General features: G+C 42.0%; 34 protein-coding genes. 17 read left to right on the top strand and 17 right to left on the bottom strand.

Features of this window, described 5'->3' with window-relative positions; genetic code table 11:
* The first annotated feature begins 1,005 nt into the window (after positions 1 to 1,005).
* The 11 genes from DUT71_RS03205 to DUT71_RS03255 all read left to right on the top strand — a co-directional run bounded on the left by DUT71_RS03205 (position 1,006) and on the right by DUT71_RS03255 (position 19,602).
* Positions 1,006 to 1,587, top strand: coding sequence for an RNA polymerase sigma factor (locus DUT71_RS03205; protein WP_113661107.1), 582 nt, complete (start codon positions 1,006 to 1,008; stop codon positions 1,585 to 1,587).
* 52 nt (positions 1,588 to 1,639) lie between these two features.
* Positions 1,640 to 2,755, top strand: a complete 1,116-nt coding sequence (locus DUT71_RS03210) for a FecR family protein (RefSeq protein WP_113661108.1) — start codon at positions 1,640 to 1,642, stop codon at positions 2,753 to 2,755.
* Positions 2,756 to 2,810: 55 nt separating this feature from the next.
* On the top strand, positions 2,811 to 6,083 hold the full coding sequence (locus DUT71_RS03215; RefSeq protein ID WP_113661109.1) for a TonB-dependent receptor: 3,273 nt from the start codon (positions 2,811 to 2,813) through the stop codon (positions 6,081 to 6,083).
* A 10-nt stretch (positions 6,084 to 6,093) separates the two neighbouring features.
* A complete protein-coding gene (locus tag DUT71_RS03220) occupies positions 6,094 to 7,677 on the top strand; it encodes a RagB/SusD family nutrient uptake outer membrane protein (protein ID WP_113661110.1) in 1,584 nt (527 codons plus the stop codon).
* A gap of 17 nt (positions 7,678 to 7,694) precedes the next feature.
* Positions 7,695 to 9,329 carry an FAD-dependent oxidoreductase gene (locus DUT71_RS03225; protein WP_113661111.1) on the top strand — a complete coding sequence of 545 codons (1,635 nt, stop codon included), beginning with the start codon at positions 7,695 to 7,697 and terminating at the stop codon, positions 9,327 to 9,329.
* 12 nt (positions 9,330 to 9,341) lie between these two features.
* Positions 9,342 to 10,691, top strand: a complete 1,350-nt coding sequence (locus DUT71_RS03230; RefSeq protein WP_205313835.1) for a glycoside hydrolase family 2 TIM barrel-domain containing protein — start codon at positions 9,342 to 9,344, stop codon at positions 10,689 to 10,691.
* An 8-nt stretch (positions 10,692 to 10,699) separates the two neighbouring features.
* Positions 10,700 to 11,914: a hypothetical protein gene (locus DUT71_RS03235; protein WP_162795927.1), complete on the top strand. Its 1,215-nt coding sequence runs from the start codon at positions 10,700 to 10,702 to the stop codon at positions 11,912 to 11,914.
* A gap of 3 nt (positions 11,915 to 11,917) precedes the next feature.
* A complete protein-coding gene (locus tag DUT71_RS03240) occupies positions 11,918 to 14,254 on the top strand; it encodes a glycoside hydrolase family 3 N-terminal domain-containing protein (protein WP_113661114.1) in 2,337 nt (778 codons plus the stop codon).
* A gap of 104 nt (positions 14,255 to 14,358) precedes the next feature.
* Positions 14,359 to 15,741: a glycoside hydrolase family 2 TIM barrel-domain containing protein gene (locus tag DUT71_RS03245; RefSeq protein WP_113661115.1), complete on the top strand. Its 1,383-nt coding sequence runs from the start codon at positions 14,359 to 14,361 to the stop codon at positions 15,739 to 15,741.
* 18 nt (positions 15,742 to 15,759) lie between these two features.
* Positions 15,760 to 17,748: an FAD-dependent oxidoreductase gene (locus DUT71_RS03250; RefSeq protein WP_240186834.1), complete on the top strand. Its 1,989-nt coding sequence runs from the start codon at positions 15,760 to 15,762 to the stop codon at positions 17,746 to 17,748.
* Positions 17,749 to 17,760: 12 nt separating this feature from the next.
* Positions 17,761 to 19,602 carry a carbon starvation CstA family protein gene (locus DUT71_RS03255; protein ID WP_113661117.1) on the top strand — a complete coding sequence of 614 codons (1,842 nt, stop codon included), beginning with the start codon at positions 17,761 to 17,763 and terminating at the stop codon, positions 19,600 to 19,602.
* A 136-nt stretch (positions 19,603 to 19,738) separates the two neighbouring features.
* On the opposite strand, the gene hepB is transcribed toward DUT71_RS03255, so the two are convergent.
* The 9 genes from hepB to DUT71_RS03305 all read right to left on the bottom strand — a co-directional run bounded on the left by hepB (position 19,739) and on the right by DUT71_RS03305 (position 39,654).
* Positions 19,739 to 22,045, bottom strand: a complete 2,307-nt coding sequence (gene hepB, locus DUT71_RS03260; RefSeq protein ID WP_113661118.1) for a heparin/heparin-sulfate lyase HepB — start codon at positions 22,043 to 22,045, stop codon at positions 19,739 to 19,741.
* A gap of 464 nt (positions 22,046 to 22,509) precedes the next feature.
* Positions 22,510 to 26,535, bottom strand: coding sequence for a hybrid sensor histidine kinase/response regulator transcription factor (locus tag DUT71_RS03270; RefSeq protein ID WP_113661119.1), 4,026 nt, complete (start codon positions 26,533 to 26,535; stop codon positions 22,510 to 22,512).
* 79 nt (positions 26,536 to 26,614) lie between these two features.
* Positions 26,615 to 27,889, bottom strand: coding sequence for an MFS transporter (locus DUT71_RS03275; RefSeq protein WP_113661120.1), 1,275 nt, complete (start codon positions 27,887 to 27,889; stop codon positions 26,615 to 26,617).
* A 6-nt stretch (positions 27,890 to 27,895) separates the two neighbouring features.
* Entirely contained in the window at positions 27,896 to 29,473 is a 1,578-nt protein-coding gene (locus DUT71_RS03280; RefSeq protein WP_240186835.1) for a sulfatase family protein, read from the bottom strand.
* Entirely contained in the window at positions 29,473 to 30,417 is a 945-nt protein-coding gene (locus tag DUT71_RS03285) for an ROK family protein (RefSeq protein ID WP_113661121.1), read from the bottom strand. The genes DUT71_RS03280 and DUT71_RS03285 overlap by 1 nt, the downstream gene beginning before the upstream one ends.
* Before the next feature lie 6 nt (positions 30,418 to 30,423).
* Positions 30,424 to 31,890, bottom strand: coding sequence for a sulfatase family protein (locus tag DUT71_RS03290; protein WP_240186836.1), 1,467 nt, complete (start codon positions 31,888 to 31,890; stop codon positions 30,424 to 30,426).
* 96 nt (positions 31,891 to 31,986) lie between these two features.
* Positions 31,987 to 34,491, bottom strand: coding sequence for a DUF4962 domain-containing protein (locus tag DUT71_RS03295; protein ID WP_113661123.1), 2,505 nt, complete (start codon positions 34,489 to 34,491; stop codon positions 31,987 to 31,989).
* A 70-nt stretch (positions 34,492 to 34,561) separates the two neighbouring features.
* Entirely contained in the window at positions 34,562 to 36,442 is a 1,881-nt protein-coding gene (locus DUT71_RS03300) for a RagB/SusD family nutrient uptake outer membrane protein (RefSeq protein WP_113661124.1), read from the bottom strand.
* A gap of 53 nt (positions 36,443 to 36,495) precedes the next feature.
* On the bottom strand, positions 36,496 to 39,654 hold the full coding sequence (locus tag DUT71_RS03305) for a SusC/RagA family TonB-linked outer membrane protein (protein ID WP_113661125.1): 3,159 nt from the start codon (positions 39,652 to 39,654) through the stop codon (positions 36,496 to 36,498).
* 443 nt (positions 39,655 to 40,097) lie between these two features.
* On the opposite strand from DUT71_RS03305, the gene DUT71_RS03310 reads away from it, so the two are divergent.
* Both DUT71_RS03310 and DUT71_RS03315 read left to right on the top strand, forming a co-directional pair.
* Positions 40,098 to 41,303, top strand: coding sequence for a glycoside hydrolase family 88 protein (locus DUT71_RS03310; RefSeq protein WP_240186837.1), 1,206 nt, complete (start codon positions 40,098 to 40,100; stop codon positions 41,301 to 41,303).
* Between the two features lie 141 nt (positions 41,304 to 41,444).
* Positions 41,445 to 42,461, top strand: a complete 1,017-nt coding sequence (locus DUT71_RS03315) for a formylglycine-generating enzyme family protein (protein ID WP_113661126.1) — start codon at positions 41,445 to 41,447, stop codon at positions 42,459 to 42,461.
* A gap of 34 nt (positions 42,462 to 42,495) precedes the next feature.
* Here the strand turns inward: DUT71_RS03315 and DUT71_RS03320 are convergent, their stop codons facing one another.
* Complete coding sequence (locus tag DUT71_RS03320; RefSeq protein WP_162795928.1) at positions 42,496 to 44,409, bottom strand: sensor histidine kinase; 1,914 nt, start codon at positions 44,407 to 44,409, stop codon at positions 42,496 to 42,498.
* 67 nt (positions 44,410 to 44,476) lie between these two features.
* Positions 44,477 to 45,100: a response regulator transcription factor gene (locus tag DUT71_RS03325; protein ID WP_113661128.1), complete on the bottom strand. Its 624-nt coding sequence runs from the start codon at positions 45,098 to 45,100 to the stop codon at positions 44,477 to 44,479.
* Positions 45,101 to 45,574: 474 nt separating this feature from the next.
* Between DUT71_RS03325 and DUT71_RS03330 the strand changes: the two genes are divergently transcribed.
* Both DUT71_RS03330 and DUT71_RS03335 read left to right on the top strand, forming a co-directional pair.
* A complete protein-coding gene (locus DUT71_RS03330; RefSeq protein ID WP_113661129.1) occupies positions 45,575 to 45,796 on the top strand; it encodes a hypothetical protein in 222 nt (73 codons plus the stop codon).
* Positions 45,797 to 45,846: 50 nt separating this feature from the next.
* Entirely contained in the window at positions 45,847 to 46,554 is a 708-nt protein-coding gene (locus DUT71_RS03335) for a sensor histidine kinase (RefSeq protein ID WP_113661130.1), read from the top strand.
* 457 nt (positions 46,555 to 47,011) lie between these two features.
* Here DUT71_RS03335 and DUT71_RS03340 read toward each other — a convergent pair whose 3' ends face one another.
* The 4 genes from DUT71_RS03340 to DUT71_RS03355 all read right to left on the bottom strand — a co-directional run bounded on the left by DUT71_RS03340 (position 47,012) and on the right by DUT71_RS03355 (position 54,860).
* Positions 47,012 to 48,481: a RagB/SusD family nutrient uptake outer membrane protein gene (locus tag DUT71_RS03340; RefSeq protein WP_113661131.1), complete on the bottom strand. Its 1,470-nt coding sequence runs from the start codon at positions 48,479 to 48,481 to the stop codon at positions 47,012 to 47,014.
* A gap of 3 nt (positions 48,482 to 48,484) precedes the next feature.
* Positions 48,485 to 51,544, bottom strand: a complete 3,060-nt coding sequence (locus tag DUT71_RS03345) for a SusC/RagA family TonB-linked outer membrane protein (protein WP_113661595.1) — start codon at positions 51,542 to 51,544, stop codon at positions 48,485 to 48,487.
* 566 nt (positions 51,545 to 52,110) lie between these two features.
* On the bottom strand, positions 52,111 to 53,442 hold the full coding sequence (locus DUT71_RS03350) for a paraquat-inducible protein A (RefSeq protein ID WP_113661132.1): 1,332 nt from the start codon (positions 53,440 to 53,442) through the stop codon (positions 52,111 to 52,113).
* A complete protein-coding gene (locus DUT71_RS03355) occupies positions 53,439 to 54,860 on the bottom strand; it encodes a paraquat-inducible protein A (RefSeq protein WP_113661133.1) in 1,422 nt (473 codons plus the stop codon). The genes DUT71_RS03350 and DUT71_RS03355 overlap by 4 nt, the downstream gene beginning before the upstream one ends.
* Positions 54,861 to 54,957: 97 nt before the next feature.
* Between DUT71_RS03355 and DUT71_RS03360 the strand changes: the two genes are divergently transcribed.
* A complete protein-coding gene (locus DUT71_RS03360; RefSeq protein WP_113661134.1) occupies positions 54,958 to 55,866 on the top strand; it encodes a lysophospholipid acyltransferase family protein in 909 nt (302 codons plus the stop codon).
* Positions 55,867 to 55,897: 31 nt separating this feature from the next.
* Here the strand turns inward: DUT71_RS03360 and DUT71_RS03365 are convergent, their stop codons facing one another.
* Positions 55,898 to 56,449 (bottom strand): DUF6624 domain-containing protein, encoded by a 552-nt coding sequence (locus DUT71_RS03365; protein ID WP_113661135.1) that lies wholly within the window; start codon positions 56,447 to 56,449, stop codon positions 55,898 to 55,900.
* Between the two features lie 165 nt (positions 56,450 to 56,614).
* Between DUT71_RS03365 and DUT71_RS03370 the strand changes: the two genes are divergently transcribed.
* The gene (locus DUT71_RS03370; RefSeq protein ID WP_113661136.1) at positions 56,615 to 57,316 is read left to right on the top strand and encodes a hypothetical protein; all 702 of its coding nucleotides are present in this window, start codon (positions 56,615 to 56,617) and stop codon (positions 57,314 to 57,316) included.
* Between the two features lie 9 nt (positions 57,317 to 57,325).
* Here DUT71_RS03370 and DUT71_RS03375 read toward each other — a convergent pair whose 3' ends face one another.
* Complete coding sequence (locus DUT71_RS03375; RefSeq protein ID WP_113661596.1) at positions 57,326 to 57,523, bottom strand: hypothetical protein; 198 nt, start codon at positions 57,521 to 57,523, stop codon at positions 57,326 to 57,328.
* Between the last annotated feature and the right edge of the window lie 148 nt (positions 57,524 to 57,671).

Raw genomic sequence — 57,671 nt, forward strand, 5'->3', positions numbered from 1 at the left:
AAGTGGCCACTTTGAAGAAAAAAAAGGTGGCCACTTTTGGAATATCCCCCAAGCTAGAATTAGTATGTGTTTTTAATGTTAAATGTGGCCAGTTTTGGAATAATCTACAGTTAGAGTAGGATCATAACTTTTTGACCTTTTGGTAGCGGATGTAATTTAAAAAATACCATTTTTGATATTTGCCAGCTTTTTTGTTCTAAAATAGTCCTGTCAAGGCACTTCATAGTTTGACAGGACTATAAGTCAATAAAAAACTAGATGAAATTTTTCTAACTAAATCCTCGATAACCGGCTCTATAAGTATTAATAAGCGCTTTAGATGTTCAAAATACTCCTCTTGATCGGTAAGTAAATTTAGATTTTAATAAGCTCCAAATTTTTGGTTCAAAATTGGTAGGTCAAAGGTATCAACCTACCAATTTGAGATATAAAAATACTCGAATTATTTCAACTATTTTAAGAAGCCTTTCATTCGTAAATCATTTACTATTGGCTCAATAAGCCGTAGGAAGTCTTCTAAATGCTGCAAGTAATCCTGCTGAACGGTACTCATCCTTTTTAAAAGGATAAAAAACTAAAAAGGCAGCCGTTTAATGTAAACGAGCTGCCTTTTTTCAAAATTGGTTTCCATGAGATGTTTAAACGTCGATTGAAAGACTGACCGGTAAAGACATAATCCTGGCTTTGAAACATCAAAGTCAGGATTTTTTGTTTAAACCCTCATTTTTGGTTCGTTAAAGGCGGTCAAAGATTTGTTGCTCAAGGTTTTATTGATAAGGTGGGTTGGGCGGCGAGTTTATAGCACGGCATCATTCGATAACCTAGAAACTATTAGCGCCAATGGTGTCGGATATGGATTTCCAGTTTCGTATTATTGCGAATTGAATAAAGCTATGCGGTAAAAATTATTTAGCTATTCTCGTGGTCTATCGCTGATTAAGCTTGTAATTATAAACAATCTTTTATAATATTGTTGGCAACCAACTCTCCACCAACTTATAAGCTATGAACATTGGGTATTCTTCATATACACTTGAAGAACTTCTTTTGCGTGTAAAAGAAGATGACCAACGTGCGTTCGACGAGCTTTATGCCAGGACCTGGAAACAGCTTTACATCAAAACCTACAGCAAGTTAAAAATTGAAGACCTTTCGAAGGACATCGTTCAAGAGGTTTTTGTAGACTTTTGGAACAAGCGCTATGCTAGGGATATCCAAAATGTAGAAGCTTATTTAATGCAGGCTGTGAAGTTTAAGGTGTTGGATGAGTTTCGTAAATCTCGCTACGAGTTTGTAGAACTTGATAATTTTATTGAGCAAATCAGAGACAGCAGCGATGCCGATTCGCAATTGATCTCAAAAGAATTTTTTACTGCGCTTAAGGCTTGGACAGAAACGCTCCCCGCAAAAAGAAGAGAGATTTTTAAGTTGAAATATGAAGAGGGCTTAAGCAATAAAGAAATTGCTGAACGATTAGATCTTTCTGTTAAAACAGTTCAAAATCAATTGCTTAATTCGTCGGCCGAACTTAAAGTTTTGCTGCGCTCTGCACTATTTACACATTTTTTACTTTTTTTTGGGAGTTAAGTAAGCTTTCTACGACTACTAGTTAAAGGGAACCAAATAAACCTAAACTTGTATGTCCAAAAAATCTATCAGAAGTAGGTTTTTATCAACCATAGATAAATACTTAAAAGGGAAATCTACTCCCGAACAAAATACGCTTGTCGATTATTTTTACGACTCTATTCCTAATGAAACCATTCCGGAAGAGAAGCTGGCGGTGATTGGTGCAGAGATCAAAAATCACATTGATCAAAATATCTCTACTAAAGTAGTAAAGCTGAAACCACGTCGTTATACTTTCCTAAAAATTGCTTCGTGCCTGGTATTGCTGGGAGTGGCATCCACCTATGTGTACCAAAAATACTTTGCTGCACAAACTAATTACAGCCTGGCTAAAAATGACTTAAGCTCGCCGATAATTGTGCTTAGCGATGGCGAAAGTTATGATTTGCGTGACAGCATGTTCAATAAATTAGCCCACAAAGTGGAAGACAAAGGCGAAAAGGTTTTTGTACTGCCAGAAGATTTTGCGAACAGCAGCACCATCAACCAGATTAAAAACCCAAGCAACAGAATTTTTGCTTTCCAATTGCACGATGGTACCAAAGCTTGGTTAAATCCTCACTCTACTTTAGAGATTTTACCAGTTGTGGCCGGTAAGCGTATGGTTAAAATCGAGGGAACGGTATTGTTCGACGTTCAGAAAATAAAAACTGCGGATCGTTATATGCCTTTTGTGGTGAAAACGGCGCTACAGACCATAGAAGTCTTGGGAACCAAATTCATCGTCAATTCTTTTGACAAAGTGAACGAAGATGTGCTCTTGCTGGAAGGTAAGGTGAAATTGACCCATAACAATTTCCATACAGCAGTTATCCTTAAGCCAGATCAAAAGGCATCGTTGCGCAGTACAGACCCGAAAATACTCATTACCAAATCTGCCGATGGCTACAAAGTAGAGGCTTGGCACAAGGGGCTGTTCTATTTCGAGAACGAAAAAATGGATGAGGTAATGGCAGAAATGGCCCAATGGTATGGTGAGGAAATTGTGGTAGATAAGGCCGTTAAAAATATTCCGATTACGGGTATGATCAGCAGGTATGACAATATCGATCAGGCATTGAAAATGATTGAGATGACCAGTAATGTAAAATATACGAGGAGCGGAGGAAAGATTTTTGTGAGGTAACCTTGCGCTAAACCAGATAGATATCAATCAACTAACAAACTAAATATAGCTTCAGATGCAAAATCAATTATTGCGATGTAAAAACGCGGTACAGACCTCGCTACGGCGTGTGCTGAGACCCATGTGCTTAATGTTGCTGCTCAGTTTTATCAATGCTAACGTGGTATGGGCCAGTCAAAAATCGATTTCTATATCGTTTAGCAACCTCGCCATTAAAGAGGTATTTAAAGAACTGAACCAACAAACGGGACTAAAATTTATCTATTCGACACTTGATCTCAACGAGAATAAAAGAGTAACCGGAACGTATAAAAATGCTACTATCGAAAAAGTGGTGGGCGATGTGCTCAGTGGTTCAAATGTCACCTATGTCATTCAGGATAATACGGTGGTCATCAAAAAGGGAACTCGGGCAGTTACCCAGGTTAAGCCTGATCGAATAATCAAAGGTAAGGTGGTAGATGATGAGGCTAAACCTTTGCCAGGCGTAACGATTAAGGCCAATGCTTCTAACGCCGCTACTTTGAGTGATCCTGATGGAAATTTTTCGATCAAAGTAACCACTGCCGATACCGATTTGATTTTTAATATGATAGGCTTTGCCCCATTTACACTAAAAATTGATGATAGAACAGATTACGAAATAAAAATGGCTTCGGTGGATCAGCGTTTAAACGAAATTGTGGTGGTTGGCTATGGTGTGCAGAAACGTAAAGATTTAACGGGATCGGTAGCTTCGGTAACTGCCGAGCAAATTAACAAAATGCCTACTACAAGTTTAAGCGAAATGCTAAGAGGTGCAGCTCCAGGTGTACAAGTAACCACCGGAAACAATTCGCCAGGCGGTAGTTCCAGTATTTTAATCAGGGGCAGAAGGTCACTATCAGCGGGGAACGATCCGCTTTACATTGTGGATGGTGTACCTACTGCAAGTATTGACGACATCAATGCGAACGAAATTGCTTCGGTAGAAATTCTGAAAGATGCTTCCGCACAATCAATTTATGGTGCTAGAGCCGCAAATGGAGTAATTCTAGTAACCACCAAACGAGGAGTTTCGGCAAAAACTAAAGTGAATGTAAACTCCTATGTGGGCGCTCAAAACTTGTTTCGCAACTTCGAATTTTACGATGGCGAACAATGGGCTGCCTATAGAAAAGAAGCTTTTTACAATGCCTACGGCTATTACGATGAGCAGGAAGCTTTTAGGGGCGTGATGGGTGAAGTTTACCGTTCTAAAGAATATGTAGATTGGGAGGATGTAATGATCGGTACTGCCTATCAGAACAAAAATGACATTTTAATACAGTCGGGTAGTGAAAAAACTAAATATGCACTGTCATTGGGCCACTTTTATCAAGATGGTCTAGTGCCAGAATCTGATTTTAAAAGGTTTACAGGGAGGTTAAATATCGATCAAACTTTGTCAAAGGCCATTTCCGTAGGAGCTAACATTGCCTTTACCAAATCTTATCGAAACATTGCCGATGGTAGTTTCAACTCTTTCATTACCATGCCGCCCCTGGCAAAGGTGTACAACCCTGATGGTTCTTTGCGAGAGGATGTAACCGAAGTGGGAGAGTCTCATTATAACCCCCTGTGGAATATCAATAATGCGGATAACCTGAGCATTACCGATAGGTTGAATATGAACTTATTTGCCGATTGGAAAATCAATAAAGATTTCTCGTTTAGGTTAAATGGCAGTTTAAACAACCGTAAAGTGCAGGATAATACCTATTTGGGCTTAAGGCATACTACAGGCCGCAATAACGGCGGGCAGGCTACGGTTTCAGAAAGTACTTACAACGATTATATCGTTGAGGCCATCCTTAATTACAATAAGGATATCAATAAACACCATTTTGATGCTACGGCAATGGCCAGTATCAATGGTATTCAGTGGAAAAGAATTGGTAATACTGGTTTTGGCTTTCCTAACGATGATCTTTCCTACAATGCTATCAGCTCTGCCAACACTTTTTCTGTAATGGCTTATGAGTTGTCAGATAGAAAATTGCTTTCCTACATGGGAAGGGCTAGGTATAATTTCGATAGCAAGTATTTGGTTACTTTATCCTTAAGGGTAGATGGTTCATCGGTTTTCGGTGCCAACAATAAATACGGTTATTTTCCTGCTGCTGCGGTAGCTTGGAGACTGAAACAAGAATCTTTTTTAAAGGATGCAAAGTTCCTAACCGATTTGAAATTAAGAGTGAGCTATGGTGCGGTGGGCAACCAGGGGATTAGCCCTTACACTACGCTTGGCCTGGCAGATCGCTACCTGATTGAATTTGGGAACAACACACAGGTGGGTTATTTACCTAACTCGCAATTGGTAAATCCCAACTTGAAATGGGAAACTTCAACCTCTACCAATATCGGTATAGATTACGGTTTTTTTGGCGGAAGGTTGAACGGTACCATCGAATACTACGATACCCAAACCACAGATTTATTGGTAGAGCGCTCTTTGGCAACCACTACAGGTTATTCAAGTCAACTGGTTAACCTTGGCCATGTACAAAATAGAGGTCTAGAAATTGGTTTGAACGGGACGGTAATCGAGAAAAAAGACTTTAAGTGGAATGTAAATGTCAATTTCACACTGAACAGAAATAAAATTAAAAAGATTGATGGCTCTTTGGATGCCAATGGAAATCCGAAGAATGATTTGAACAATAACTGGTTTATTGGCCAACCGATGAACGTAGCCTACGACTATCGTTTTGATGGCATTTGGCAGCTCAACGATAACATTGCGGGTTCGCACATGCCAACCGCAAAGCCTGGTAGTGTTAAAGTAGGTGATGTAAACGGCGATGGTGTAGTTTCGGTAGACGATAGAATTGTTATTCAAAGAGACCCCAAGTGGTTAACCTCCTTGATTACGAGCTTCGATTATAAGAACTTTAATCTTTCGCTGGATTTTTATTACGTATATGGTGGCTATCGCTACAATTCTTATTTAGCTTCTTTCGAAACCGGAGGGGATTTAACGGGAAAAAGAAATGGTATCCGTAGAAACTATTGGACCATCCATAATCCATCTAACACTGCTCCAGCGCCAAACTTTGTACAGGCTCCAGCGTTTTTGGCTTCCTCTGCTTATGAAAAAGCAGATTACATCAAGCTAAGAAATATTTCACTTGCTTATCGTATGCCTAAAAACCTGGTTCAAAAAGTGAAGCTCGATGATTTGAAGCTATTCTGTACCATGAGTAATGTGTTCACTTGGACAGATGTGCAGGCCTACGGACCAGAGCAAAATGCTGGTGCCTACCCAGAGCCCAGGACCTTGTTGTTCGGAATTAACTTTTCATTCTAAAAGAACAAATATGAAACGAAATATAATTTATGCTTTGTTATTGAGTGCTGGATTGGTGTCCTGTTCTAAAGTATTAGAAGAAGAAAACCTTACCAAATACTCTGCAGATTACATCTATAGTACCGAAGGTGGTTTGAAATTAGCAACTAGCGCTGTTTATTCTTTGCTGCGTGCCTACGCCAACGATACTGAAAATGCGACTGTTTTTGCTTTGGAACGCGGAACAGATTTAGCGGTAACCAACGGTGGTACGGGAAATTACTTCGGTATTTATGATCCCAACAATTTACGCCCATCGTCTTCGCAGGTGGCACACATGTGGCGCACCATGTACCGAATTATTGGAAAAGCCAACGAAATTATTGCAGCAGGAGCCAAGTTGCCAGAAACAGCAGCCTTAAAAGCAACATTGGCAGAAGCAAAGTGTTTTAGAGCCCAAGCCTATTTTTTATTGTATAGAACTTATGATAGGATATGGTTAAACACAGCGCCTACAACTTGGGAAAACGTAGATGCGCCTAAAAACTATAAGGCAGCGACCAATGCCGAGGTATTTGCGTTGCTTTACAGCGATTTGGATTACGCAATTGCCAATCTCCCCTGGAAATCATCGGAACCTGGCAGGTTTAACCAAGCGGCGGCACGTCACATGAAGGCTAAAGCAGCCCTGTGGGCAAAAGATTGGGATACTGCATTGGATCAGGTAGATAAGATCAGCACTTCTGGCCAATATCGCTTGGTAGCCTTAGACAGTGTTTTCAATGCGGGAGATCTAAACCATAGCGAAGCGCTGATGGTGCAGCAATGGAGTAAAAATCCGGGAGGAAACCTATCTGAAAGTACGCCACTGGGCAATTATTTTGCAGCGTATTTTATTGCCCAGTACAGAACGGAGATTGGTGGTACCGCCGAATATGCTTGTAGCTATGATAATTGGGGCTATACATATGGTAGATGTTTGCCAAGCCCGTACCTTTTCTCGCTATACAATCAGTTGAAAGATAAGCGGTATAATTCGTTCTATATCCATAGGTATAAAAACACCACGTCGTCACCTATCGCTTACGGCAATGTAACCGTTAATCCGGACGATTATTTTCCACTGTACAAAAGTGGTAACAAGAACAGGTTTGTGTATCCGGGCTGTACCAAGTATGGCGATATCTGGACCCGTACACCTGCCGAAACGCGTAGCTACAAAGATTTGATCGTTTATCGTTTAGCCGAAACCTATATCATCGGTGCCGAAGCTGCCTTGATGAAAGGCAATCAATCCTTAGCTAAAGAATATTTTAACAAAGTATGGATGAGAGCAGGTAATGATGAATTTACCGGTGCGCTCACCATCAAAGATATTATAGATGAGCAAGCCCGGGAATTAGCTTTTGAAGGCGACAGATGGTATTTCCTGAAAAGGCTCGGCATTTTAATTTCGCAGGTGCGTAACTATGCCGGCGATCCAGAAATTGCTGCTTCTATTGGGGGCAGGGCCAATTTGCCTGCCAATCCTCATTTTGTGAGATGGCCAATTCCAGAAACTGAAGTTATTAATATGGGGGCTGATAACTTCCCCCAAAATCCAGGTTACAACTAAAATTTACATAAAAAGATATGAAGAAGATTATTTCTATACTGCTATTACTTATATCGTTCACAACCTATGCATCTAATAATCCAAGTAGCTACGATATCTGTGTTTACGGAGAATCGGCCTCTGGCGTAATTACTGCCATCCAAAGTGGCAGGTTAGGTAAAAAAGTAGTGCTAATTTCTAAAAATACGCACGTAGGTGGTTTGGTTACCTCTGGTTTAACCGCTACCGATATGAACAGAAATGACGTAGTGGGCGGCTTAACCCGAGAATATTACCAACGGTTATACACTTACTATCTGCAACCACAGGTTTGGGTAAGTCAAAACCGCGATGAGTTTTTCGTGAAATCCTTAAAGAGAACCTATAAAGGGAAAAATGAGGATAGAAAAATGCAGTGGGTTTACGAATCTAAAGTAGCGGAGAAAATTATGGTCGATATGCTGAAGGAAGCCAATGTGGAGGTTTTATTCAATGAGCGCCTGAAACTCAAAGGTGGTGTGAAGAAAAGTGGTAAACAGCTAACTGGTATCGAGATGGAAAGTGGTAAGCTGATACAGGCAAAGGTGTTTGTGGATGCCACTTACGAAGGAGATCTGATGGCCAAATCGGGCGTTTCCTATACCGTAGGCAGAGAAGCCAATGACCAGTATGGAGAAACCTTGAACGGTTACCGTATCAATTACGAAAAAGGGACCGACCTAAGCCAGATTGATCCTTACGTCATCGAAGGCGATAAAAAATCAGGTTTGTTGCCTTACATCGATAAAAAAGCACCGAGCAAACAAGGCGCTAAAGACAAAAAAGTGCAGGCCTACACTTATCGTATGACTTTGACTGATGACCCAGCCAATAGAATCAAGATCGAAAAACCAGCAAACTATAATGCGCTTTGGTACGAAGTTTTATTAAGGCAAATTAAGTTAAACCCAAGTATCGAATTACAAAAGATCATTACCTTAACGCCAATGCCAAACCGTAAAACCGACACCAACCACTTGGATTTCTTTGGTGCGAGTTATAACTACGCAGAAGCAAGTTACGAGCAACGTAAACAGATTGAGCAGCTGCACAAAGATTATGCTCTGGGCATGCTCTGGTTCTTAGGGAACGATCCCCGTGTTCCAGAACATATCAGAAAGGAAATGAGCGACTGGGGATTACCTAAGGATGAGTTTGTGGATACCCAAAATTTCCCTAACCACATCTATGTAAGAGAAGCAAGAAGAATGCAGGGCGAGTATGTGATGATCGAAAAAAATGTTACCAAAGAAGGTAGAGAAGCAGCAGCACATGGCATTGGATTAGGTTCTTACGCTTTAGATTGCCATTACGTTTCTAAAGTAATTGATGGCGAAGGCAAATTGCGTTACGAGGGTACCATATTCAGGCCAACTACACCGTATCCAATCAGCTATTATGCCATTACGCCAAAAAAGAAAGAAGTAACCAATTTGTTGGTGCCAATTTGTTTGTCATCGTCCCATGTCGCATATAGTTCCATCAGAATGGAGCCGGTTTACATGGTTTTGGGGCAATCGGCAGCAGTGGCGGCAGCAATGGCAATAGACAATAACGTAGCTGTTCAGGATATTTCGTACGCTGATTTGGCCACTAAGCTGGAAGGGCTAAATCAAATCATCAAAACCCAATAAAACCTACAAATTATGAAGAATCAAATGCTATTTCTTTGCACGTTCCTAAGCGTTGGCTTGGGTGCTTGCAAGGATAAATACGACTACCCCATTCCACGGAACTCCTTTGAGGAAACTACCACACCACCTCCGGCCAAGGTAACCGTAGTGAAGGTTAACAACCAGTGGCAAATGCAGGTGAACGGAAAAGAATTTTACATTAAAGGCGTTGCTTCCAATAACTATCACGATTTAGCGATTAAATATGGGGCCAATACTGCCAGAACTTATGGCGTAGCCGCTAATACCAGGGAAATTTTAGATAAAGCGCATGCCGCCGGAGTATATGTAAACTTCGGTTTGTACATCGGTAGAGAAACAGATGGCTTCGATTATAATAATACAACCGCCGTAAGCCAGCAGTTAGAAAAAATGAAGCAGGATATCCTTCGGTTTAAAGATCATCCGGCACTTTTATGTTGGTCTATCGGTAACGAGGCTGAGGCCAGTTATACCAATACTAAATTATGGAATGCAATTGAGGATATCGCGAAGTTTATTCACGAGAATGATCCCAATCATCCTACCACCACTACCTTGGCAAGTTCTAATGTAGAGCACATCAAGAACATCATGAATTTGGCGCCAAGTATTGATATCTTGTCGGTAAATACCTATGCCCCTAATTTGCCCGGTGTTTTGGGCAACGTAACCACGGCAGGCTGGCAAAAGCCCTACATGATTACCGAGTTTGGGCCTAGGGGAACTTGGCAAATGGCACCTGAGCCAACTCGGGTATTAACGTGGGGCGGTTTGGTAGAGCAAACCAGCACCGAAAAAGCCGATATTTATCTTCAAGCTTATCAGGATAATATTATTGCTAATAAAGCAAATGGCTGTATAGGCTCCTTTGTTTTTCTGTGGGGATACCAAACTCACGGCGAGGTATTGACCTGGTTCGGGATGTTTGATCAAAAGGGCTATACTTTTCCCGCTGTAGACGCCATGCAGTTTGCCTGGACGGGCAGCTATCCGGCCAACAGGGCTCCCGTAATCCAAAATCGTAACCAGATGTTGATGGATGGCAAAAAAGCCGAAGACAATATTATGGTAGCCAAGGCTTCGGCACATACCGCTTCGGTAGTGGCCACAGATCCGGAAAATGATCCATTAACTTACGCTTGGCGCATTGTAAAAGAAAAGGCTGCAAGGGCCGATGGTAGTTTGGCCGATGGTATCACTGGATTAATCAACACTAACACCACTGCAAACATCACTTTTACGGCGCCAAACGAAACGGGTGCTTATCGCCTAATTGTGTTCGTATCTGACAACGCCAACAAGAAAGTAGCAAGTGCAGTCATTCCATTTTATGTTAATTGATCATGGCTATGAGAAATAAAATATCAAAAATTTTGATCGCCTTTTTAGCTATCGTTGCGGTAGCCTGTAAAAAGGACAAAGCAAATCAGCAGGAAATTGTGTTTTCGGTAAAGGTAACCCAAAAAACAGCCCTGCCAGCGGTAGTTACCCCTGCCGATGAAATCAAGTTTGATTTGAACGTAACCGCAAACGGAGGTGCAAAGCTAAACAGCGTTGAACTAAGTTTGGATGGTACCGGCCTTACCACGGTGAGTGCCAATGGCGCTGCCCAGGTAGACCTACAGCACACCTACAAGCCCACTACAACAGAAGTAGGCAGAAGCTTGATCTTCAGGCTGAAGGCTACAAATTCGGAAGGGAAGACTGTGGAAAGAGATCTGATGGTTTACGTGCAATCTGCGCCAGCTAATATTTCGGTGCTATTGCCGGCTACGGCACCTACAGAAATTAAGGATAATGAAGTGGCTGATTTTAACCTTGTAGTGAAATCTGAGAATGACATCAGGTACATCAAAACCTTTTTGAACCAAACTGAAATAACGGCGCTCACTAAAAATACATTCCCTAACCCTAAAGAAGATAGCTACCACTTTACTTATCAGCCAATGGTAACCGATATCGATAAAACCCTGGAGTTTTATGTAGAGGTAATGGATGTTTTGGGCAATTTGGTGAGGCATCCTTTTACAATTACGGTTAAACGCTCTGTTGCGGTAGATTTCAATGTTTATGCCAACGTAGTATTGGGCGCACAGCGAAGCACTGGGCCCGGACCATTCTTTAATGCTACAACTGGAGAAGTATATGTTACCACGGGTGCGGCAGCAAAATCGGCAAGTATAGATTTAGTGACTTTCTACAGTGGTTCAACCAATAGTTATAACATTACTTCGCCAACATTGGCCACGGTTTCGGCTAACATTTACACGGTTGCACTTTACGGAGCGGATGCTTTAGATAATTGGCCAACTCGAAACAAAACGTTGATCAAAAAAATTACCTTATCACAAAGCGAATTTGATCTGATTGGCTCCTCTGCAGATATCCAAAACTTGTACACCAGCGCTAGTGTGGCAGCGGGTGAAACTTCTGCCGGCATGGCCAATGGAAATGTGATTGTATTTTTAACGGCCGGCAATAAATATGGTGTTTTATTATTAAAAGCGAGATCAGCAAATGCCAATACAGGAAACGTAACGGTAGATGTTAAAGTCCAAAAATAAGTAATGACAAATATTGAAAAACGAGGAGCGAGCCTAAGAAAATTAGGTTTGCTAGCCCTCTTATTATGCTTATTTTTCGCTGTAAATGCGCAAAATAAGCCTTTATATCTTGATCCTAAACAACCAACAAAATCGAGGGTAAAAGACTTGATGGACAGGATGACCCTGGATATGAAAATAGCGCAGATGTGTCAATACGTAGGTTTGGAGCACATGCGTGAAGCCGAAAAGAACATTTCGGAACAGGAACTGCTAAACGGCCATGCCAGAGGTTTTTACAAAGGTTTGCACTCCGAAGGTGTAGAGCGTATGGTAAAGCAGGGTGTTATAGGTTCTTTTCTGCATGTGCTGGACGTGAAAGAAGCCAATCATCTACAAAAACTGGCAGAACAAAGCCCACTGAAAATACCTTTGTTGTTGGGTATTGATGCCATCCACGGTAATGGCTTGATGTCGGGTTCTACCATTTATCCATCGCCAATTACCATGGCGTCTACATTTGCGCCTTCACTAATTGAGCGGTCTTTTAGGCAAACCGCTCTAGAAATGCGTGCTGTTGGGATGCATTGGGCATTTTCACCAAACATCGAAGTGGCCAGGGATCCAAGATGGGGCAGGGTAGGCGAAAGTTTTGGCGAAGATCCATTCTTGGTTACGCAAATGGGCATCGCTTCGGTGCGTGGCTTGCAAATGAACATTTTTGATCGCGATAAAAGTGTACTAGCTTGCATCAAACACCTCACTGGCGGCGGCATAGGCAACAACGGAACCAATGCATCGCCCGTTGAAATTGGAGAAGGTGAGTTGCGAAATGTTTTCTTGGCACCATTTAAGGCCACCATCGAAAAAGCCAGGCCTTACTCGCTAATGCCGGCGCACAACGAAATCAACGGCGTGCCCTGCCATGCCAACAAATGGCTGATGACCGATATTGTACGTAACGAATATGGTTTTGAAGGTTTCATTGTAAGTGATTGGATGGACATGGAATCATTGAGCAACAAGCATAAGATGACACCAACGGTGAAAGATGCCTTTCAGGTTGCGGTAGATGCCGGAGTAGATATGCACATGCACGGCCCTATCTTTTTGGATAACATTAAAGAACTGATTGCTGAAGGCCGCTTGACTGAGGCCCGTATCAATGCGGCTTGTGAGAAAATCTTGGAAGCAAAGTTTATACTTGGCCTCTTCGAGAACAGATATGTAGATGAAAAGAAAATCAATAAAACGGTTTTCATCAAAGAACATCAGCAAACCGCTTTAGAAATTGCCAGGAAAGGAGTGGTGCTGTTGAAAAACAAAAAGCAGGTTCTGCCTCTTGCCGCACAGCGGTATCATAATATTTTGGTGGTTGGCCCTAATATGGATAACCAGGCTATCATGGGCGATTGGGTGTTTGAACAGCCTCGTGCAAACTATAAAACTTTACTGGATGGTATAAAAAGCTTAGCGGGAACAAGCAAGGTGCATGCGGTAGATGTGGGATGGAATTTAAGACAGATGAACAGTGATTCCATCGCCAGATCTGTAAAGCTTGCAAGCGATATGGACCTGATTGTGGTAGCTTTGGGCGAAGATTCTTTTAGGCAACATTGGAAAGACAAAACTGCAGGTGAAAACCGCGATAGAATGGATCTGAACCTTTGGGGAAAACAACAATATCTGGTAGAAGAACTGAAAAAAACAGGGAAGCCCATGGTGGTGGTGCTCATTAACGGACGCCCTTTAACCACCTCTTGGCTAGAAGATCATGCCGACGCGATTGTGGAAGCTTGGGAACCGGGTTCATTGGGCGGCCAGGCAATTGCCGAGGTTATATTTGGAAAGGTAAACCCCAGTGGGAAACTGCCCATCACCATCCCCCGGCACGTAGGGCAAGTGCCAATCTACTACTACCAAAAGCCATCGCAATATTCGCATCCTTTTATCGATGGGAACAAAGACCCCTTGTATCCATTCGGTTACGGTTTAAGCTACACCAGTTTTAAGTATTCGAATTTAAGCAGTGCCAAGGATCTTAAATATGGCGACTCATTAAAAGTAACCGTAGAAGTGCAAAATACCGGCGAGCTGGATGGAGAAGAAGTAGTGCAGTTGTACCTGCGTGATGATTTTGGTTTGGTCACCAGGCCAGTAAAGTTATTGGTGGGCTTCGAACGTGTGTTCCTTAAAAAAGGCGAGAAGAAAAGCATCAAGTTTACCTTGGGCAAAGAGGCTTTTGGATTTTACGATAACAGGGGCAAATACACTTTTGAAGCAGGAAGTTTTACCCTAATGGCCGGGGGAAGCTCGCTGAATAAAGACCAGATTTTTCAGAAAGTGGAGGTAAGGGAATAGCTCGTTAAGCTCCTGTAAATACCTCCGATCAAAATGGGAGTGGCTTAGTGGGTAAGGATGTTAGCTAAATAATCAACCAATTATAAACCTAAAATGTATGTGTTATGAAAAAATTATTAGCTGTTTTAACATTGTTTACGCTGGTTTCCTGTCAAAAGGAATCGACATTGTCCGATCTAGATGCCATTGGTCAGTCTAGTTCGCTTGAAAATGCCCTTGCATTAAATAATGTACCGTCTGTAGTTACGGTGGTCAAAGAAAACGGGATATGGAAGCTCAAGCGCAATGGTCAAAATTACATTGTAAAAGGGGTGGCCGCAAGTAAGGCGCTCAATTCCAATATCACTAACTACATCATCGCGTTAAAATCATTTAGTGGGAACACCATTAGAACTTACAGCGTTAACGAATTTACACAAGATATCTTAGATGAAGCTTACGCCAACGGAATTTCCGTATGCTTGGGCTTGTGGGTGAATAGGGAAGCAGATAATTTCGATTACGACGATACGACTGCGGTTAACCAACAACTGTTGAATTTAAAGGCGCAGGTACTCGCCTACAAAGATCATCCGGCATTGTTGATGTGGGGAGTGGGCAATGAAGTAGATGCGTCTTACACCAACCTAAAGGTTTGGAACGCCATCAATGATATCGCGGCAATGATCCATACGGAAGACGGAAATCATCCAGTGACGACCATGTTAGCGAATACGTTGCCAGCTAAAATTACAGAGATCAAAAATAGAGCACCACAGCTTGACCTGATCTGCTCCAATACTTATGCGCCTAATTTGCCTGCGGTAACTTCTAATTTGCAGCAAGGTGGATGGACCAAACCTTACATGATCACAGAGTTTGGCCCCCGTGGTACGTGGCAAATGAACCCAGAGCCTACCCGTATTTTACCTTGGGGCGCCCTGGTAGAACAAACCAGTACCGAAAAGGCAGAGATTTACAGAAGTAGCTATAACCAATATATCAAAGCTAATTTCAACAATGGCTGTTTAGGTTCTTTTGCTTTTGTATGGGGCTACCAAACGCATGGTGCCGTACTTACCTGGTTTGGTTTCCATACTACTGAAGGCAGGACTTTCGGTGCGGCAGATATCATGAAGCGGGTTTGGTCAGATTGGTATCCAGCTAATCGGGCACCAGAAATTGCCTCAAGAAACAATATGACATTGGCAGGCCAACACGCTGAAGATGCCATTTATTTGGCAAAAGGAAGTACAAAAACGGCTGCTGTAACCGCTTCAGATCCTGATAATGATCCGTTAGTATATGAATGGCGGATAGTTCCGGAAGGTGTAGCAGGCCCAGGTGGCGTTCCACATCCAGGTTTGACCGGACTGATCACCACCAATGGTAACAGTACGGTTTCGTTCACCGTGCCGTCAACCGCCGGGGCATACAGGTTGTATGTGTATGTAAAAGATAACCATAATAAGGTAGCGAGTGCGGTAATCCCTTTTTATGCCCAATAAACATTTGATAGATAAATAATGATGAAAAAAGCACTTGTTATTTTGTTATGCTTGCCATTTTCGCTGTTTGCAAGACAAAAAGAGATTTCGGTAGATATCTGTATCTACGGCGGTACTTCTGCCGGCGTAATTTCTGCGTACACCGCAGCAAAGGCAGGTAAAAAGGTTATTGTAGTGGAGCAGGGAGCTAGGCTCGGTGGACTAAGCTCAGGTGGTTTAGGCATGACTGACATCGGAAATAAATATGTAGTTTCTGGCTTGGCCTTAGATTTTTACCGAAGGCTTGGCAACCATTATGGTAATTTCGAGAGTTGGATTTTCGAGCCTAAAGTAGCCTTGCAAGTTTTTAAGGACTATATCAAAGATGCTAAAGTAGACGTATTTTATCATCAACAGTTGGTAGGCGTAACCAAGAAAGGAAAGTCGATCAGTGAAATCGCGGTAGCAAATACAGAAAATAATACGCCGCAAACCATCAACATAAAAGCAAAAATGTTTTTAGACTGTACTTACGAGGGCGATTTGATGGCCAGGGCCGGTGTAAGCTATTTTGTAGGCAGGGAAGATAACAGTGTCTATAACGAAACCTTAAGTGGAGTGCAGTTGTTGAAACAGCATCAGCTGCCTGATGGCGTAGATCCCTATGTGGAAAAAGGAAACCCGGCAAGTGGTTTATTATGGGGAATTAGCAATGAAACTTTAAAACCTAATGGAACTGGGGATAAAAAAGTACAGGCCTATAATTTCCGCATTGCGCTCACCAACAACCCGAGCAATTTGGTAGAGATCACCAAACCCGATAACTACGATCCAAAACGGTACGAGCTGTTGGTTAGGCAGAAAGAGATACAGCCCTGGAAAGGATTAAACGATGTTTTTATCTGGAGTTTGATGCCCAACCAAAAAACAGATATCAATAACCGGAACGGGATGTCTACCGATATGATTGGTGCCAATTGGGATTATCCAGAAGCAGATTACGCCCAAAGGAAACAGATCATCAAAGCACATGAGGAATACACCAAAGGGCTATTGTACTTTGTAGGTAATGATCCAAGGATACCCGAATTTATCAGAAAGGAAATGAAGACTTGGGGCTATCCTAAAGACGAATATGTTGAGCATGGGAATTGGTCGCCACAACTCTATATCAGAGAAGCTAGACGCATGGTTAGCGATGTAGTAATGAACCAAAACCACTGCCAGGGCAGGGAAGTAGTTACCGACGAGATCGGCTATGCCGCTTACACAATGGACTCCCACAACTGCGATAGATTGGTGGTTAACGGAATGGTCAAAAACGAAGGCAATGTAGAGGTTGGAGGTTTTCCGCCTTTTCCAATTTCCTACCGCGCTATAGTGCCAAAGCGTAGCGAAGTGGACAATCTGCTGGTGCCGGTTTGTCTATCTGCTTCGCACATCGCTTTCGGTTCCATTAGAATGGAGCCCGTGTTTATGGTATTGGCGCAATCGGCTGCAGTGGCAGCAACCATCGCTATTGATAAAAAGATAGCGATACAGAACGTAGTGGTGGATGACATCAGGGCCGTTTTGAAAGCTAATCCAAAAGCAGATTTTCGCAGTCCTGATATCATCAGTGAAGTTGCTGACCAAAAGAACGTAACCGTAACTGGAACTTGGGAAAAAGTAGCGGCCAAAGGCTATGGCAAGTATTATTTAATGAGTTCTTCAACAAATCAAGAGGCCAGCGTAAAGTTTGGTTTCGATAACAAAGCCAAATCAGGAAGATATAAAGCTTATTACTATTACCCTAAAGGTGTGCAGGATGCGGAGGAAATACAGTTAGAAATCTATAACGGAAAGGATAGTAAATCTATTCCGTTAAATTTAAAGGATGTAAAAATCCAAGGACAAACAACCAGTACTTGGGTAGAGATAGGAGAATTTGATTTCAACTTTTCGGCGAATGCTTATTTGAAGGTTGCCACTAAAAATGTGCAGGGAGATGTTAAGGCAAATGCCGTGTTACTTGTTCCCAATAAATAATAACAAACCAATATGGAATTTTTGAACGGGGTAAATGCCCTCACGCTTGTATTTGTTTCGCTGCTGGTATTTGCCATTGCCTACCGAACTTATGGTATTTTTATGGCCAATAAGGTGCTTAAACTAAATGCCGCAAATATCACGCCGGCCATAGAGTTTGCCGATGGCAAGGATTATGTGGCCACCAACAAAAATGTACTTTTTGGCCACCATTTTGCCGCTATCGCCGCTGCGGGCCCTTTGGTGGGCCCGGTATTGGCCGCCCAATTTGGCTATTTGCCCGGTACATTGTGGATATTGATCGGTTGCGTACTTGGAGGTGGGGTGCATGACATGATCGTGCTGTTTGCCTCGGTACGTCACAAAGGCGAAAGCCTGGCCTCCATTGCCGGTAAAGAGATTGGAAAAGGTACGGGGATTATTGCCGGTTTTGCCATTCTGTTTATCCTAATCCTCACACTCGCCGGGCTTTCACTGGCCTGTATCAGTGCCATGCACGAAGCATCATGGTCACTTTTCACGGTAATCGCAACAATGCCCATTGCGGTGATCATGGGGCTAATTATGCGCTACCGGAAAAACAGTGTTACCCTGGCCAGTATCATTGGAGGGATTTTGTTGATTGCCAGCATTATCGGAGGACATTCGCTCATGCAGGTAAAGGAAATTGGCGACGCCTTCCACTGGAACATCAAGACCATTTCTATTTCCATTACCGTTTACGGATTCCTGGCATCGGTTCTTCCCGTTTGGTTGCTTTTAGTACCAAGGGATTACCTATCTACCTACCTGAAAATTGGAACCATATTGATGTTGGCGGTAGGTGTAATCTTTGTACACCCAACCTTGCAGATGCCTGCCATTACCCAATTTATCAGTGGCGGCGGCCCGGTGATCGGCGGCCCAGTGCTGCCATTTATCTTCATCGTTATTGCCTGTGGAGCTATTTCTGGTTTTCATGCGGTAATTGCTACGGGCACCACACCAAAAATGCTGAACAACGAAAAAGAAATTCTTTTTGTAGGCTACGGAGCGATGTTGGTAGAGGGTTTCGTAGCCTTAATGGCTTTAATTGCAGCCTGTACGCTGGTACCCGGCGATTACTTTGCCATCAATACACCAAAGGAGATGTATGATTCGTTCCTGGCAAAAAATCCAAGTTTGCATGCTGTAGATCTTGCACATTTCAGCGAGATGATAGGCGTAGACCTGCATGGCAGAACTGGAGGGGCCGTATCATTGGCGGTCGGTATGGCGCACATCTTCAACAAAATTCCTTTTATGGATGATGTAATGGCCTACTGGTACAACTTTGCCATTATGTTCGAGGCCGTATTTATCCTTACCGCAATTGATGCAGGTACAAGGGTTGGTCGTTTTTTCCTACAGGAGATGATAGGTGCAGTTGTTCCAAAATTCAATGATAAAAACTGGATGCCCGGCATTATTATCTGTAGCCTGCTATTTACTTTTTCCTGGGGGTATCTGGTTTACACGGGCAATGTGAGCAGTATCTGGCCGCTTTTCGGCATCAGTAACCAATTGCTGGCTGCCTGTGGCCTGATTGTCTGTACCACTATGCTGATCAGGCTGAACAGAAAGAAATATGCGTTATGCTCGGCAATTCCTGGGGTGTTTATGGCCATTATTACGTTTTGGGCAGGCTATGAGCAAGTGGCCAATAGCTATATGCCCAAACAGCAATACCTTTTGGCATCTTTGGCTATCTTGGCAATGGTACTGATGTTGGTTGTCTTCATCAACACCTTTAAGAGATGGAGCAAGCTGTTGAAGATGGAAGGAGCCTATACGGACCACTATGGAGATACCGTAAAGGAATTGGTAAAAAGGTAGGAATTCGGATATCGTAATCAGTTTTAATTAATTGTTTCTTTCTCCATCTTTATCTCTCACATAAAAACAAAAGGGCTCCTTTGGGGACGCCCTTTTGTTTTTATGTGGATTAGTATGAAGCAATAGCTAACCTAAATTACCTCAAGAAACGATAGTTTCCTTCAGTTCCTGTAAAGTGAAGGCTGCTATCATCTCCACCAGATACCATTGCCGGTTTAAATACTTTGCCATCTTTCAGGATTTGCCATGTGCCCGGCAAAAGATCTGTAACTACAAACTGGAATACTCCTTTTCCAGTAACGGTGAACGTAAAAGAACGGTCAATGATTTCTGATGTTTTGCTAAATGTAACTATCCTGTCTGCAAGCTGTACTCCAACAACCTTGTCGCCATCAATACGTTTAACATCGTGCAGTTTTTGCTGGGTGTTGTCGGCAATCTGCATTACATTCAGGTAGTAATCTTCTGTTGCCGCTTTTTTTGGGCTAATTTCTATCCTCCATTCTCCACGTTCCAATGCCTCATCGGTTCCAGGTTTAGGATCGTTGGTGTAGTTGGTGCCAAACACCCAAAAATCTTTGCCTTTGCCACCAACAGCTTGGATATCAGCATTTGTGGCATCAGGTAGTAAGGCCGTGTTCACCAACATGCCGCTGTCGCCATTTTTAGTACGTTTGATGGTCATTTGGTTACCTTTTATTTCGGGCTGCTCAATGCTATGCAGCAACCAAAATTTCTTAAAATCTGGATTGGCAGATACTACTTTGTCAAAAACGATCATTGCGGCCGGTACTTTCGTATCCTTAAGGTTCAGGAACATAAAGGAGCGTTTTACTTCTTTCACTTTGGATGAATAGGCTTCGGTAATATCTCCTTTCAGATAGGTATAATCTGGTGTCTGACTATCGGGGCCAAAACCCTGTGCAAGTATTTTTCCTGTCTTAAAATCACCAGCCAACATTTCCTCCAGGTCGCGTGGGGCAGTCCAACCTTTTCCAGGCAAGCGTTGCCCGCCATCATTGGCCGCAAATTTTGTTTGGTCCTGCCCGCCATACCCAGAAATATGGAAAACCTCTTTCGGATCGTAGATCAGCAAACTGTTATGGGCAATGGTGCGCTTAAAAAAGTTTTTGTTGTGCGGGCTATTGTAGCCTCCCGAGGAACCGGTGTATGAGCCAGCGTCAATAGCCAGCGGACCTTTGTAATAGATCTGAAAGGCCCCGGCATCGTGATGCTGGTGGTTCAGGAAGGTGTATTCGTTGATCTTCATTTCCGCAATCACGCTTTCTGGTCCCCAACCTGTGCGGGCAATCATCCAGCCAAATGGAGAACCGGAGTACCTCGATAAGGGCAAATCATCAGGCTTGCGGCTGCCCAACTTGGTATCACGCCATAAAAATTCAAATAATTTACAGTGGGGTTCAACACGTGGATCTTTCAAAAACTCATGGTTCAAATATTCATCTTTGTAATAGCTACTTGCCAAAAAGGCAGGTAAGGAATAGTATTTGGGTCTTTTACGAGAATAATCTACGTCTCCACTTGCTAAAATCTGTCCGTCGGGGCGGCGCTTATAGATCATATCATAAAGTACAAATTGCTGTCCGGGATGAAAGACATTACCGGCACCCATACGGTCCAATATCCATAGCGCAAAAAGGTCGTTGGAAAAGCGTACATTCAGGTACGACATGCCTTGATGATAGTTGTGCGAAGGATAAAACCAGTTACGGGCAACCAGGTGTTCTTTGAAAAAACGCCCGGCGGCCAAGTTGTACATCTCGGGGAATTCGTCATAAATGGCAATGCCCACCGAAAGCAGGTCCCTCATAATCATCCATTCCGAAGCGTGGCCCACAATAGATTTATCCTTTACCGGTGGGTAACCGCATTCCAGCATTTTTGCCAACCTAACAAAAGCTTTTACAAAACGGGTTTTTTCTGCGGGCTTTAGCTGATCATAGCACCAATCATATACGATGGCGCCCGTTACCATAAATAAGCCGATACCCCTGGAAATATCCCCAGCTTCCTTAAAGGTAGCGGTTTCTAAGGTATCTATAATAGAGGTTATGGCCGCTCTTCCAATTTTAGGGTCTTTGGTCATCAGGTACTTCAATGCCATCAACTCCACCCTCACGGTGAGCCCTTTCTGATTAAAGTAAAAACGGAAGTCTTTAACTTCAGGGATGTCCTCGGGTTTCCAGTCTTCCTGCATCTTAACCAAATCAGCCCAAACCTTTTTCAGCTCAGGATCGCTCATCCTATTTTTCAAATCTGGAACCTGTTGCTCACGGATATATAACCGCGGATGTACTTTGGGAGGTATTGGCATAGATACACCATCCACGTCTTTCCAAATTACCTCATTACTGGCTTGTGGATAGCCTCTTGTTGCAAAGGCAGCAAACAGTGCCATCAATACGTATAGCTGTTTTTTCATAACCTTTAAGGTACAAATATGTTAAGGCCTCTGGCAAGTTCTGATCGCCATTTTAAACATAATTGAAATGAAATTATCGATTTTCTAAATTGTTAGCGGCATTGTAACGGCGCCATGGATTGGGGGAAGCTTTTTTAATACAATGTTTGGAGCTAGCCATGCCCTATCGCAGAATGTCCATAAATATGTAGATTGGCTATTTTATTGCTATGGATGAATTGTTGGTACAAAAGTTTAGAGAAAAGATAAATTCTTATTACGCTCAATTGGTTTTTACCAAAAAAATGGGTTTAAACAAGTATCAACTGCTGAAAAAGAGCAACTGCTAAGAAAATATTGGAAAATACCTTTGAGGCAGGTTGAAACATCGGTAGTGCTTGCAAGTTCAGATTTTTGCCTGTAGGAGGCACACACCTTACAGCTTGTTTATGCTGGTTTTTAATGGCCTAGTACTCGCAAATGAGTTATCCTTCGTCTTTTCGCTCAAGATATTCTGTAGGCATACAGCCAAAAAACTGCTTAAAGGCCGTTGAAAAATATGATGGACTGTTAAAGCCGCACATATAGGAAATTTCGGATATGGTGTACCTCCTGGTTTCAAGTAAGCCTACCACTTTTTTGAATTTGATACGTTTAATGAATAATGAAATAGACTCACCTGTAAGGGCTTTGATTTTTAGGTAAACATTTGCCCGGCTCATGTTAAGCTCCTGACTTAGTTTATTCACTGAAAAATCGTATTCGTTTAAGTTGTCTTCTATAATTTTAATGGCTTTCGTTAAAAACTCCTGATCAAGTGGGTTGTCGGCAATTTTTTCCGGTTCAACCTTTTTTGAACTTGCGTAATAGTCTTTTATGCTTTGCCTTAGCCTTAAAACGGCTGCAATTTTAGCCTCCAGCAACGAAATAGAAAAGGGCTTAGTAAGGTAATCATCAGCTCCGTGATCAAACCCTTCCATTTGTTGGGTCCTTTCATTTTTGGCAGTTAGCAGAATTACCGGGATATGGCTGGTTGCGATATGCTGTTTAATGTGTTTGCAAAAACTAAGTCCGTCCATTTCGGGCATCATAACATCGCTAATGATCAAGTCGGGCTGGTGGTTTTCTAAGAGTTCAATTGCTTTGAGGCCACTGTTAGCTACTAGAAGGTTATATTTTGCTCCAAAATAGTTCTTTAGATAATTGACGATGTCATGATTGTCGTCAACCAGCATGATCGTTTTTTGGTCGTTTTTTGAGTGGTATATGGCATTGTCAACCTTAGCGTTTTCTGTAGAAATACGAACCTGGATCTCCTCGTTATGCCATATAGTTGCTTCGCCGCGTTCATCGTTGGTATATGCGCTGTCGTTGATGGGAAGTGAGATTTTGAAAATAGATCCTTTTCCAAGTTCGCTTTTTACTTCAATTTTTCCATGGTGCAGTTCCACCAGGTTTTTGGTAAATGCCAATCCAACGCCAGATCCTAAATTGGTCTGTTGCCCATCAATTTGGTAGAATCGATCAAAAATCCTTTCCAAGTGCTTCTCCTGGATGCCTATGCCGGTATCTTCAATTTCCAGTGCAACGTTGTTTTTGTTGGCCACATATAGCCTAATGGTAATGCTATGGTTAGGTGGCGTATATTTGAAAGCATTGGAAAGTAAGTTATACAGGATGTTGGCCAATGCATCTTTATCAAAAAGTACATCCAATTGATCCACCTCGCTTTCAAAAAGATACTTTACTTCGTTTTTTTCGGCCAATGGCTTAAAGGAAACAAACACATCCTCCATAAAGGCTACCAGGTTACTTTTTTCAACCCTTAGTTTTCTGGTTCCCATTTCTACTTTACGGAACTCAAAAAGCTGGTTAACCAGTTGATAAAGGCGTTTGGTACTCATGAGCATCAATTTGCATAGCTCTTGAAGCCTGTTGCTGTCAACCGGGGTTGTTGAAAGTTCTTCGAGCGGCGCCATGATGAGTGTAAGCGGCGTGCGCAACTCGTGCGAAACGTTGGTGAAAAAATCTGTTTTAAGCTGGTTGATGTATTTTATTTTTTCTTGCTGCATGCGTTCCAACTTGAGTTGGTGAAGGGCACGCAAACGTTCTGTTAACACCCGGTACAAAAAAATTGTAGTACCAATAATGGCTACGGTAAGCATAAAGTAAAACCAATAGCTCTTATACCATATAGGCTTTATTTTGATGGAAAGTGTACGGGTGGCGCTAAGTTCGCCCAATGGGCCAACCGCTTTTACGTAAAATGTATATTTTCCTGGCTGTAAATTGGTGTAGGTAGCTTTTGAAGTGCCGGTTGTTTCTTGCCAATCTTTATCAAAACCCTGTAGTTTATAAAAATAGGTTGTCCTATTGGTTGATATATAGTTGAAAGTATTGAATAAAATAGAAAACTGCTTTTGTTCGTGGTTAAATTGCAGGGACGAAGTTTGATCAATATGTTCGTTGAGGATTCCGGTGCTATCCTTTGGGGTTACGGTATTGTTGAACAATTCCAGGCCTGTAAAAGTTACTTTTAGCTTTAGGGAATTTTGATTGAGCTCTTCAGGGTAAAAATAAGTTATGCCATCAATTCCTCCGAACAACATCATGCCATTGGCAGCTACACAGGAAGCAGACAAGGTAAATTGGCGATTTTGCAGGCCATCATTTGAATCGAAAACCTGGCGCTTTCCCGAAGTAGGGTTGTATTTAATTAGGCTGGTATTGGTGGTAATCCATAAATCCCCTTTTTCGTCGTTTAAAATGGCATTGATATTGCCTTTTGGCAAATTGCTGCGCTTTTCGTAGGTAATAAACTTCTTGGTGTTCTCATCAAAAAGATTTAAACCGTCCCTGGTGCCAATCCAAATCCGTTTTTCCTTGTCTTCGGCAATAAAATTTACGATTTCACTGCTCAGTAAAGCAGGCGAAAGCTGTTCGATGGCCATATTATCGGGGTAGAAGATATTTACGCCGTTTGACGTTCCAACCCAAATACGATGCCTGCTGTCTTCAAGAAGGTAAGTAATCTCGTTTGAGGTGAACTTCTTGCCCTGCCTATCAACCTTGATCGTTTTAAAATTTCTGTGGATGTCGTCAAATAAATTTAATCCTCCAGACCTTGTTCCTACCCAAATTCGCCCAGCATGGTCTTTCAGTAGGGCATAAACCATATTATCTGATATTGTAGAGGAGTTGCCAGCAATATTTTTATAGACCGTTACCTGCTTTGTTAGTGGGTCAAGTACATTTAAACCTGCATTGTGTGTACCTAGTAGCACATTGCCGTTATTAGCAAAAGCAATGGATTTAATGTTGTTTGAGCTTAACTGATTATCTACCGTGAAATAGGAGATAGAACGTTTAGAAGGATTCCAATAGTTTAGGCCCTTGTCATTAGTGCCAATCCAAAAATTACCATAACCATCTTGCTTAATTACGTTAACAACGTTATCATTAAGGGCCGTTGTGATGGTTCCCTGCCCTAAAAGGTTAAAACTAATTTCATTTTTATGATAGTAGTTTACGCCACCATAGAAAGTGCCCAGCCACATGCCCATTTGGCGGTCTCTATAAATGCACCGGATAGAATTTTGGCTTATGGTGGTGGGTACATAAGGTTGGTGATAATAGTTTTCGAACTGCTGTTTGGTGTTTAAGATGGAAAGACCTTTAAAAGTACCTATCCAGATACTTCCTTCAGCATCTTTTCCTATACTTCGTACTTCATCGCTAATGAGTAGGCGTGTTCCGTTTCTATTGCTATAATTAACAAAACTTAAGTCCTTGGCATTGAGCTTTGTGATCCCGCCACCTTGGGAGCCTATCCAAAAGTTGTTGCCGTCGGCAAATATGACAAGGATTCTGAACTGATCCATGCCGGTTTTAATTAACTTAAGCGTATTATTGCTAATGTTTAGGGCCAAAGCACCTTTACCCGTACCCAATAGTAACTGATTTTCCCAAGCACAAAGGCTAAAAATTGCTGAAATACGATGGCCAGGAGCCGAAAATTTGATGCGATGAAATTGATTGGCGGTTGGGGCTAAGCTAAATAATTCCCCTGTAATTCCTGCGGCCCATATTGTACCATCTTTAGTTTCGATAATGGAACTGATGAACCATTCTCCTGGTTTAGATTTCAATCGGTAATTTGTGAACTTATTGGTGTGGTAATCGTACAAGCTTACGCCTTCGTTACCGCCTATCCATAATCTTCCTTTTTGATCTGTAACCAAACAACGGATATTGTAAGATTGGATGCTGTTGGGATCTGTTTTTGACGGACGAAATACCGCAAATCCTTTACCATCATAACGATTTAGGCCGTCTTGAGTGCCCATCCATATAAACCCCAAGGGGTCTTGTGCCACGGTGTACACGGTGCTTTGTGACAAGCCCTTGTCAACCGAAATGCTCCTGAAATTTCTGGCATCTCCCTGGCCAAAAGCGATATTATTGCAAAGCAACAATATCAACCAACAATATTTGTAAATTTTCCTGCTCAATCTTGTGTACAAATCTTCAACAAGCGTGAATATACATCAAACTTTTTTGAAAAGTAATGGGATGCGGATGGCTGACCAATTAAATTGATGCGGTGTTACTGCTATTAAATACATCTTTGAATTTTACGGTTTTGTTGTTTACCAGTGGATGGGCAAATAAAGCCACGATAAAAATATAGCCTAACGTAAGGTAGAGAAACATTAATCCGTAGCGTAAGCCAATAAAATCACCGATAAATCCTACTACAAATGGTACTAGCGCCCCGCCAAAAATGCCCGAACAAAGAATCCCGGAAAACGCACCATGATATTTGCTCACCGAATTTAGAGCCAACGAAAATACCACAGAGAACATGACGGAAATGGTAAGCCCTGATACAGAAAATGCGTAAAGGGCCATTTCTTGGCTGCCGAATAAGGCTAGGGTAAGGGCAAGGGCAGATAGGATGGCAGCTATTTTTAATACCAGTTTTGAATCCCATAGCTTTAACACAACAAGACCCAATAGGCAACCTATGGTCATCAGCCCCCAAAACCATGCTACGGCATTAATGCCAATGGTATCTGGGTTAGCACCGTGATAGCGTTTTAAAAATTCAGACATCCAATTGGCTAACGACTGCTCCGTACCTACATAGGCTACAATACCTAAAAAGAAGAACCAGACTTTGCCTTGTTTTAGCAATTCCATATATACTGAGGCTGTACCTGCTTTTTCATCGTCTTTTAATTGTACACGAGGTATTTTTATTAGACTGAGCAGTATAAGCATGAACAAAAAGATAAAACCAAATAGCCAGTATAAGGCCGTCCATTGCAGGCCATTTTTTACCAGGGAGTTTAATGCGCCAACGAGCGGATTGCCCGCCGATTGCCCGCCCATTGCTTTGATGAGGTAAGCGTACACAAAAGGGCTTACAAATGATGCCAGCCCAAAAACTAATTGACCCATTACAGAATAAAAGGCAAAATTTTCTTCGCCACCGGCAGTACGCATCAATGGGTTAATGATTACCTGTAACATGGCCATGCCAATACCGATCACGAACAGCGATGCAAGTGCCATGCTGTATTGCGGATTGAAGGCAAAAAGTAATGTTCCCAGGAGATTTAGTGAAAAAGCGATCAGCATCGACTTTTTTTCACCCAGCTTTTCTATCATTACACCAGCGGGAATTGACATCACGCCATAGGCGAGAAAAAAGGAGAAGGGCAAAAAAGCCGCCATGGTAAGGCTTAATTGATAAGTTTCGATAATGATGGGCATCAATGGGCCCAGTATATTGGTTACAAATGAAATTACAAACCAAATAATTAGTATAACTCCCACCAAAAAGCTACTTCTATATCTCATGAATATTTATTTTTTTATACCTGTATTAAAAATTTTTGCTGCTTCGGTATCTTGGTACTTTTTAATTAAAGCATTTAGCTTTGCCTTCATTTCTTTTACAATAGGAGCAGCGGCCTTGCTATCGTAAATGTTGTGGAGTTCATCAGGATCGTTTTGAAGGTCAAACAATTCCCAATGCTCCACTCTTTTGTAAAATCGTATCAGTTTATATCTATTGGTTTTAACTCCAAAATGTGGCGATACGGCATGTTCACCATTTTCGTAGTAATGATAATAGATGGCTTCACGGGCGGTGTATCGTTGTTTTTTTAATAAAGGAAGGAAAGAAAGTCCTTGCATTTCGGTAGGCACTGCTGCTCCGGCTGCCTGTAAAAGCGTAGGGGCAATATCGATATTCAGTAGAAATTGGTCAATAGTACTTCCAGGTTTTACCAGTCCTGGATAACGCATGAGCATTGGTGTACGAAAGGATTGTTCGTACATCCACCGTTTATCAAACCAACCATGTTCGCCCATATAAAATCCTTGATCTGAAAGGTAGATGACGATGGTGTTTTGAGCTAGGCCGCTTTTATCCAAATAGTCCAATGTTTTGCCAATGTTACGGTCAAGTGAGGCCGCTGTGGACAAGTAATCTTTCATGTAGCGTTGGTATTTCCATTCGGTAAGCGCTCGTCCAACGGGTTTCTCCTTTTCAAACTGCATTTTTATTTTGTCGTAATAGGCATGCCACTGTTTTTGTTGATCTTCGGTCATGTCACTGATATCACCCGAATGATTAAGTGGTTGGCCGTCGTACATCTTCAAATCGTTCCGTAAAGTCATGGTTCTTGCAATGCTCATGTCTTGTACGGCGGCAGCTTTACGGGTTTTGTAGTCGTCGTAAAAATTGCTCGGTAGCTCAAATTTTATGCTGTCATATCGGCCAAGGTCTTCCAATGCAGGCATCCAGGTACGATGGGTGGCTTTATGGCCGATAACCAAACAAAAGGGTTTAGCTTCGTCACGCTTTTTCATCCATTTTTCAGCTTCATCGGTAACAATATCGGTTACATAGCCCTGGAATTTTTTCCTGGTGTTATCCATCTGTATAAAATCAGGATTGTAATAACGTCCCTGGTCAGGCAGGATACTGTAGTAGTCAAAACCCTGAGGCGTATTGTTGCCCAAGTGCATTTTACCAATCCAAGCTGTTTGGTAGCCTACTTTTTGCAGTGCTTTGGCAAAGTTGTCTTGGTTAAAATCGAAATTGGAATTTTCATTGTCCTTAAAGCCATTCTTGTTGCTGTATTTTCCGGTAAGGATGGCCGCTCTGCTAGGGCCACAGATGGAGTTGGTGACATAGGATTTGGTGAAAATTGCCCCTTCTTTGGCCAGTCGATCAATATTTTTGGTTTGTGCCCATTTGCTTCCGTAGGCGCCAATGGTTTGATAGGCATGGTCGTCGGAAATAATGATCACGATATTGGGTTGTTGTGCTTTAACGGCACACCCAAAGGTTAATATGCCCACTAATAACACATAATTGCGGAATGTGCGCCTATATTTCATGAAATATGGATGATCTGTTGGTTTGAGTATCATTAAACGTGGTTATCTGAGTTTTTTATCTGGTCAAATACTTTTGCGGCACATCCTAATAAGCCCGCTTTATTGCCTAAGTTGGCTGCAACGATACTGGTAAATTGCGCTGCCGCAGGCATAGCCATACCAAGTGTGCGGGTTTTAATTTCGTTTACATAAAATTGGCCTGCCTCACTAATGCCGCCACCTATAACTACTTTTTGTGGACTGAATACATTGATCAAACTGGCAATGCCGGTAGCCATATAGTCGAAATGTTGTTGTAGGGCAATTTTGGCTATGGAATCGTTTTCATGATATTTTGCCACAATGCTCCGGCCGGTTATTTGATCCCCTTTGGCAATCGTTCCACCAGCATCACGAAAATCTTCTATCAGCGCCGATATGGAGGCGTAAGCCTCAAAGCATCCCTTGGCACCACAGCTACAGAGCTTGCCGCCATGGTTAATCATGATATGTCCCAACTCTGCCCCACGATTTTGGTGACCGCCAAATATTTTCCCATCAATAAGTATAGCTCCGCCAATACCGGTTCCAACGGTAAGGAACACCATATTTTCACTGCCGCTGGCAACTCCGTATTTGAGTTCACCATAGCCCATCATGTTCGCATCGTTATTTACCCACACCGGATAGCCGGTTCTTGCTTTCAGGATTTGGCCTAACGGAAGGTTGTTAAAACCTGGAAGATTATCGGCACCGCCAATTACTGTGTTTTGATCGACTATCCCCGGAAAGCCAACACCTATACCTTCTACTAAGTTATTTACTGTAGCTGCACATTGAAGTGCGGCAGCAGTAATCAGCGTGATCACGTCCGCTTCGGTGCTAGTTTCTTCCAGCGATTGTAAAAATGAATGGATAATTTCACCATTTTGGTTTACCACACCGCATTTCAAGGATGAACCACCTACATCTATCCCTATCGCAAATTTTTCCTGCATGGTAATTTACTTTAGATAATCGTATGCGGTGTCCAATTTAAAGCGTTTTTGCATCTCTTTGCTAGGCTTTGGTTTTTTGTCAACCTCGCTAAAGTATGGAGCTGTGTCCCATACTTTGGTATCACCAGCAATCGCCCGTGGATCTTGGGTTTTGATCAGATAGTTATCCATTTTTTTTAGTAAATCAGCTTTTATAGCGGCATATTTAGGCACATTGGCAAGGTTCTGTAGTTCATCGGGGTCATTTTTGATGTCGAACAATTCTATTGCTGGGCGTTTGGCTATTCCCAAATCGAAAAAGCGTTTTACCTTAGGGTCATTCTTATGTTCCATGAGGTAATATTTGGTTTCGCCTGGCCAATTAAGCATGTAAGGATCTATGTCGCCATAAAAAGGCGGATCGCCAGCTGGCCATCTATTCGGCTCGTAGTTTTTAATCAATAGGAAATCTTTGGTACGTATGGCTCTGCCGGGGTAGCCTAAACCATATTGACGAACAAAAGCATGTCTTTCGCGGCCCAAAACCACAAATTCCCGTGGGTTTGGTTCTTCTGCGTCTTTTTGGACAATCGGTAACAAACTTTTACCGGTCATTTCCTTAGGTACGGCTACCTTTCCCAGTTCCAGAAAAGTAGGAGCGAGATCGTTTAAGGTAACCAAATGATCGGTGATTAGGCCTTGTTTAAATTTGCCAGGCCATGAAATAATAAGGGGAACACGTGTGCCAAAATCGTAAAGATTAGCCAAACCGCGAGGCATTTGCCAGCCGTTGTCGCTACATACTACAATTACGGTATTTTCGAGCTCGCCGCTTTTTTTCAACTCGGCTAGTGCCTGTCCCAGTTCTCGGTCAAACTGTTCTATAGCTGCATAGTAATCGGCAATGTCGCCCCTAACTACAGGGACATTTGGCAAGTAACCGGGTACTTTTATACGATTGGAATCGATACCGGCCCTAGTACCAGAACCTACACTGTACGGGCGATGAGGTTCATGGCTACTGATCCAATAGCACCAAGGTTGATCGGTTTTCTTCAACTGTAAAAAATCACTAAAACTGTTGAAAGGATGGCCCGCAGGGTTATGTTTACGTCCATTCGCTTCAAAACTTCCAGGGCCCCAGCCTTTGCCTTGAAAGCCAACTTGATAGCCTTTTGATTCTAAAAGATCAGTATAAATCTGGTATTGGGTAGGCATAATGCTCCATAGGTTGGAGGCTTCTCTTAATCTCCAGGTATCTTGCCCGGCCAGCATGGCCGCACGAGCTGGGGTGCAAGAGGGCGAACTACAGAAAGCATTTTCAAATTGAATACCTTCTTTGGCCAGCTTGTCCATATTTGGCGTGCGTACGATGCTGTCGCCATAACATCCAGCATGGTTCCATGATTGGTTGTCGGACATGATCATCAAGATATTTGGACGCTTAGCGGTGTCCTTCTTTGCTACATTACAGGCCATTAGGCTTATAAGCATGAGGCATAGGGGTAAGAAGAACTTTGCGGATTTTTTCATATTTGTGTTGTTTTCGTTTTAAAAAATATTTCAGAAGTTGGTTTAGCTTTGACCAAGCTATTGTAATACGGTAGCTAAGGGAATGTTAACAGCGGATGCCACTCGTTTTTTTCCGTTAACGGTTTCTTCGAGTATGGTGTTGTTAGCTTTGATGTTTAGCATTTCACGACCATTTTTTACTAAAAGCATAGGAGGCTTTGCGGCATCTAGTTGGGCTTCTATTTTGATATCGCCTATTTGATATACGCCATCACTTATTTTAACGGCCTGTTGTACCGGCTTACCGGCGTCATTTAGTTGTATTACTGCCATAAACCGCATATTTTTTGATTTCGTTTCTGTGTTGTATGATAGGTGATATTGGTTTTTAACAGATTTATATTTCTTTTTAAAATCAATGGCAGGCGAAAAAAACTGGTCGGTAAGCGTAGCATTTAGTTTGCCAGAGCCTGTTACAAAAGCTTCGGCATAATTGGAACCACTGGTTAAAGTGAGTAAGTTTTGATTGTTCAGCTCGGGCTTATCCATGGTATGTAGTAAAAATGTCCATTCTGAGGGCTGTTCAGATTCCAAGATATCGTAAATAATAATGGTGCCCGGTCTTAAAAACACCAAATGCCTTTCGAATAACTTTAGTTTAGCGTCCCCATAGCCATTTTCGGGCGTTGGTTTGATGTTGTTTTGCAGTAAAAGATCTATAAATTGTTTATCTACAACAGGTTTGTAGGCCATGGTAGCATCGCCGCATACGTAGCTGATATTTTCGCCATTAATGAAGCGCTTGATCCAGCCATAGCCTTGGTGCCCAAAAGCCTGTCCCATGCCATTGATCAAAATGCCATTATGCGCTCTGGTATGCCTATACGAACTTAAAGCATGCGGATCGGCAAAGGACGTGTAATAGCCTGTAGCATAAAATACTGGTTCGCCTTTACGAGAAATATTGAAGCTGTTTTGGTTGGCGTGCATATGGCCCTTGGCTCCAAAAGGGGATGACCTGAAATATACTGCCGTATTATCAGCGCTGTTGAGCACGTTGGTATGCATGGCGGTTTCGCCTACGCCCTCAAATAGCCGGGCTTGTGGTATATTTTTAGGCGTAGCTACCTGGTTTGCATCAAAGCGTATATTATTTACAATTTGATACCATGGCTCTACTTTTTGTAAAGATTTTGAAGGAGGTTGTTCTTCTTCTCTTTCTGGTCCCTGTTTTTTTGATTGCAGTAAGGCCGATAAACGATATAGGGCTTTGTCATCATGATTTTCTTCTCCAACGGTGAGCATCATTTCATGGCCCACATTGCCATAATACACACGGTCGTGCATATCGCCAAAACCAGAAATCCTGCCATCAACTGGAGCGAAATAAAGAAAATAGTCGGCCAGATTTTTATACCAAGGCATGTTAAAAACATTGACATTGCCTATTTTCTTCATCAATAAAGCCATATCTACCATGGCCAATTTGTTTACGCCGAAATAGCCAATACCTTCAGACCATCCGCCTTCTTGCGTAGCTAGGTTAGGAAAACGGGCCAAAAACAGCTCGTAAGTATATTCAAGCATGGCACGGCTTTCGGGCAAATCGTGGGCCGTGGCAAGTGCTGCAATAAAATTTCCGGCAAGCTCCATTTGCCAAAAATGATTTTCTACATGCCTGGCCTCAATAAGACCTGGCCAATCATTAAGGCCGTGTTTTAGCTGTTTGGCTATCACGTTTAATAGGTTGTCCTTTTCCTTCCCAGAAAGATTAGTATAAAGAATATCGTAGCCTTTAGCCAAGGCGATCATTACCTTAGCGCCTAAAAGATCGTTGGTTGGCCAGGTGAGCAATATGTTCATCCTTTCCTTAATTTTCTCCAACATCTCTTTGTTTCCTGATAAAACATAAGCTTCGAGCAGGTTTTGATAGATATCAAGTTCTTTTCCTGCTTTGATGTTCAAGGCCCTTTCTTCGGCCGGTGTTTTTCCTATTACGCTACCGGTAAATATGGGCATTTTTAGTGCTTTTTCACCTGAGGCTATAATACTTTTGTACAAAGGATGCGAAGGGGCATCCTTTCTGATTTGTTCAATATTTCTGCCCTGGTTCATCACCCTTGGGTGTTGCCTGGTAATATTGCTCAAAAACTGTTCAAAGCTGGGCGTTTCGAAATTGTTTGACAGAGGATCTATAAAAAAGGAGTAAATGCCCTTTGTTTCGGTTTTTGAACCGGTAATAATCTCATACTTCCAGTACCATTTGCCCGCGGCCATTTTTTGGTGCGGATTAAAGAAGCAATATTGCTGTGGCTTACTTTCTATGGTGTTGTTTTTGGGAAAAGCAACATCTTGGCTCAGATAAATTTTGTATCGTACGTTTCTGCCGCTATTCTTTTTTTCCGAGGCCCAAAGTAAACTAGGAGGATTTGTTTTTACCGTTACATGGTTGGGTTGCGCTGTTATTCGCCACTCTTCGATCACTGCATTTGGTAATGTTTTTACGGGGCTATCAGGCTTTTGCGCAAACAGGCTTGTTGCTATAAATACACACGCAAATGTTTTATAAATACACCTTGTCATTTTTAATTGTTCTATGGTATGGTTTTACCCAGTATTGGTAAATAGCTTCCTTAATTTTAATTTGTTTGCATTAACGCCATCCCGGATTTTGTCTTGTAATGGCCGTGTTCACATCCATTTCGTTTTGCGGGAAAGGAAAAAGTTCATGTTTACCGGCCACAAAATTGGTTCCGGCGAGGTAAGGGTAAGTTGCTCTGATGGCTCTCACTTTAACCAAAGTCTCCGCAATTTTTGTCCCTAATAAATTCCAGCGAATTAAATCGGCTCTGCGCATTCCCTCAAAACATAATTCTTTTGCACGTTCATCTACCAGAATGTCAAAAAATTGCTGTTTATTTAGTCCTGTGGGTATATCAATGGCATTGGCGCTAGGCTTGGCCACTAAACTTGCAGTAATTATGGCTCCGCTACCATTACCGCCCGTTATGGTTACTGCGGGGGCCGAGGTATAGCCATAACCACCATTGTTTAGCGTAAGTGTTGCAATTTTGTTTGAGGTTCGGGTAGCTACAGCGGCCGAGGCATAATTTCCGCCACCACCGGTAATTTCTATCGTTGGATTGGCTGTGTAGCCCGTACCGCCATTGGTAACGGTTAAAGCAATACTGTTGCCCGTCATATTCAACCCATAGGCACGTCGTCTTACTTGGTTAATGGCATCCAGTGCCACGTTATTTGGGCCTTCGTTCAATTCGTTTTCTACTTCTGCGCGGATCAGCAAAAGGTCAGAATAGCGCATTACAACATAATTGATATTGGTGTTTACATTTTCTGTTGGACTGTTTGTTTGATATTCTCTGCTCCATTTTCCCGGTGCCCAATTTTGGTCTCCGGTACCGGTAGTTAGGTATTGCCTGTTGCCCATTGCGTTGATGCTGTATCTTGCCACAGCAAAATCTTTCCTAAAATCTCCGTCCTGAAATAGCTCATAAAATGGCCTGATGGTAGCTTGCCTTAAATTTGTTGAGGCATAAACGCCCGCTGCAGTGGTAGGGGCATTCCAAAAACCAATACGAGAGCTGTTTGGTGTTTCGCCACCGCCGCCGGTGAGCGAGAAAAACGCGATTTCAAAAATGCTTTCGGTAGGCTCAAGTTGATGTTTGCATTGGTTAATAAATACCTGCGGATAACTTGGGTTTAGCTTATAAGGGTTAGCGGTCATGATCTCATTGATTTGCTGACGGGCTACCTCATAATATTCTTTATAGTTATCTGGACGTTTCATTTGCCCATCGGCACGTAAGGAATAACCACCTGCAAACAGTGATATTCTGGCCAATAGTGCTTTGGCTGCCCACTTGGTAGCGCGTTCGCTGGTAGGTGAGGTAGGGGGCAATGCTTCGGCTGCTTCCAACAAATCCTTGGTAATTTGTTCGTATATCTTGTATCGGTCTACCAATGGATTTTTGATAACATCGCCTACGGCCGAGCTCTTTGTTTTAAATGGTACATCACCCCACATACGAACCAATTCCGAATAATAGAAGCCACGTAGAAATTTGGCTTCGCCTAAATATTGGTCAAGTTTTGCTTTTTCCTGGGCAGTACCGCTGGTATAAAGGGGCATTTTTGGAATTCTTTCGATAACCACATTTGCACGGTCAATACCTTGATACAGTACGTTCCAAGTTGAGGAGTAGATATCGGTTTCGGGAATGCCGGTATAATGGGGGATTACTCGCCAGCTATCGGCCGAGTTACCAGAAATCTGGCTAATATCGCTGTCATTATCTAATACCTGTGGAATGTACCATCCGTAGGCCGCCCAGGTAGATGCCGAGGAATAAACCCCCAGTGCGGCCATTTCTGCTTCTGCGATACTAGAATAGAAGTTTTCGCTACCAAAAAAAGAATAAGGGGTAGTTTCCAATGCCTTTTTGCAAGAGCAAATGGAAAAAGAGATTGCCGATAAAAATATTAAAACTCGGTATGTAAATATTTTCTGTTTCATAAAAATAGTTTTTATGGTTTTATCCAGTTTGAATCGTAAATAGTTTAGGAGAGCTACAGTGTTAAATTAAGGCCGAAAACAAAAGATTTCGCTCTTGGATAAGCACTGAAATCAACGCCTGGTGTAACGGCATTGTTTACCGTGCTTACTTCAGGATCGTAGCCAGAATACTTTGTGAAAACATGAAGATTATAAGCCGTTAAGTAAATGCGGGCATTGCTAAGTTTTATTTTTTGTATCAGCTCTTTGGGAAACGTATAGCCTAAACTCACGTTGTTGATGCGTAGAAAAGAACCATCTTCGATAAGGGTATCATATGGCCTGTCGGAAACAATTCCGGCGTAAGATGGTACCGTTTTGCCTTGGTTTAGGGCAGCCAGTTCAGTTGGGTCGGTTACACGTGCGCCCGCTGCATTAATGGTTGTCCATCTATTGGTAAAACGCTGTAAACTATTTTTGTATTGGTTGCTTAGGGCCGAGTTGTTAAGTACATTGGCATTGTAAATATCACCACCTACAGAAAAATTCAGGAACACGCTCAGATCTATGCCTTTATAGCTGAACGAGTTGCCGATACCGCCGGTGTATTTAGGGTTTGCATTGCCGATCACGGTACGGTCGGCATCGCTAATTATCCCATCAGGAACGCCGTTGGGCCCGCTAATGTCTTTAAATTTTTGGAAACCAGGTTGTACGGTACGGTTATCTTTTACTACACCGTTTTTTAAAGTGTAGGTATTGGTTGCAGTGTTGAAATCAAAATCGCCTACCTGATATAAACCATCGGTTAGGTAACCGTACATGGTGCCCACGGGCCTTCCAACCTGTAATATGAAATCGTTGATGGTGGTATAACTAGATAAAATTTTAAAAGTTTCGCCCTGGCTAAGCTCCAGCACTTTGGTTTTATTAAAGGCAATATTAAAGTTGGTGCTCCAATTGAAGCCATTGCCGGTTATGTTGACCGTGTTTAATGTGAACTCCAGACCTTTGCTAGCCGTTTTTCCGATATTTTGAAACTGACTTGAGAAACCTGTACTGCCAGGTATGCGAACATCAAATAATAGGTTTTTTGAGCGGTTATCATACCATTCGGTAGTTAGGGTAATACGTTGTTTTAGAAAGCCCATATCTAAGCCCACGTTAAATGATTCGTTAGCTTCCCATTGCAAAGAAGGGTTAGGCAGATTGTTTTGGAAAGCAGATAGTACGTTGCTATTGTTGACAGGATATAACCCAGTGGCGTAAATTCCCAGAGCGGTGTAGTTTGGAATACGGTTGTTGCCAGCCTGTCCGTAACTTAAACGCAGTTTAAGATCTGAAAATACAGGGGCCTTTTTCATGAAATCTTCATTGATCAAACGCCAAGCCAGTGCCACTGATGGGAAGTAGCCCCACTGGTTATTCATCCCAAATTTTGATGATCCATCAGCACGTAGGGTAGCGGTTAATAAATATTTATCTCCATAAGAATAATTTAATCTTCCGAAGAATGAAAGCAGCTTGTCATCTTCGGTGTAAGAGCTTGGCACACCTACTACGGTACCTAATGAAAGATTATCCCATCCGTTATTTACTGTAGGGAAATTAGATGCACTGGCACGGAAATTTTCATAGTAATTGTACACGTATTCTTGCCCGGCGGTTAAATCTAACTGGTGCGCTTTAGCAAAATTTTGGCTGTAGGTAAGGGTGTTGTTGTAGTTGAATCGGATATCTTTAGCATCGCTGATACTGCCAAACGGACCCCCGCTACGTATGGCCACAATAGATTTGGCCTCATTAAACTCCTTATATTTATTGTCTTTAAGCGTATAATTGATCAGGCCACGGTAGGTTAATCTTTTATTCAGTTTATATTGTATGCTTGTATTGGCATTAAGTGTGTTGATGATGCGGTTTCTTAACCTGGTTTGCGCACTCACGATAGGGCTTTGGAAAGCTGGCGAGCCCGAGTCCTCAAATGGATCTGTTTGTAGGTCTAAAAGTTGGTCGTCATTTGCATTAAGGGAGTTTACGGGCCTATATTGCAATAAGGTTTGTAATACGCTAAGTCTTGCGTTACCACCTTCAGTAGGAGGTAGCCCCGTTATCTTTTGATTTGAAACATTGATCATGGCATTTACCGTAAGATTTTGGCCAACTTTTTGGTTTAAGGTCAGTTTTCCAATGTTCTTTTTTGAGGCGCTATTGATCATGATCCCTTCATCGCTATTGTTAGCAAAAAATAGGTTAAATTTAGTTTCTGCCCCGCCACCGTTTAAGCTGATCTTGTGGTATTGATTATATACGGTACTTCCAAAAACTTCCTTTTGCCAGTTTTTGCCAGGTCGGTTGCCGTAATTGGCCTGTAGTTGATCGAAAGCGCCGTATCTGTTGGTAAAACTTGTTTCTAACGTAGCATTTCCAAGTGAGCGTTCATAATCCAGTAACAAATACTGGTAAGCATTCATCACGGGGATTTCATTGGTTATCTTTTTTGCGCCAACATATCCCTCATAGTTAATGGCTACTTTTCCGGCTTTGATTTGCTTTGTGGTAACCAGCACCACGCCATTGGCACCTCTTGCTCCATAAATTGCGGTCGAAGAAGCATCTTTCAGCACATCTATACTTTCTATATCCATAGGATCCAGAAAAGCAAGGCCATCTGTTTGTGGCACGCCGTCCACTACGTACAAAGGCTCGTTACTTTGGGTAATTGAAGTTCCGCCGCGGATTTTTATAGCCGGACTAGCGCCTGGCGAACCATCAGACAGGGTAACCTGAACACCAGCAAGGCGTCCTTGCAAGGCCTGGGCAACGTTTTGAACTGGAACCTTTGCTATTTCGGCTCCGCTTACTGAGGCAATTGCACCGGTGAGGTCTTTACGCTTTTGTGTGCCGTAGCCCACAACTACAATTTCATTAAGGCTCTTGTCGTCCATTTGCATGGTGGCCTTAATTTCAGTTTTGCCATCTAAGGCAAGCTCAAGTTTACGGAAGCCCATAAATTGAAATACCAATATACTCTTTCGATCGGCATTAATCGTGAAGTAACCGTTGTTGTCGCTAATGGTAGTTTGGTTAGTGCCCTTTACGGTGATTGTTACACCTACCATAGGCAAAGATGTGTCATCTACAACTGTACCTTTGATAAGGTTTGGATTTTGGGCCTTTAACAAGACCGCACATCCTACAGTGATTAACAATAGTAGTAATAGTTTTTTCATACCTTGTTCATTAATGAAAGTTTATTATAGGTTGTTAGTTTAGATCAAATTTCGCTGTCGGGCACAGCAATGACTTTCAATTATTGCTAATAAATTGTTGATTTTTGATAATTGTGAAATTACTTTAAGCGCCAAGATCCTGTGCGGTGCTGGTTGTCCTCAAATCGTTAAACTGAAAATTATTGTTGCAAGTCAGATGTGTTATAAGGCTATTTTGCTTTATGGATGGGGAGGGATTTTCTGCCGAAAACCCGCAAGTTGGCTTGGGTAAAGCGATATGTTTATTACGTATTGGTTTTTGATTATTGAGTGCAAAAAACTTGAGTGAATTTTCAAAAATTGAAACATTTATAGCGAAAATCGAAATAGGCAAATTTGGGATAGGCCTACTTTTGCTGCATAAACATTGTGCTAAACACCAAAAATGCAATCCTAATATTTCTATGATGACTTTAAGATTTTCAATTTGTTTATTTGCTTTTCTTTTTCCGATTTCGATGCAGGCCCAACCCAAACCTGTTGCCGAAACACCTCAATGGCTGGAGAAATCAGTGAAAGTTGCCCGTCAGCAACTAATGGCGGCCACTCGTGCCTATCAGCCCGGACTAAACCCCAGATCTACCAATCAGGATGGTTCTGCACGACTTGCCGATTATAAAGATTGGATCACAGGCTTTTTTCCAGGGTCGTTATGGTATGGTTACGAACTTACCGGCGAAGATAAACTGGCCAAAGCTGCGGAGCGTTTTACCTTGGGGCTCGATTCCCTGCGTTATCTTACCCACACTCATGATTTGGGCTTTATGATCTATTGTTCCTATGGCAATGGTTATCGAATTACAAACGACAAAAAATATTTACCTGTTCTTGAGCAAGGCGCAAAGAACTTGAACGCACGTTTTAATCCCATACCAGGCGTTATTCGTTCTTGGGACTTTGGCGAGTGGAAGTATCCAGTCATTATTGATAATATGATGAACTTGGAATATTTGTATTGGGCGGCACAACAATTTCATGAGCCCAAATATACCGCCGTAGCCAATACGCATGCGCTTACCACCATGAAAAATCACTTTAGGAATGATTACAGCTCTTATCATGTAGTGGATTATGATCCAAAAACTGGTGCTATCCTTCAAAAAGGAACGCATCAAGGGCTAACCAATGAATCGGCTTGGTCACGTGGACAGGCATGGGGATTGTACGGTTACACCATGTGCTATGAAAATACCAAAAATCAAAAATTTTTAGATCAGGCAGAGAAAATAGCAGCCTACATTATGAACCATCCAAATACCCCGGCGGATAAAATTCCTGTTTGGGATTACGATGTGCATAACGTGAAAAGTGAACGAGCGCCACGTGATGCTTCGGCCGCCGCAGTCATTGCCTCAGCATTAATTGAGCTTAGTACCCAAGTAAAAGACGGCAAAAAGTATCTTGATTATGCCGAAGATATGTTGAAATCGCTTTCGGGCGACCAATATCTGGCCAAACCCGGCGAAAATAATTTTTTCATATTAAAGCACAGTGTTGGCGCATTCCTTTTTAACTCTGAAATAGACACGCCGCTTGCTTATGCTGATTATTACTATTTGGAGGCACTTAAAAGATATGCCCAAGTTAAGCACTTTGATACAAAGAAATGATTAACTGGCAAAATACGGTCGATGCGCTAAGGCCAAGGTAAACTCGGGGGGGAAACCAACAGCCTTAGGCATGACCTTTTTGGAGCTAACGATCATCTTTGCAATATTTCGGCTATTTTTAACCTCATAAATATAACAAATATGTCTTTTAGATATGGATTACTGGTAATTACTGCGGTCTTAATGTCGGCCTGTAATTTTGAAGCGAAAGATAAAAGTGCCGAGCAGAAAAAGTCTCGCCAGCCAATCCAGCGCTCGGCAGATGGAATGGTGTTGATTGAAGGGGGCGAGTTTGCTATGGGCGCCATAGATGAGAGCTTTGTAGATGCGTTGCCCGTACATCAGGTTAAGGTAAACAGTTTTTGGATGGACGAGCACGAAGTGACCAATGAACAATTTGAAGCTTTTGTAAAAGCTACAGGATACGTGACCGATGCCGAAAAAAAACTTGATCCAAAGGATTATCCCAATGTACCGGCGGAGAAACTGGTTTCTGGCTCAGCCGTTTTTAGCCCACCAGACCACCAGGTTCCTTTGGACAATCCCCTTAGTTGGTGGAAATACGTTGCTGGCGCCAGCTGGAAAAATCCATTTGGCGATGGACGAAGAATGGAACTAAACAAACCTGCGGTACATATCAGCTATAACGATGCCCAAGCTTATGCCGAATGGGCAGGCAAAAGGTTGCCCACAGAAGCAGAATGGGAATACGCTGCCCGAGCTGGTGTAGAAGCTCAGCCTTATTATTGGGGCGGTGATTTGAAACCCAAAGGCAAATGGGTTGCCAATATCTTTCAAGGGAGGTTTCCCGATGCAGACAGTAAAGATGATGGGTTTGTTGGTTTGGCACCAGTAAAATCTTATGCGCCAAATGCCTTTGGATTATACGATATGGAGGGCAATGTTTGGGAATGGTGCAGTGATTATTATCGGCCAGATTATTACCAGAATAGCCCCAAAGACAATCCCAAAGGTCCTACAGATAGTTATGATCCCTATGAACCTGCATTAGAAAAGCACGTACAACGGGGGGGCTCATTTTTATGTAGCGATGAATATTGTAACCGTTACAAAGCCGGCAGCAGGGGCAAGGGCGAAACTTCAAGTGCTTCTAATAATTTAGGTTTCAGGTGTGTTAAAAATGTGGCCGCAAATTAGGCCGATGCAAAACCCAAAAAGCAGCATTTTCTAATCAATGGATCAAGGCAAAAGATGATACTAAAGGAATAGATACTATGATTTCAGTACCATAAGTGTTTGATTTGATGTTTGTTTTGCCGTTTAGATATTTAACCCTGCGACGAATTGAGTCCAGGCCCATTGATGATTTGTGATCATTAGGTTTCTTGTCATCCAGGCCAACACCATCGTCGCTGATGGAGAGTGTTAAGTTATTTTCTTCGCTATAAATCAATATGTTGATGTTTTTGGCCTTGGCATGTTTAATGATATTGGTAATTGCCTCTTGGATAATCCGTAGCAGCGCAATTCGGGTGTCTGTGTTTACGGTAGCTAATGAATGATCGTCAATCTGAATGGTTTTATGATAACGGTTGTCGGGTAAAGCGTGGTCGGTCAATAGTTTAACTTGTTTTTCAAAAGATAATTCTGGCGACTGGTCCGAAGCGCTAAACCATTCATGGCTTTTACTTCTGACACTTTCATAGGTTTTTGCCATATTTTCCCGTAACAAAACAAATTTACTTCGTAACGCAACATCATCAACATCCATGGATAGCACCTCTAATTGGTGTGTAAAAGCTGCTATGGAAGCAGAAAGACCGTCGTGTAGGTCCTGTCCCAATCTTTGTTGCTCTTCCCGTACGGCCTGGTGTTTGGCTTCTTCCATAGCAATAATCTGCATATTGGCCATGTTATTGAGCGCCTCTACTTGTGCTTTAGCTTTTTTACTCCGATAAATCATCGTCAGATAAATCGTAAGGATTAGTATCAACGCCGAAATTGATATAATGATCAGCCAATTGGTTCTGTTTTGCTTTATGCTCTCAGCTTTTTGAAGTGCAATGGCACTATGTTCGGCTTGCGTATAGGCGTAAAGTAGGTCGCTGGTCTCGGCCATCAGGCTTCCCTGCAAATTTCTTTCGTGTTGTAATGCCTCACTGATATTATCATAGGCACGGTGGTAATTGCCTTTTAATGCTTGCAGTTTCGCTTTGAACTCAAAAAGGTCGGCACTTTGGCTTTTCCCAAAATTAGGTGACAATTCATACCTGTTGATGTAGGCTAAAAGGCTATCGGGCTTTTTCAAATTCAGAAAATTCTCTATGCGCATACGTACCAGGTTAATGTCAATAAAGTTTGTAGCTTGGTCCTTGTATGTTGTCTTGAGCTTTTCCATTTCATTGAGCAATGTAGCGGCCACACCATATTGTTGTTGGTAATTGGCAAGAGAGTGTTGCATGTCAATCATCAAAAGATCATTGTAAAGCATTCGGCTTCTGCCAATGGGGTATTTGCTTTGAATGGCTTTGCCAATCTGTTTTGCCAAGTTTGCCGTTTTTAGCACCTCTGCGGTATCCTTTTTTTTAATATAGCCCATTAAGGCCGGCGATAGGATATACATCGCATTTAAAGCTATCGAATGATCAATTTTATCTGTTTTTATAAGTTTGGGCAAACTTTCCAAATAGCTTTTTTCCTTTTCAAACACAGCAATCACTTTGTCGTAAAGGCGCTGTTCTTGATATATTTTGCACTTTTGCAGTTGTTCCAAAAGCGGGTTTTGTTTGCCTTCTCTTTTATATTCTTCCGTAATTTTCTCGGCATAATACATAGATGCTCCCTTTTTTTTGAACATACGTGCATTATTGAAAAAAAGCATGAAGTAAGTTTTGCGGGCATAACTGTATTTGGGCATGCCCCAAGCAATCTCTTCATAAATATTTAGGAGATCAACCAATTCTTTGGTTTCAAAACTTCGTCCCTCAGAAAGTAGTTGATGTGTTAGTGAATCGGCCTTGATCAGGTACTGGTCGGCAGGTAAGCTGCCACCTTTGTAAGCTTTGGCTAATTTATCGAATTCTTTTTGAGCACGGTCAGCGGTTTGATTGCCAAATGCGTTCATTTGAATGAAAATGCCTATCATTAACGTTAAAAGGCAAAAAAGGTTAAGGTTGGAGAGACAAGTTTGGTGCTTCATGAAATGGTTATAATTAGATGAGTTCCTGCTTTCGTGCATACGATAAAAGTTCTGTAATAGAATTTACACTGGCCTTGGCCATCATTTTACGGCGGTGTGCAACAATGGTATGTTTGCTGAGGTAGGTTCGTTCAGCGGTTTCGGCAATAGAAAGCCCACTGGCAAAATACTGCAAAATCTCCAATTCTCTTGCTGAAAACGGGATATTAGAGGCCGCCGAGTTGATTTGGTGTATCTTGGGGCTAATGTACTGCTGCCCGCTATCAATCGTGTTTAAACATTCCAGTATGGTATCAAATCCAGATGATTTGCTAACGAAACCATGAGGGTTGTAGCTGAGAATATTTGCGATGGCAACTGGGCTTACCACGGAGCTCATTACAATAATGACCACGTTTTTGTTTAATCGCTTGGCCTCATTAATTAGCTGTAGTCCGGTTTTGTCCTGGAGGTAATAATCTAAGAATAGATAAACAGGAGATTTACGGTTTTTGATTAAGAACTGCGTTAATTCTTTCTCCTCGCTTAGCGTGTGTACATTATTGAAAAGTTCTAAGCGTTCAATCAATGCGGAAAAAGAGTCGGCGAATAGAAGATGATCATCAAATACGATTGCTGTAGCCTCTCTTTTGGTCATATTGTTTTCTGTAAAATACTTAGTATAGCAAAAAAATGGTATTGGATATCTGAAGAATGGGTGTGTGCATGGCTATGGCCTGTTCAATCTATACGTGGTACAGCTTTTATTTGCTTTCCTTTTTATATCCCGTGAACTGGAAATAATGAAAATGGAAATTTACCTAAATATAAGGTTGTTTTTTTGGTTTTCATTAGTCATGTGTTGAGGTTTTACAATTAAATATATGGATATTTTTGTGCTGTTGGTATCCTTCTTTAGGTTTTTTAGAAGAAAAAAGCACCTCAAAATTGCATTTAATATTTTCATCTTAAAATAGCAAATTTTTGCTATTTGTATAAAAAGGGCCACATGTTATTGTCTTAATCAGCTTGGCCCGTTTCGGTTTGTTGCCTAGTGTATTAGTTTTGGGTTGCTAATCAATAAGAAAATGTATTCATAGCTGAGCAAAATTGTAGCTCATGTAAATTTAAGATGCGGATAATCATAAAAAATGTAGAGGATGCTTTTATCGGCCCTGCTGTTCAACAGGGACTACTGAACGTACATATTTCTGGAATAGAACCTGATGATTTGTTGTTTCAGATAGATATTGTGCAGGTTATCAACTATTACGGCATCACAGAATTGCTTGACACGATAGGCGAAGAACAAATTAGGTTACATCTCTTGGCTTCTACAGAACGATCTGCATAGTAATCAAACTTCTTGCCGCCAAGTGAGGAAAGCTTCAAATAGTAAAGTATATGATGACAGAGGAACGATATCGGTTAGACAATTTCAGCAAAATGTTGATTTCAGTGTTGGCGCATGACTTAAGACAGCCATTTTCAACACTTATCTTGGTTACTGATATGTTCAAAAATTCGGAATGTCCTTTATCCGACGAGGAACTGCGTATTTTTTTTGGACATATACGTGATACCGCAGTAGAAAGTGTTAAATTGTTAGATGGCCTGGTTACCTGGATGAAATCTCAAAATGACACGTATGTTTATCAGGCGCAGCCGTGGTGTTTGCATGATTTGATCAACGAGGCCAATAATCTTTACGTTTATAATCAAGCGGGCAAAGGCCTTCATATTTCCAATGCTGTTCCTCAAAGGCAGCTGGTTTATGCCGACAGGGAGATGCTCCAATTTATTAACAGGAACATTTTAAGTAATGCAACAAAGTACTCGCCCTTGGGTGGAACTATTAAAATATCCAGCAGGGTCGAAAACAACTATATTACCGTAGCTTTTGAGGACCAAGGAATTGGAATTAGGGAAGATCAGCTTCAGGGGATATTCAATATTCAGGATACCAAAGCAACAAATCGCGATTATACCGGTGCTGGAATAGCCTTAAATATCTGCCAAAACATGATTCAGCAAGCCAACGGAAAGCTATGGGTAGAATCAACCTACGGTAAAGGCACTATTTTTTATTATTCGCTACCACTTGAACCGTAGCTGTAAATCAGCAAGTTGCTCGGGAGCACAATCGGAAAGATCTTTGAGTACTCCAAGTGATATTTGCAGGCCCCATTAGACCAGATTCGAGCAATGGCCAATCCTTATCGTAATGTTTCCAAGTGCTAAAGGTAATCCCTGCTGCCTGAAAGTTTGTTAAGCCCTAACTTGCTATTGGAAGCAGGCTTGCTATATTCATTCTCCTCGGGCAGTTCATCTCCAGTCAAACGGTTTAGCTAAAGATTTGTAACCTTGATATTGAGCTGATTGTTCCCCTGTTTAACGGCCGAGGTAAAGCTACCGGTTTTTACTTGTGGGGCATCATTTACTAACCTTGGGCCACATGGTTCAGCTCAGGTGGTCCCAAAATTGGCACTTCTACAAATAGAACCACCTCGATAATGCTGCTAGCTACGGTTATACAAAAGGTGGGCATTTGCCCACCTTTTGTATATGCTTAAAAATCCTTGTTCTGTTTAATCAAAGGGTCCGAGTCGATAACCACTTGTGGAATAGGGAAAACCAAATGGATATCTCTAGCGTTTTTGCCTCTGGCAATAGCATTGGAAATAAATTTGCCCATCCTAATCAGGTCTGTCCTACGGTGACCCTCGTTATAAAATTCATGGCCCCGCTCAGCAAGGATCAAGTCTCTCAATTGGTCTTTGGAAGTGATATCTACCAGTTTCAAATCCAGTAGGTTGGCCCTACGTCTTACAAGGTTGATGTTATCCAAGGCCTCTTGCGTTGGGCCTGAAATTTCATTTAATGCCTCGGCTCTGCTCAAATAGATGTCGGCCAGCCTGATTTCGGGAATATCATTGCCATGGGCAGCCCCGGCATTGTTTTGATCAGGCCAATATTTAACCGATCGGATGTTGTCGTTGCCCAGCAAGGATACCGTTTGGTTGGCATTGTTGATATAAACTGTCATAAACAGTTTTTTACGTTTATCTCCCGTTTCAAAGGAGTTATAAAAAGTATCGTATATCCTAAACTCGTTAGGCCAGTTTAGCCAGGTGGATTTAAAGACAATGCCTGTTTCTGGCGATGATTTAAAGTTGTCTGGGAAGGAAACATTGCTCCAGCTATTTGCCGTAGCCCGATCTGTGGAGGCAATGGCGGGCCTTACCCAAATGTATTCACTATTGTTTTCGTTCTCCACTTTAAACATATCCATATACTCACCAAATAAGGTATAGTTAAAAGTGGTTAAAAACGTTTGCGATAAAGTTGCCGCTTCGTTCCATTTTTTGGTGTTTAGGTAAAACTTAATTAAATAGCCCATTGCAGCGGCTTTGTGTGCCCTGTACCGTTCTGGCACATTGGCAGGCAGCGGTAAATCAGTGGTGGCTTCCTTAAGTTCCGTTTCAATAAAATTTTTAAGCGTGCCTTCATCTGCCCTCGGTAAATTAACCGCTTGGGTGGTTGAGGTTCTTAGCGGTACCGTGCCAAAAAAGAGATATAATTTGTAATAGGAAATGGCTCTTAAAAAACGGGCCTCGGCAGTATAGCTTTTCTTTTCGGCATCAGTCAGCGCCGATCCGGCGATGTTTTCCAATACCATATTGGCATCTCTGATACATTGATAAGGCGGGTCCCAGTTTTGGATCAGGAAATCCATCGTGGGGTCCCAATTGAACTCGCGGTAGTTTCTGATGGTTGGCTCAACGCTATCGCCGCTTTGATTAAGAATATCGGTAGAAAACTCCTGTGGGCCCAACACATAAATAGAATTGTTGCTGTTCATGTTTGCCGCTTTGGCGTAGGCCTCGTACAGCAAAGAGGTCAAACCTTCCTTGGTTCTCAAATAATTTTCGGGTGCCAACTGCGAAAACACCTCTTCCTTGAGAAAATCTTTACAGGATGCAAGAGAAAGTACACAAAGACAGCAGGTTAAAATCAGGGATTGATATATCGTTCTCATGGTTTATAGATTTAAGTTAAGGCCAAACAAAAAGGTTCTTGCGGTAGGATAGGCGTTCCAGTCTATCCTTGCACCACCGCCACCAGGACTAATAGACGGATCATAGCCACTGTAGTTGGTAATCATGGCTAAATTTTGCCCGGCAACGTAAATATTGATGCCTTTGATGTAAGCAAAGTTTTTAAGGTTAAAACTATAGCCCAAGCGCACCGTGTTTAACCTGATATAGCTGGCATCTTCTACGGTGTAGGTGTTTACCTGTTTGGTACCCTGTGTAGCGGTGTTAACAAACGACGGGTAAACGCTCGAAGGATTGCTTGGCGTCCAACGGTTCAACAGTGGTTCGGCCAACCTGTTTCTTTTTAAGTTGGCAGGAAAATAGGTGTCTACCAGGTTGTTGTTCAGCATATCTACACCAAAAACGCCATCCACAAAAATGTTGAGGTTAAAGTTTTTATACGTGAAATTGTTGGTAATGGAACTGTTGTATTTGGGGAATGAATTACCAATAATCACCCTATCTTCGGCATTTACCGTTTTGTTGCCATCAATGTCCCTGTACCTGATGTCCCCAGGTTTTACATTATCGGTAGTCACCGCAAAATTGTCGCCAGTTTGCCATATCCCATCAACCTGATAGCCGAAAAAGGAATACATGGGCTGGCCTACCCTTAATATGCTAACATTGGTACTGGCCCCCGCACTTCCGCTGAAAATGTTGTTTAAACCTCCCAAATCAACCACTTTATTTGTTAGGTAGGAGAAGTTGAAGGTAGTTTCCCAATTGAATTTTCCAATAAGATTTTTAGTATTAACAAGAACTTCGATACCTGAGTTACGTACCCTGCCAATATTGGTCATACGTGTGGCAAAGCCTGTTGACCTAGAAATGGGCAAACTTAGCAACATGTCTTTCGTATCCTTTACAAACCAATCAATACTGCCCGAAACCCGGCCCTTTGCCAAGCTATAATCTAAGCCAAAATTCAACTGTTCCGAGGTTTCCCATTTAAGGTCGGGGTTTGCAATACGGCTTGGCGTGGTGGTGGTTACCTGGCCATTGCCAATTACTGCTTTCCAACCAGCTCCCAAGGTCGACATCGACTGGTAGTTGCCAATTTCCTGGTTGCCGGTGCGGCCCCAACTGGCACGAAGCTTAAGCGTAGTAAATAAATTCAGATCTTTGATAAACCGTTCTTCTTCCATTTTCCATCCCAAAGCAAAGGAAGGGAACATCCCGAACTTATTGTTGTCGCCAAACCTCGACGAACCATCAACCCGTAACGAAGCCGTTAATAGATACTTGTCCAATAACGTATAGTTTACCCGGCCCAAGTACGACAATAAGCTGTTGGCCTGACGGCCGCTGGTTACAATATACTTGGTAGGATCGCCAAGCCCCATGTTGTCGGTACGCGTGGCGTCAGATGAAAAGCCACTACCTTGCGAGCTTTGGTCTTTATCTCCAAACTGTTGAGCAGTTATCCCAACTACGCCGCTTACGTCGTGTATGCGCCATTTCTTTTTGTAGCTCACGGTAAATTCAGAAAGGAAACTGTTATCTGTTCCGGTTAAGATACTTGCAATACCACCATTGGCCCTGCCTTCTATGGTTTGTCTGTCCACGTAGGTATCTCTCCTTTGGTTAGAAATATCGGCACCAATGTTCAATTTAGCTTTAAAATCTTTCAGGAAAGTAAGCTCGCCATAAGCAGTGCCCAGGGTGCGGTATAAATTGGAGATAGAGGTTTTTCCATTGGCAATAGCCAAAGGATTATCGATATTCATGTCTGGCGATAGGGTATAAGTGCCCGTATTGGTATAAATGGGCAGGGTAGGATCATAAGCAATGGCCGCATAAATGATGCCCGCTCTCTCGTTCAAATCCATGCCGTTGGCTACATAATTATCCTTCACAAATGATGTGGTTAAGTTAAAGCCCGCTTTAAAATTATTTTTGTTGTGCTCTAAGTTTAATCTGGCCGTATATCTTTTATTGGCAGAGTTGATTAAAATCCCACGCTGATCTGAGTAGTTTAAGGATGCATAAAATTTGTTGAATTCGTCGCCGCCCGAAAAGGAAAGGTTGTGGTTTTGCAAGGGGGCATTTTTATGGTACATATTATCCAGCCAATTGGTGCCGCCGCTAAAGTTGTCCACAGTTTGGCTAGGGGTACCTGCGCCGGCCTGGATCAATTCGTTGATCACCGTTTGGTACTGCTGGGCATTTAAAAGGTGGATGTCACGCATCACGTTTTGTACGCCGAAATACACATCGTAATCTACTTTAAGCCCGCCAACTTTTCCCGCTTTGGTGGTAATGAGCACTACGCCGTTAGCGCCTCTAGAACCATAAATGGCTGTAGCAGAAGCATCTTTTAAAATTTCGATGGATTCGATGTCATTAGGGTTGATGGAGTTGAGTGGGTTTCGGGACGTACGCATGCCTGTAAAATTGGCACCTGTGCCGCTCACTGTAGCGGCATTATCTATCGGAAAGCCATCAATCACATATAATGGCGAATTTCCTGCATTTATTGATCCCATTCCGCGAACGTTTACAGAAATTCCACCCCCGGGCTCTCCACTATTTTGGATCACCTGTACGCCTGATACTTTGCCGGCAATCAGCTGATCGGCAGAGGTGTTAGCGCCTTTGTTGAAATCTTTGGCGGTGATTTTGCTAACAGCACCCGTAATGTCACTCTTTTTGGTGGTGCCGTAACCTACCACTACAATTTCGTCCATGGTTTTGCTGGTGCTTTTTAAATAAATAAGTAGGCTGTCTTGTACATTGCCAAAGCTTACTTTTTGTGGGGCATAGCCGATGTAGGAGATGTCAACGGATTTGTCTGCTGGGGCAACAGCGACGATGAATTTACCAAGCCGGTCCGTAATCACATTGTTGATGCTTGATTTTACATTGGCGCCTTCTATGGGTTTCAGGGTATTTTCGTCCAGAACATAGCCTTTTAGTTTTTGCTGTGCGCTCGCCTCGTTGGTAAAAGAGAAGAAAAATAGGCATAGCAAAAAACAGGCAAGGGATAGCTTAGGTTTTCTCATGGTTCCTTTAAGTTGGTTGAATTGAATGGCTATTGAAACTTTGGAGCTATTATAAAAAGATGGTAAAGCGGGGTTGTGAACAAGGTGGGGGTAGGCTACATGCAAAGGCACGGCAAACGGCACTGCAACTTAGGGCAGTGCCTTGGATCTTAACATTCATATCTGTTTCTAAATTGGTTAGTGTAACAAATATTGCTTGTTTAATGAAAAGAATTTTTCAAGAACTTAGCATATCTCTCTAGCATTTTATCATAAAAGCAGCGGAAGGCTTAATCAGATAGCGAGAGGCAAATGCGGTTTTTTACCTGTGCCCCAGGGTCGGCTGGTTCGTCGTCTTTAACTCGGCCAGGTATTTTAGGACATGGGCAAGATATACCTTATGGTGATGCTTTTTAAAGCTGTTGCCTATACCGAAACGACGTGGTATCCATGGGGTTTCAAAGAGAGAAAAATGGGATATAAAAAAAGCGGAGATGCCCTTTCGAACATCCCCGCCATCTAAATTAACGCTCTCGGCACAAATATAGTGACGATTCCGATTTGATTCGCCATTGAAAAGTAAAAACTTATTTTACCGCCTCTTTTGGAGGGCAGGCCACGTTCTTCATCAGGTAAGAAAGTACAATGGTACAGGCCACATAGCCCGCAAAAATGATAAATCCAGGTTGTAGCGACGTGTAGTTGACCGTGTTGGTGATCAAAGTATCGCTCTTGATGTTTAAATCAGAAAGTTGGCTTTGTAAAATGCCATTCAAGCCAATATAGGTCATTAAAATTCCCACAACCATTACATCGGCCATGTCCCATTTTGCTGCGCTAAAAGCCAGGTATCGAGTAATCTTGTTTTCGGAAACGGGCGGATGGCAAAGCAGGTGAATGCCCCTTGCCGTTATCCTTAAAATAGGCAGGGTAATCACAAAAAGTAAAATAAGGACCCCTACGGTAACTGAATCAGGCTTAGGTTGTTGGATTAAAACCTGTGCAGTGCCTAAAATACTTTTCGACTGGAAGAACAGTACCTGATTGCTGAAGGCAAGCTTTTCACCAAGTAAATGAAGCTCCAAACTGCTAAGTCGGGCATCTACTTCAATGATAGAGACGGTACATCCCACCATTAATAGCACCAAGGCAAATAATAGCGACATGACAAAAAGCGGGGTATGTAAATGTGATCGTTTAAGCAAGGGCAACCAGAGACATAGCACGGCAACAATGCATCCCAACATGGCATAGGCATAGTTATAGGTTACTTTTCTGATACTTTTCAAGCGATGCTCCAAATGACTGTTAAAACTTGAGATACTGTTCACTTCGTATTTTTTAAACAAGTAACGGGTCATTTTGCTGTGTGCCGTAGCGGTACTATCGTAAATCTGCTCGGCCAGTTCATTAAACTCGGTAGTGGCAATGCCTTTCAGTTTTTTTATAGCTCTAGGCGCATTGATGCGGTTCACAATGGTACGGGCAAAAGAAGGAACTTGTGCATGAAGTTCTTTTGGCTCTACCAATTGCTTAAAGGCAAATTTTTTCAATTTGTCGCCCAAGCTTTTTTGTGGCTTGTCAAATTGAGCTACCACCTCATCAATCATACCGTGCAATTGTTTCTCAACCTCCTCCTGCAGGTCCTTCTTTTGCTCGTCAGTTATTTTAAAGCTTTTGATTTTACGGTTAACAATATTCGAAAGTTTATCCCGCCACAAATCAAGCGAAAATACCCCGAAAGTGATGTTGTTTGCAGTAGAATAATCTTCCTTAAGCCTTTCCTGCTGGGCTGAAAGTGTATAGAGCTGATAGCCAAAATAGCTTTCTGCAGCCAATAGCAGGCTCAGGCCCAAAATCAGCAGCAATTGAGTAAGGAATGGCTTTTTGGTTTTTGAGTGATGGGCAGTAGTTTTCAAGGCTTTTTGTGGTTAAGATCATCAATAGTTATGGGTTCATCAGCATGATTGCCATTATGCGGGCTAATGGATTTCAAAATCGTAGAAAGTACCAGGCCAAAAAGCACAAAGGCAATAAAGATGAGATAGCCGGGTTGTAATGCCGTATTGTGGGTAGAAATAATAGTAAGTGACTGTACGGGGATGTGTAAGCGGGCCAATTGTGCTTCCAATAAACCGTTTAGTCCAATATAGGCCATTAAAATGGCAATTACGATCACATCGGCCATGCTCCATTTACCCGATTGAAAAGCAAAATATTTGATGAATCTGTTTTCGGCCAGTTTTTTCTTGCCAAGCAGGTGTATCCCAGTTGAGCTTAGCTTCATTACTGGAAATAAAATACTGAAAATCAGGATCAGGATCCCAACCAAAACGGAATCGATCGCTGTACCGCTAATCAAGATCATCACCACATCCAAAATGCTTTTGGACTGGAAAAACAGCACTTGGTCTCGAAAGGCGATATCTTGCCCCAGTAACGTAAAATCAATAGCCCCGATACGGGCATCTACTTCAATCATTGCCGCAGTTAGGCCCACGGCCAGCAGGATAAAGGCCATGGCCAACGAGAGTATGAATAAGGTGGCATACAAGGGTTTTTGCCTGCGGAAAATGCCCCAGGCTGTTAAGAATATCACTATGCCAATTAACATGGCGGTACAATAGTTATAGGTGGCACGGTTAATGCTTTTAAGTTGGGCCTTAACTTTTTGATTAAAAGCGTTGGAGTTGGCAACGCCATAATGCTGGTAGGTTTTTTGCATCTTTTTGGCATTAACCGTTAGGGCACTGTCAATGGATTCGATCTCATCAATTTCGTCAAGCTTTTCCAGTGCCATGGCACTTAATTGCCTTTTAGCCTTTGGATTATCTATTTTGCCGATAATGGTGTGGGCAATGCCGGGTACCTTCTTTTTGAGCGTGTCAACGTCAATAAAATTCTTAACGGCAAACTTGGCAATCTTGCCCCGTAGCGACTTCTTTTTAGGTTTAGTGACCAAGTTCTCCGCCTTATCAATCAAGGCAGTTATTACTCCCTCAATTTCTTTCTGCAAAGCTTTTTTTTGAGCAGGGGTAAGCTCAAGATTTCTTGTTTGCCGTATAATAATGGTCTGGATTTTATCTTGCCACTGGGAAATGGAAAACAAGCCTAGTGAAATGTTGTTCATCTCGGCATAATCACGTTTCAAAACCTGCTGTTTTTGTGACAGATGATGCAATTGATAGCCAGAATAAGCTTGTGCAATAAGCACGGCCGAAAGTACCAAAATCAATACGATTTTAGGCAGGCCTAATTTGTTGGGAGTGCGTGTTGAATGGTTAGTAGCCAAGGTGCCAGGGTTAATGTTCTGGCGTATAACGTGGAAACAGCGCATATTGTTTGCTGGCCATTGGCTTTACTCCTGAAAAGATGCCATTATTTCTTAAAAATTATTTAACAGTAATGAGCTATCTTTGCCAAAAATAATATAGATGTTGCAAAATGCGCTCTCCCGCTTCGGAGTTTTCAGTTTAAGGCTATTATCACGTATGCCTTTTGTTTTTTTGTATCTATTGGCTGATATTTTTTACGTATTGGTATATCATGTTTTCGGTTATCGTAAAAAAGTAGTTAGAGAAAACCTTTCGAAGTCTTTTCCTGAAAAGGAATTGGCTGAAATCATAGCTATTGAGAAGAAATTTTTCAGGTATTTAACTTGTTTAATCGTAGAAGTGATAAAGATGGATAGCATTTCTGCACAGGAGCTACAGAAACGGGTAAGGTTTAAGAATGCAGACTTGGTAGAAGTTTACCTCAAGAACAATGAAAGCGTGTTGTTTTGTTCTTCACATTACGGCAATTACGAATGGGTTTGTATGGCTATTGGCATGGCTTTCTCGGCCGAACATTATCCTATATACAAACCGCTGAGCAACGCATTTTTTGACGACTGGTTTTTTAAAATGAGGAGCAGATATGGCAACCACATGGTTGCTATGCGGCAAACCATTCGAACCATTCAAGCAACCAAAGACCGCCCAACAATGTTCACCTTCGGCAGTGATCAGTCGCCATCCAGAGGTGATACCAAATACTGGACTACGTTGTTAAACCAACCCGCGGCCATACAAATGGGAGTAGAAAAAATAGCTTTGAAAACCAACAGGCCCGTTTTTTATTTAAGAACAAGCTACGTGAAACGTGGTTGTTATGAGGTAGATTGCGTGCCAATTTGCCTTTCTCCAAAAGAAACAGTGGAGTTTGAAATTACCGAAGCACATACCAAGTTTCTGGAAGATTTCATCAACAAAGAGCCAGCCTATTGGTTGTGGAGCCATCGCCGTTGGAAACATAAACCTGAGAAAATCCAAGAATTTCCGCTGGAAGAAGTCATTTCCTAGCGTTGCGGAACGTTATCACAGCGCCGCCATTTTACAGCCATCCAACGCTCTTTCTCCATTGGTTAAACGCCAGCTCGCCACAATGCAGGTCTGCGGCCATGTCCTTGCATTCCACCATAACACTCTCGTCATGCGCACTCATTTGCAGTGCTTTGCGCAAGCGTATTGTTTCGGCCTTGTCTTCAACCGGATATAGGCCTCGGTGGTCAAACTGGGTGCCAAATCTTTGTGGCCGGCCTTCAAAATAGCATATCCTGTCATGTAAATAGGCTAGGTTTTGCGCATCAACATCATCATTATTTTCTGATAATAAGGCATAGCATCTTTTCATTAAAGCGGGCCTGCTTATGGCGTGTTGTACAATAAGCCACGCCGCTTCGCTGGCTTCCTCACCAACTTTTGAACGTGTCGGATACCCCATCAAATCGATAATTTCTTCCAGTTTTGCTGCATTTTTAAGGTGCAATTGCTCCATTTCCGAGCTGTAGCCCTGTGAAAGTTTACCTGCTTGTAATAATTTTTCGCGTACCTGTAAATCGTGCCTGGCCATGGCTATCAGTTCATCAGCGATATGTTCATTCATCTTTCTGTAGCTGGGTATTGAATTTATCTCTACTTAATAACAGCAATATATAAAAATACTATCTTTAGGAATATCCTTAAAATCAAGTGTACATTTTACAGGTTTGTTTATTGGGATGACAAGGGACAGGTTTGTGTATTTTTCAATGGAATAACAAAGATAATTGTGAAAAGTAAAGCCATCAATATATTCGTTGCCAGTATTGTATTGCTTTTGGGGCAGGTTAGGGCACAACAGGTGAAAGTTCTTAAAGATTCCGTTCAAATTGATGGTATATATTACGTACTGGAAGAAATCAAGTTGGATAATAAAAATGTTCCCCTTTCGGCCATTTATCAGAAAATCCGGAATCCGCATATTTTGGGCAGTTATATTTCGGCTACGCCAGAACAAAGGCTATCAGCAAAAAAAGATACCTTAAAGGCTTTAATGACTAGCGGCGAATTAAGACAATCGGGCTATGGTTTTGAGCATTATGAAGTGTTCTATCACAAATCGGGCATATTGAATTTATTGGTAAATGTTCAATCGTATGGCTCGCCTTTTGAAACAAAACGGTACCATTGTTTTGATCTTAACACGGGCAAAATATTGGGTAAAGCATTATTTGCCAACCACGAAAGCCTCTTGGAAGTGCTTAGCGAGAAACTAAAAATGCAGAAGAAAGGGATTAAGGTAAGCCCAGCGGCACTTGACCAATACCAGATCATCAGTGATGAGAAAGGGCATTTAAATGAAATTATCTTTTGTATTACCGATACAGGTCAATATCGTAACAGTGGCTATGAAACTTTCGAAGTTAGGCTTGGTAAAAAAGAATTGGCCTTTTATCTCACACCGCAATTCAGGAAACGTTTGCTGGAATAAACAACAGTGCTAGCTTTTCATTTTCTTTAGCCAAAGCCCTAAAGTCCAAACCAAGGTAAGCCCAAACAGGATAAATAGCGGTACATAGTAGGTTTTAAAAAATTGGTTAAAATAGCTGCCAATAATAATGTAAATACTTGCTATACATAACTTAAATGGCATAAATTCAAGGTTTGTCCAAGTGGTGGATCTTTTTAAAAAGTTCATGATAGTTGGGCTTAAAGGGTATTGGTTAAATATAGCAAATCTCCAAAAATATTTTTCAAGCTCTTTTTTTTGCGGAGCCCTGCGGTAATTATTCAATAGTAATTTAAAATTTGGCAATGTATGATAGTTTTATTTATCTTTGTTACTA

Source organism: Pedobacter nanyangensis (assembly GCF_003313505.1).
In the GTDB taxonomy this organism is placed as follows: Bacteria; Bacteroidota; Bacteroidia; order Sphingobacteriales; family Sphingobacteriaceae; genus Pedobacter; species Pedobacter nanyangensis.

Coding starts and splice junctions, on each gene's coding strand:
- DUT71_RS03205 (WP_113661107.1), top strand. CDS start 1,006: ATGAACATTGGGTATTCTTCATATACACTTGAAGAACTTCTTTTGCGT.
- DUT71_RS03210 (WP_113661108.1), top strand. CDS start 1,640: ATGTCCAAAAAATCTATCAGAAGTAGGTTTTTATCAACCATAGATAAA.
- DUT71_RS03215 (WP_113661109.1), top strand. CDS start 2,811: ATGCAAAATCAATTATTGCGATGTAAAAACGCGGTACAGACCTCGCTA.
- DUT71_RS03220 (WP_113661110.1), top strand. CDS start 6,094: ATGAAACGAAATATAATTTATGCTTTGTTATTGAGTGCTGGATTGGTG.
- DUT71_RS03225 (WP_113661111.1), top strand. CDS start 7,695: ATGAAGAAGATTATTTCTATACTGCTATTACTTATATCGTTCACAACC.
- DUT71_RS03230 (WP_205313835.1), top strand. CDS start 9,342: ATGAAGAATCAAATGCTATTTCTTTGCACGTTCCTAAGCGTTGGCTTG.
- DUT71_RS03235 (WP_162795927.1), top strand. CDS start 10,700: ATGAGAAATAAAATATCAAAAATTTTGATCGCCTTTTTAGCTATCGTT.
- DUT71_RS03240 (WP_113661114.1), top strand. CDS start 11,918: ATGACAAATATTGAAAAACGAGGAGCGAGCCTAAGAAAATTAGGTTTG.
- DUT71_RS03245 (WP_113661115.1), top strand. CDS start 14,359: ATGAAAAAATTATTAGCTGTTTTAACATTGTTTACGCTGGTTTCCTGT.
- DUT71_RS03250 (WP_240186834.1), top strand. CDS start 15,760: ATGATGAAAAAAGCACTTGTTATTTTGTTATGCTTGCCATTTTCGCTG.
- DUT71_RS03255 (WP_113661117.1), top strand. CDS start 17,761: ATGGAATTTTTGAACGGGGTAAATGCCCTCACGCTTGTATTTGTTTCG.
- hepB (WP_113661118.1), bottom strand. CDS start 22,045: ATGAAAAAACAGCTATACGTATTGATGGCACTGTTTGCTGCCTTTGCA.
- DUT71_RS03275 (WP_113661120.1), bottom strand. CDS start 27,889: ATGAGATATAGAAGTAGCTTTTTGGTGGGAGTTATACTAATTATTTGG.
- DUT71_RS03280 (WP_240186835.1), bottom strand. CDS start 29,473: ATGATACTCAAACCAACAGATCATCCATATTTCATGAAATATAGGCGC.
- DUT71_RS03285 (WP_113661121.1), bottom strand. CDS start 30,417: ATGCAGGAAAAATTTGCGATAGGGATAGATGTAGGTGGTTCATCCTTG.
- DUT71_RS03290 (WP_240186836.1), bottom strand. CDS start 31,890: ATGCTTATAAGCCTAATGGCCTGTAATGTAGCAAAGAAGGACACCGCT.
- DUT71_RS03295 (WP_113661123.1), bottom strand. CDS start 34,491: ATGACAAGGTGTATTTATAAAACATTTGCGTGTGTATTTATAGCAACA.
- DUT71_RS03300 (WP_113661124.1), bottom strand. CDS start 36,442: ATGAAACAGAAAATATTTACATACCGAGTTTTAATATTTTTATCGGCA.
- DUT71_RS03305 (WP_113661125.1), bottom strand. CDS start 39,654: ATGAAAAAACTATTACTACTATTGTTAATCACTGTAGGATGTGCGGTC.
- DUT71_RS03310 (WP_240186837.1), top strand. CDS start 40,098: ATGATGACTTTAAGATTTTCAATTTGTTTATTTGCTTTTCTTTTTCCG.
- DUT71_RS03315 (WP_113661126.1), top strand. CDS start 41,445: ATGTCTTTTAGATATGGATTACTGGTAATTACTGCGGTCTTAATGTCG.
- DUT71_RS03320 (WP_162795928.1), bottom strand. CDS start 44,409: ATGATAGGCATTTTCATTCAAATGAACGCATTTGGCAATCAAACCGCT.
- DUT71_RS03325 (WP_113661128.1), bottom strand. CDS start 45,100: ATGACCAAAAGAGAGGCTACAGCAATCGTATTTGATGATCATCTTCTA.
- DUT71_RS03330 (WP_113661129.1), top strand. CDS start 45,575: ATGCGGATAATCATAAAAAATGTAGAGGATGCTTTTATCGGCCCTGCT.
- DUT71_RS03335 (WP_113661130.1), top strand. CDS start 45,847: ATGATGACAGAGGAACGATATCGGTTAGACAATTTCAGCAAAATGTTG.
- DUT71_RS03340 (WP_113661131.1), bottom strand. CDS start 48,481: ATGAGAACGATATATCAATCCCTGATTTTAACCTGCTGTCTTTGTGTA.
- DUT71_RS03345 (WP_113661595.1), bottom strand. CDS start 51,544: ATGAGAAAACCTAAGCTATCCCTTGCCTGTTTTTTGCTATGCCTATTT.
- DUT71_RS03355 (WP_113661133.1), bottom strand. CDS start 54,860: ATGCGCTGTTTCCACGTTATACGCCAGAACATTAACCCTGGCACCTTG.
- DUT71_RS03360 (WP_113661134.1), top strand. CDS start 54,958: ATGTTGCAAAATGCGCTCTCCCGCTTCGGAGTTTTCAGTTTAAGGCTA.
- DUT71_RS03365 (WP_113661135.1), bottom strand. CDS start 56,449: ATGAATGAACATATCGCTGATGAACTGATAGCCATGGCCAGGCACGAT.
- DUT71_RS03375 (WP_113661596.1), bottom strand. CDS start 57,523: ATGAACTTTTTAAAAAGATCCACCACTTGGACAAACCTTGAATTTATG.